Source organism: Actinoplanes sp. NPDC051388 (assembly GCF_055586225.1).
Window position 1 is genome coordinate 295,508 of record NZ_JBVJIP010000005.1, and the last position, 56,193, is coordinate 351,700.

51 protein-coding genes and 1 riboswitch (1 of these 52 running past the window's edge) are annotated in these 56,193 nt (G+C 72.2%); of the genes, 21 read left to right on the top strand and 30 right to left on the bottom strand.

Going from position 1 to position 56,193, the window contains the following annotated elements:
* Positions 1-148 precede the first annotated feature (148 nt).
* Positions 149-1,249, top strand: a complete 1,101-nt coding sequence (locus ACZ6TI_RS15570; protein ID WP_465345710.1) for a lactonase family protein — start codon at positions 149-151, stop codon at positions 1,247-1,249.
* Here ACZ6TI_RS15570 and ACZ6TI_RS15575 read toward each other — a convergent pair whose 3' ends face one another.
* From ACZ6TI_RS15575 to ACZ6TI_RS15590, 4 genes are all read right to left on the bottom strand, one after another.
* Positions 1,250-1,909, bottom strand: a complete 660-nt coding sequence (locus ACZ6TI_RS15575) for an anti-sigma factor (protein WP_465345711.1) — start codon at positions 1,907-1,909, stop codon at positions 1,250-1,252.
* On the bottom strand, positions 1,902-2,447 hold the full coding sequence (locus tag ACZ6TI_RS15580) for an RNA polymerase sigma factor (protein WP_465345712.1): 546 nt from the start codon (positions 2,445-2,447) through the stop codon (positions 1,902-1,904). The genes ACZ6TI_RS15575 and ACZ6TI_RS15580 overlap by 8 nt, the downstream gene beginning before the upstream one ends.
* 40 nt (positions 2,448-2,487) lie before the next feature.
* Complete coding sequence (locus ACZ6TI_RS15585) at positions 2,488-3,201, bottom strand: hypothetical protein (protein ID WP_465345713.1); 714 nt, start codon at positions 3,199-3,201, stop codon at positions 2,488-2,490.
* A gap of 85 nt (positions 3,202-3,286) precedes the next feature.
* Positions 3,287-6,061: an ATP-binding protein gene (locus ACZ6TI_RS15590; protein WP_465345911.1), complete on the bottom strand. Its 2,775-nt coding sequence runs from the start codon at positions 6,059-6,061 to the stop codon at positions 3,287-3,289.
* A gap of 106 nt (positions 6,062-6,167) precedes the next feature.
* Here ACZ6TI_RS15590 and ACZ6TI_RS15595 point away from each other — a divergent pair, with 106 nt between their 5' ends.
* On the top strand, positions 6,168-6,974 hold the full coding sequence (locus ACZ6TI_RS15595; protein ID WP_465345714.1) for a methyltransferase domain-containing protein: 807 nt from the start codon (positions 6,168-6,170) through the stop codon (positions 6,972-6,974).
* Here ACZ6TI_RS15595 and ACZ6TI_RS15600 read toward each other — a convergent pair.
* Both ACZ6TI_RS15600 and ACZ6TI_RS15605 read right to left on the bottom strand, forming a co-directional pair.
* Positions 6,971-8,452: a sensor histidine kinase gene (locus tag ACZ6TI_RS15600; RefSeq protein ID WP_465345715.1), complete on the bottom strand. Its 1,482-nt coding sequence runs from the start codon at positions 8,450-8,452 to the stop codon at positions 6,971-6,973. The two genes, ACZ6TI_RS15595 and ACZ6TI_RS15600, sit on opposite strands and share 4 nt — an antisense overlap.
* Complete coding sequence (locus ACZ6TI_RS15605; RefSeq protein ID WP_465345716.1) at positions 8,449-9,099, bottom strand: sensor histidine kinase; 651 nt, start codon at positions 9,097-9,099, stop codon at positions 8,449-8,451. Before ACZ6TI_RS15605 ends, ACZ6TI_RS15600 begins: the two co-directional genes overlap by 4 nt.
* Positions 9,100-9,338: 239 nt before the next feature.
* On the opposite strand from ACZ6TI_RS15605, the gene ACZ6TI_RS15610 reads away from it, so the two are divergent.
* Together ACZ6TI_RS15610 and ACZ6TI_RS15615 are read left to right on the top strand one after the other, a co-directional pair.
* The gene (locus ACZ6TI_RS15610) at positions 9,339-10,001 is read left to right on the top strand and encodes a DUF6230 family protein (protein ID WP_465345717.1); all 663 of its coding nucleotides are present in this window, start codon (positions 9,339-9,341) and stop codon (positions 9,999-10,001) included.
* A gap of 1 nt (position 10,002) precedes the next feature.
* Complete coding sequence (locus tag ACZ6TI_RS15615; protein ID WP_465345718.1) at positions 10,003-11,379, top strand: DUF6114 domain-containing protein; 1,377 nt, start codon at positions 10,003-10,005, stop codon at positions 11,377-11,379.
* 88 nt (positions 11,380-11,467) lie between these two features.
* On the opposite strand, the gene ACZ6TI_RS15620 is transcribed toward ACZ6TI_RS15615, so the two are convergent.
* The 3 genes from ACZ6TI_RS15620 to ACZ6TI_RS15630 are packed head-to-tail and all read right to left on the bottom strand — an operon-like array spanning position 11,468 to position 13,409.
* The gene (locus tag ACZ6TI_RS15620) at positions 11,468-11,749 is read right to left on the bottom strand and encodes a DnaJ family domain-containing protein (protein WP_465345719.1); all 282 of its coding nucleotides are present in this window, start codon (positions 11,747-11,749) and stop codon (positions 11,468-11,470) included.
* A 9-nt stretch (positions 11,750-11,758) separates the two neighbouring features.
* A complete protein-coding gene (locus ACZ6TI_RS15625) occupies positions 11,759-12,304 on the bottom strand; it encodes a TetR/AcrR family transcriptional regulator (RefSeq protein WP_465345720.1) in 546 nt (181 codons plus the stop codon).
* A 31-nt stretch (positions 12,305-12,335) separates the two neighbouring features.
* Complete coding sequence (locus tag ACZ6TI_RS15630) at positions 12,336-13,409, bottom strand: hypothetical protein (RefSeq protein WP_465345721.1); 1,074 nt, start codon at positions 13,407-13,409, stop codon at positions 12,336-12,338.
* A 43-nt stretch (positions 13,410-13,452) separates the two neighbouring features.
* Between ACZ6TI_RS15630 and ACZ6TI_RS15635 the strand changes: the two genes are divergently transcribed.
* Positions 13,453-13,722 (top strand): DUF2277 domain-containing protein, encoded by a 270-nt coding sequence (locus ACZ6TI_RS15635; RefSeq protein WP_465345722.1) that lies wholly within the window; start codon positions 13,453-13,455, stop codon positions 13,720-13,722.
* A 52-nt stretch (positions 13,723-13,774) separates the two neighbouring features.
* Here the strand turns inward: ACZ6TI_RS15635 and ACZ6TI_RS15640 are convergent, their stop codons facing one another.
* The 3 genes from ACZ6TI_RS15640 to ACZ6TI_RS15650 all read right to left on the bottom strand — a co-directional run bounded on the left by ACZ6TI_RS15640 (position 13,775) and on the right by ACZ6TI_RS15650 (position 16,635).
* Entirely contained in the window at positions 13,775-14,536 is a 762-nt protein-coding gene (locus ACZ6TI_RS15640) for a YcnI family protein (protein WP_465345723.1), read from the bottom strand.
* Positions 14,537-14,604: 68 nt separating this feature from the next.
* Positions 14,605-15,954, bottom strand: coding sequence for an ATP-binding protein (locus ACZ6TI_RS15645; RefSeq protein WP_465345724.1), 1,350 nt, complete (start codon positions 15,952-15,954; stop codon positions 14,605-14,607).
* A complete protein-coding gene (locus ACZ6TI_RS15650) occupies positions 15,955-16,635 on the bottom strand; it encodes a response regulator transcription factor (protein ID WP_465345725.1) in 681 nt (226 codons plus the stop codon).
* 105 nt (positions 16,636-16,740) lie between these two features.
* On the opposite strand from ACZ6TI_RS15650, the gene ACZ6TI_RS15655 reads away from it, so the two are divergent.
* The 7 genes from ACZ6TI_RS15655 to ACZ6TI_RS15685 all read left to right on the top strand — a co-directional run bounded on the left by ACZ6TI_RS15655 (position 16,741) and on the right by ACZ6TI_RS15685 (position 24,979).
* A complete protein-coding gene (locus ACZ6TI_RS15655) occupies positions 16,741-17,844 on the top strand; it encodes a LolA family protein (RefSeq protein WP_465345726.1) in 1,104 nt (367 codons plus the stop codon).
* Positions 17,845-18,038: 194 nt separating this feature from the next.
* Entirely contained in the window at positions 18,039-19,481 is a 1,443-nt protein-coding gene (locus tag ACZ6TI_RS15660) for a gamma-aminobutyraldehyde dehydrogenase (protein WP_465345727.1), read from the top strand.
* A gap of 35 nt (positions 19,482-19,516) precedes the next feature.
* Positions 19,517-20,620, top strand: a complete 1,104-nt coding sequence (locus ACZ6TI_RS15665; protein ID WP_465345728.1) for an ABC transporter ATP-binding protein — start codon at positions 19,517-19,519, stop codon at positions 20,618-20,620.
* Positions 20,620-21,888, top strand: a complete 1,269-nt coding sequence (locus ACZ6TI_RS15670; protein WP_465345729.1) for a polyamine ABC transporter substrate-binding protein — start codon at positions 20,620-20,622, stop codon at positions 21,886-21,888. The genes ACZ6TI_RS15665 and ACZ6TI_RS15670 overlap by 1 nt, the downstream gene beginning before the upstream one ends.
* A gap of 4 nt (positions 21,889-21,892) precedes the next feature.
* Positions 21,893-22,756, top strand: a complete 864-nt coding sequence (locus ACZ6TI_RS15675) for an ABC transporter permease (protein ID WP_465345730.1) — start codon at positions 21,893-21,895, stop codon at positions 22,754-22,756.
* A complete protein-coding gene (locus ACZ6TI_RS15680; protein WP_465345731.1) occupies positions 22,753-23,598 on the top strand; it encodes an ABC transporter permease in 846 nt (281 codons plus the stop codon). Before ACZ6TI_RS15675 ends, ACZ6TI_RS15680 begins: the two co-directional genes overlap by 4 nt.
* Complete coding sequence (locus ACZ6TI_RS15685) at positions 23,591-24,979, top strand: NAD(P)/FAD-dependent oxidoreductase (RefSeq protein ID WP_465345732.1); 1,389 nt, start codon at positions 23,591-23,593, stop codon at positions 24,977-24,979. Before ACZ6TI_RS15680 ends, ACZ6TI_RS15685 begins: the two co-directional genes overlap by 8 nt.
* A 47-nt stretch (positions 24,980-25,026) precedes the next feature.
* Here the strand turns inward: ACZ6TI_RS15685 and ACZ6TI_RS15690 are convergent, their stop codons facing one another.
* Both ACZ6TI_RS15690 and ACZ6TI_RS15695 read right to left on the bottom strand, forming a co-directional pair.
* Positions 25,027-26,010 carry an LLM class flavin-dependent oxidoreductase gene (locus tag ACZ6TI_RS15690; protein WP_465345733.1) on the bottom strand — a complete coding sequence of 328 codons (984 nt, stop codon included), beginning with the start codon at positions 26,008-26,010 and terminating at the stop codon, positions 25,027-25,029.
* A gap of 59 nt (positions 26,011-26,069) precedes the next feature.
* Positions 26,070-27,743, bottom strand: coding sequence for a serine/threonine-protein kinase (locus ACZ6TI_RS15695; RefSeq protein WP_465345734.1), 1,674 nt, complete (start codon positions 27,741-27,743; stop codon positions 26,070-26,072).
* A 205-nt stretch (positions 27,744-27,948) separates the two neighbouring features.
* Between ACZ6TI_RS15695 and ACZ6TI_RS15700 the strand changes: the two genes are divergently transcribed.
* Positions 27,949-30,102, top strand: a complete 2,154-nt coding sequence (locus ACZ6TI_RS15700; RefSeq protein WP_465345735.1) for a cellulase family glycosylhydrolase — start codon at positions 27,949-27,951, stop codon at positions 30,100-30,102.
* Here the strand turns inward: ACZ6TI_RS15700 and ACZ6TI_RS15705 are convergent.
* The 5 genes from ACZ6TI_RS15705 to ACZ6TI_RS15725 form a co-directional block, all read right to left on the bottom strand.
* Positions 30,007-30,387 (bottom strand): VOC family protein, encoded by a 381-nt coding sequence (locus tag ACZ6TI_RS15705; protein WP_465345736.1) that lies wholly within the window; start codon positions 30,385-30,387, stop codon positions 30,007-30,009. The two genes, ACZ6TI_RS15700 and ACZ6TI_RS15705, sit on opposite strands and share 96 nt — an antisense overlap.
* The gene (locus tag ACZ6TI_RS15710) at positions 30,368-31,585 is read right to left on the bottom strand and encodes an MFS transporter (protein ID WP_465345737.1); all 1,218 of its coding nucleotides are present in this window, start codon (positions 31,583-31,585) and stop codon (positions 30,368-30,370) included. The genes ACZ6TI_RS15705 and ACZ6TI_RS15710 overlap by 20 nt, the downstream gene beginning before the upstream one ends.
* Entirely contained in the window at positions 31,582-32,820 is a 1,239-nt protein-coding gene (locus ACZ6TI_RS15715) for an NAD(P)/FAD-dependent oxidoreductase (RefSeq protein WP_465345738.1), read from the bottom strand. Before ACZ6TI_RS15715 ends, ACZ6TI_RS15710 begins: the two co-directional genes overlap by 4 nt.
* A 104-nt stretch (positions 32,821-32,924) precedes the next feature.
* Complete coding sequence (locus tag ACZ6TI_RS15720; RefSeq protein ID WP_465345739.1) at positions 32,925-34,295, bottom strand: aspartate aminotransferase family protein; 1,371 nt, start codon at positions 34,293-34,295, stop codon at positions 32,925-32,927.
* Positions 34,292-34,747, bottom strand: a complete 456-nt coding sequence (locus ACZ6TI_RS15725; protein ID WP_465345740.1) for an Lrp/AsnC family transcriptional regulator — start codon at positions 34,745-34,747, stop codon at positions 34,292-34,294. The genes ACZ6TI_RS15720 and ACZ6TI_RS15725 overlap by 4 nt, the downstream gene beginning before the upstream one ends.
* Before the next feature lie 181 nt (positions 34,748-34,928).
* Between ACZ6TI_RS15725 and ACZ6TI_RS15730 the strand changes: the two genes are divergently transcribed.
* Positions 34,929-36,125, top strand: a complete 1,197-nt coding sequence (locus tag ACZ6TI_RS15730) for a saccharopine dehydrogenase family protein (protein ID WP_465345741.1) — start codon at positions 34,929-34,931, stop codon at positions 36,123-36,125.
* Between the two features lie 75 nt (positions 36,126-36,200).
* Here the strand turns inward: ACZ6TI_RS15730 and ACZ6TI_RS15735 are convergent, their stop codons facing one another.
* The 3 genes from ACZ6TI_RS15735 to ACZ6TI_RS15745 form a co-directional block, all read right to left on the bottom strand.
* Positions 36,201-36,410, bottom strand: coding sequence for a helix-turn-helix domain-containing protein (locus ACZ6TI_RS15735; RefSeq protein WP_465345742.1), 210 nt, complete (start codon positions 36,408-36,410; stop codon positions 36,201-36,203).
* A gap of 123 nt (positions 36,411-36,533) precedes the next feature.
* Positions 36,534-37,817 (bottom strand): 4-aminobutyrate--2-oxoglutarate transaminase, encoded by a 1,284-nt coding sequence (gene gabT / locus ACZ6TI_RS15740; protein WP_465345743.1) that lies wholly within the window; start codon positions 37,815-37,817, stop codon positions 36,534-36,536.
* A 2-nt stretch (positions 37,818-37,819) separates the two neighbouring features.
* A complete protein-coding gene (locus ACZ6TI_RS15745; protein ID WP_465345744.1) occupies positions 37,820-39,256 on the bottom strand; it encodes a gamma-aminobutyraldehyde dehydrogenase in 1,437 nt (478 codons plus the stop codon).
* Positions 39,257-39,423: 167 nt separating this feature from the next.
* Here ACZ6TI_RS15745 and ACZ6TI_RS15750 point away from each other — a divergent pair, with 167 nt between their 5' ends.
* Both ACZ6TI_RS15750 and ACZ6TI_RS15755 read left to right on the top strand, forming a co-directional pair.
* Positions 39,424-39,816, top strand: coding sequence for an SCO5389 family protein (locus tag ACZ6TI_RS15750; RefSeq protein WP_465345745.1), 393 nt, complete (start codon positions 39,424-39,426; stop codon positions 39,814-39,816).
* 60 nt (positions 39,817-39,876) lie between these two features.
* Entirely contained in the window at positions 39,877-40,380 is a 504-nt protein-coding gene (locus ACZ6TI_RS15755; RefSeq protein ID WP_465345746.1) for an NUDIX hydrolase, read from the top strand.
* A 113-nt stretch (positions 40,381-40,493) separates the two neighbouring features.
* Here ACZ6TI_RS15755 and ACZ6TI_RS15760 read toward each other — a convergent pair whose 3' ends face one another.
* The 3 genes from ACZ6TI_RS15760 to ACZ6TI_RS15770 all read right to left on the bottom strand — a co-directional run bounded on the left by ACZ6TI_RS15760 (position 40,494) and on the right by ACZ6TI_RS15770 (position 43,082).
* Positions 40,494-40,679 (bottom strand): hypothetical protein, encoded by a 186-nt coding sequence (locus ACZ6TI_RS15760; protein WP_465345747.1) that lies wholly within the window; start codon positions 40,677-40,679, stop codon positions 40,494-40,496.
* 91 nt (positions 40,680-40,770) lie between these two features.
* The gene (locus tag ACZ6TI_RS15765; protein WP_465345748.1) at positions 40,771-41,967 is read right to left on the bottom strand and encodes a YibE/F family protein; all 1,197 of its coding nucleotides are present in this window, start codon (positions 41,965-41,967) and stop codon (positions 40,771-40,773) included.
* Complete coding sequence (locus ACZ6TI_RS15770) at positions 41,940-43,082, bottom strand: hypothetical protein (protein ID WP_465345749.1); 1,143 nt, start codon at positions 43,080-43,082, stop codon at positions 41,940-41,942. Before ACZ6TI_RS15770 ends, ACZ6TI_RS15765 begins: the two co-directional genes overlap by 28 nt.
* A gap of 120 nt (positions 43,083-43,202) precedes the next feature.
* Here ACZ6TI_RS15770 and ACZ6TI_RS15775 point away from each other — a divergent pair, with 120 nt between their 5' ends.
* Positions 43,203-44,651 (top strand): diguanylate cyclase domain-containing protein, encoded by a 1,449-nt coding sequence (locus ACZ6TI_RS15775; protein WP_465345750.1) that lies wholly within the window; start codon positions 43,203-43,205, stop codon positions 44,649-44,651.
* A 6-nt stretch (positions 44,652-44,657) separates the two neighbouring features.
* On the opposite strand, the gene ACZ6TI_RS15780 is transcribed toward ACZ6TI_RS15775, so the two are convergent.
* The 3 genes from ACZ6TI_RS15780 to ACZ6TI_RS15790 form a co-directional block, all read right to left on the bottom strand.
* Complete coding sequence (locus tag ACZ6TI_RS15780; protein WP_465345751.1) at positions 44,658-45,617, bottom strand: C40 family peptidase; 960 nt, start codon at positions 45,615-45,617, stop codon at positions 44,658-44,660.
* A gap of 14 nt (positions 45,618-45,631) precedes the next feature.
* Positions 45,632-45,768, bottom strand: a riboswitch (cyclic di-AMP (ydaO/yuaA leader).
* Between the two features lie 92 nt (positions 45,769-45,860).
* Positions 45,861-46,739, bottom strand: a complete 879-nt coding sequence (locus tag ACZ6TI_RS15785; protein ID WP_465345752.1) for a M56 family metallopeptidase — start codon at positions 46,737-46,739, stop codon at positions 45,861-45,863.
* On the bottom strand, positions 46,736-47,080 hold the full coding sequence (locus tag ACZ6TI_RS15790; protein ID WP_465345753.1) for a BlaI/MecI/CopY family transcriptional regulator: 345 nt from the start codon (positions 47,078-47,080) through the stop codon (positions 46,736-46,738). Before ACZ6TI_RS15790 ends, ACZ6TI_RS15785 begins: the two co-directional genes overlap by 4 nt.
* A gap of 74 nt (positions 47,081-47,154) precedes the next feature.
* Here ACZ6TI_RS15790 and ACZ6TI_RS15795 point away from each other — a divergent pair, with 74 nt between their 5' ends.
* The 3 genes from ACZ6TI_RS15795 to cydC are packed head-to-tail and all read left to right on the top strand — an operon-like array spanning position 47,155 to position 52,924.
* Positions 47,155-48,522 carry a cytochrome ubiquinol oxidase subunit I gene (locus tag ACZ6TI_RS15795; RefSeq protein WP_465345754.1) on the top strand — a complete coding sequence of 456 codons (1,368 nt, stop codon included), beginning with the start codon at positions 47,155-47,157 and terminating at the stop codon, positions 48,520-48,522.
* An 11-nt stretch (positions 48,523-48,533) separates the two neighbouring features.
* A complete protein-coding gene (cydB, locus tag ACZ6TI_RS15800) occupies positions 48,534-49,514 on the top strand; it encodes a cytochrome d ubiquinol oxidase subunit II (RefSeq protein ID WP_465345755.1) in 981 nt (326 codons plus the stop codon).
* Positions 49,511-52,924 (top strand): thiol reductant ABC exporter subunit CydC, encoded by a 3,414-nt coding sequence (cydC, locus tag ACZ6TI_RS15805; protein ID WP_465345756.1) that lies wholly within the window; start codon positions 49,511-49,513, stop codon positions 52,922-52,924. The genes cydB and cydC overlap by 4 nt, the downstream gene beginning before the upstream one ends.
* On the opposite strand, the gene ACZ6TI_RS15810 is transcribed toward cydC, so the two are convergent.
* The gene (locus ACZ6TI_RS15810) at positions 52,831-53,826 is read right to left on the bottom strand and encodes a DNA topoisomerase IB (RefSeq protein WP_465345757.1); all 996 of its coding nucleotides are present in this window, start codon (positions 53,824-53,826) and stop codon (positions 52,831-52,833) included. The two genes, cydC and ACZ6TI_RS15810, sit on opposite strands and share 94 nt — an antisense overlap.
* Positions 53,827-53,925: 99 nt before the next feature.
* Here ACZ6TI_RS15810 and ACZ6TI_RS15815 point away from each other — a divergent pair, with 99 nt between their 5' ends.
* Positions 53,926-54,936: an aldo/keto reductase gene (locus ACZ6TI_RS15815; protein ID WP_465345758.1), complete on the top strand. Its 1,011-nt coding sequence runs from the start codon at positions 53,926-53,928 to the stop codon at positions 54,934-54,936.
* Here ACZ6TI_RS15815 and ACZ6TI_RS15820 read toward each other — a convergent pair.
* Positions 54,933-56,193, bottom strand: partial view of an ABC transporter ATP-binding protein gene (locus tag ACZ6TI_RS15820; protein ID WP_465345759.1) — the 3' portion only. The gene runs 449 nt beyond the window's last position; only the last 1,261 of its 1,710 coding nucleotides appear in the window; its start codon lies beyond the right edge, outside the window — the gene reads right to left on this strand; its stop codon occupies positions 54,933-54,935. The two genes, ACZ6TI_RS15815 and ACZ6TI_RS15820, sit on opposite strands and share 4 nt — an antisense overlap.

Sequence of the window (56,193 nt, forward strand, 5' to 3'; positions counted from 1 at the left end):
GGTTGGGTTTGGGGGCAGGAAGACAGAAATCCTGGGGACCTGACCAACGGACGGGTGTTGGGGGGGGGGGGGAAGGACCCCTTCCCCCCCCCCCCCCCCACCACCGAGCCCAATGAACCGGTTCAGTTGATCAGGTACATTGGCGTTCATGAATTTCCCGCGCGTCTCCCGACGCACCGTCCTCAAGGCCGGCGGCCTCCTCGCGGCGGCCCCTTGGGCACGCGCGGAGCCGGGTCCGGAGCAGGAGCCGGACCCGCAGCCCCTGCTCATCGGCACCTACACCGGCAGCGGTGGATCCGGCCTCGGCAGCGGGCACCTCGACCCGCTGACCGGCACGCCGGTGATCGACGCCTGGACCACGGTCGTCGCCGACCCGTCCTGGATTGCCCGCGGGCCCGGCGGCGCGGTGGCCTACGCGGTCAGTGAGTCGGGTGGCAGCGTCAGCGCCCTGCGCCTCGGCGACGGTCCGCCGGCGCTGCTCGGCACCGTGCCGACCGGTTCCGGACCGGCGCACGTCGCGGTGCATCCGGGCGGCGGCTTCTTGTTCACCTCGATCTACGGCGGCGGCGCCACGGTCACCCACCCGATCGCCGCGGACGGCGCCGTCGGTCCGGCCACCGACACCCGGTCGCAGCGGTCCGGCGGCCGCGCGTCGAACGCCCACCAGGTCGTCGTGGACCCGACCGGCGCCTGGGTGCTCTCGGTCGACCTGGGCGTCGACACGGTGTTCAGCTATGCGCTCGACGCCGGCCCGGGCGCGCTGACCGAGGCGCACCGCGTCGCGCTGCCGCGCGGCAGCGGCCCTCGCCACCTCGCCTTCCACCCGGGCGGTGGATTCGCCTACGTGGCGTCGGAGTACGCCTCGACCGTGACGGTGTGCGCCTGGACCGACGGCGTCCTCACGCCCGGTCAGGTCGTCGCGGCGGCGCCGGACACGGGTGTGGACAACTTTCCGTCCGAAATCGTGGTCTCGGACGACGGCCGGTTCGTCTACGTGGGCAACCGGGGCGCCAACACCATCGGCGTGTTCGCGGTGTCCGACGACGGTGCGAGCCTGCAGCGCGTCGCGGCGCCGTCCTGCGGCGGGGACTGGCCGAGACACCTCTCGCTCGACCCGACCGGCGCGTGGCTCCACGTGGCGAACCAGCGCTCCGGCACGGTGACCTGGTTCCCGGTGGACCCGGAGACCGGCGTGCCCGGCCCGGTGGCCGGGACCCTCGCCGTCACCGCGGTGGCGTTCGCCGGCTGACTACATGCCGCCGGCGAGGACCAGCGTTCCCGGGTCCTGTCCCGCGCCGACGTCCTGCCTGGTGACCTCGATGCGCCGGAACTGCCGCAACGGCACTCCGGACCAGAGCTCGACCCGGCCCGCCTCGTGCATGTGGAAGGTGCCCAGCGGCACCCGGTCGCCGTCGCGGATCGCCCAGCCCTGGTAATAGGTGCCGGGTGCCGCGGGCGCCAGGCCCTGGACGTCCAGCTCGAGGCGCCAGCCGGCGTCGCGTTCGATCACCTTGATCCGGCCGTGCGCCTCGGGGGCGCCGGTGGCGCCGGCCAGCGAGATGGTCGCGGTGGGCGGTTGCTGAGTCTGCAGAACGCCCACGGTGATCGCCGCGACCAGCACCAACGCGGCCGCGGCCGCCAGCAACGGCCGGTAGAACCGCTGCCGCCGCGTCCGCCCGACCGGCAACGGGATCACATCGGCGACCGGCTCCGAAACAGGCGCCGGCTCCGGCTGCGCGAAGGACTCCGACTCTGCGGAAGGCGGCTCCGAGGCCGCGGCGATCAGGTCGGCCGCGGAGAAGGAGGGGGCGTCCGCCCAGGTCGCCGGATGCCCCAGCAAGGACGCCAGGTGCGCCGGCTCGCCCTGCTCCAGAGAGCTGGCCCGCCGGTCGAGGGTCTCGTCACTCATCGGTGACCTCCCCCTCCAGAAGGTGACCCAGGGCCTCCGCCAGCCGGCGATGTGCCCGATGCGAACGCGACTTCACCGTGCCCACCGGAATGTCCAGGTGGGACGCGATCTCCGTGTGTGACATCTGGTAGTAGTGCGCGAGCCGCACCACCGCCGACTCGTCCGCCGGCAGGGCCTCGACCGCGCGGCGGACCTCCCAGGCCTCCCACAACCGCTCCGCCGACAGCGCCTCCACCGGCACCTCCGGCGGCTCGGAGCCGGAGGTCTGCGGTCCCCGGCGCTCGCGGCGGTAGACGTCCACCGCCGCCCGGCGGGCCACGCCGAACACCCAGGCGGCCAGGTCGCGGGCCGGGTCGAACCGGGCCCGCCCGCGCCACAGGCCGATGAACGCCTGCTGAGTGGCCTCCTCGGCGAGACCGCGGTCGGCGAGCATGGTCACTGCCATGCCGAAGACCGGGCCGCGGAAGGCCGTGTAGACCGCCGCGAAACCGTCCTCGCCACCTGTCGCGAACTGGCCGGCCAGCCGGGAATCGTCCATTGTGCAGTTGATCGTAGGGGGTCGGCATCGGCCCGGTGCATCACGGGCTGTCCTCGGCGGGAAGGACCGTCACCTCGTTCCCGCCGACCGTCGCGGTGCCCTTGGAGACGTCCAGCATGCCCGGCTTGACCAGTTCGCCGTTCACCGTGGCCAGACCCACCTGGCGCCCGTCCTTGAGCACGATCCACCCGCCGACCACCTTGGCGCCGCGCACGTTGGCCGACGCCCGGTAGAGGCCGGACGGCTTCTTCACGGTCTCGACGGTGAAGTCGATGGTCAGGTCGCGGACCTTGATCTTGCCCTGCGCCTTCTTCGGGTCGGCGCTGCCGGTCAGGGTGGCGCCGTCCTTGCCCTTCAGGTCGAGTTTGCCGTTGATCGCGGTGCCCTGGAACCAGGACTCGATCTTCTCGCCGTCACAGAGGTAGGCGATCGCCTTGCCATTCTTGGCGCTGATCGCGAGCGTGCCCGGTTCCAGGTGGCCGGCCCAGGTGCCGGTCAGCTTGGCCGCCTCGGCGACCGGTTGCTTGTCGATGGGGGTGGCCGGCGACGCCGGCGCGCTCGCCTCGGGCACCGCCGCGCCCTCCCCGGGGGCTTCCGGCGGCACACTGGGCGAGGCGCCGGGCGCGCCGGCCACGATGTTCCCGACGGACTTGCCGTCGCCGAAGATCCGATCCGCCTGCCAGCCGAGCCCGATCAGAACGGCCGCCACGCTGACCCCGGCCAGCAGAATGATCAGCGGATTCGTGCGCTTCATAACCAGGCTCCCCCGATGTCGGTGGTCTTCTATCGGCAAGTTCGCGCGTCCGGGCCGGATCGGTTCGCGGATCCGGAAAGAAAATTCATCGCAGCGCGGCGGCCAGGTCGATCCGCGAGGTGATGCCCAGCTTCGCGTAGGCGTGCGCGAGGTGCGTCTCGACCGTCCGGCGGCTCAGCACCAGGCGCTGGGCGATCTCCCGGTTGGTCAGCCCGCCCGCGGCCAGCCCGGCGACCTGCTGCTCGGCGCCGGTCAGCGCGGCCGGCCCGTGCGCCGCCGCCCGCCGGGGACGTGCGCCGGCCGCGTGCAACTCCGCCGTCGCCCGCGCGGCCAGCCGGTGCGCGCCCCCGGCGGTGGCCAGATCGAGCGCTTCGCGCAGCGGAACCCGCGCCTGGTCACGGTGGTTGGTCCGGCGCAGGGCGCTGCCGAGATCGAGCATCGCGTACGCCCGGGCAAGACGCGCCGGCGTACGGTCCGTCACCGTCACCGCCCGGCGCAGCGTCTCCACCCGCAGGTCCCGCGGAGCGACCTCGGCGGCTGCCCGCAGGGCGATGCTCAGCGGACCGGGCGCCTCGGCCGCCTCGGCCAGCGCGAGATGCTCGCGGGCCGCGGTCTCCGCACCGGCGCGGTCACCGACGGCCAGCAACGCGCCCACCAGATCGGCCCGCCACGTCGCGAGCGCCGGATGGACCACCTGGTACTCCGTCCAGAGCCGGCCGGCGGCGCGCAGGTCGGCGATCGCGTCGGCGGTGCGGTCCTGGGCCAGCCGCAGCCGGGCCCGGCTCTGCAGGAACAGCCCGCTGCTCAGGGTGCACGGCGGCGGCTCGCCGGGGAACGACGCGCCGAGCAACTGTTCGGCGTCGGGCACCCGGTCCGCCTCGACCAGCGCGTCGAGCAGCGGGCCGAGCGCAAAGAGCAGGCCGGTCGGCGGGGTGCTGCTGTTCAGCTTGAAGTCCAGCGCGGCGCGGGCGTCGGCCACCGCCTCGGAGACGAGCCCGGCGGGCAGCAGCGCCAGCGACCGCAGGAACCGCCCGTGCGCCATGGTGCTCAGCCAGCCGCGCGGCCGGGCGGCGTCGGCCACCGCCTCGCTCATCGCGCGGGCGGTGTCCAGGTCGCCGTTCGCGATCAACGCGAGCCCGGCCACGGTGGGCAGCAGCGAGTCGCGCTCCGCGGCCAGCACCCGGTCGGCCAGCAGCGGCCGCAGCAGGGCCAGGGTCTCGCCGGCGGGCCGGCCGGCGAAGGTGTCGTTGATGGCCTCGATCACCCGCCACAACGGCAGCGGCGGCGGGTCCGCGCGGCAGCGGCTCACATAGGCGACCCCGAGCGGGTACGTGTGGCCCGCGGTGCCGGCCGCCGCGCCCAGCTCGGCCTGGATCCGGGTGCGCGTCAGCAGCGGCACCTCCGCGCTGTCCGGCGCCAGCCGCAGCACCGCGATCGCCGCATCGCTGTACGCGGAGATCGCCAGCGCCCGCCCGCACCGCAGCGCCGCCTCGGCCCGGGCCACCGGGTCGGCGATCGCCGCGACCGCCTCGAGCGCCAGATCGGTGGTCCCTTCCTGCCGCCCGGCCGCGAGGACGAGGGCCAGGTCGAGCCGCACCGCCGCGTCCACCGTGGCATCGTCCGGCGGCTCGGCGAGCGCCCGGCGCAGATAGGTCACCGCGGTCTCCGGCGCGCCCCGGCCGGTGGCCCGGGTGGCCGCCGCCCGCAACAGCGCGACCGCCTGCGCCCGCCCGGCCGGTTCCGCCCGCAGCAGGTGCACGGCCGCGCGTTCCGGGTCGGCGCCGTGGGCGTCCAGCAGCGTCGCCGCCCGCGCGTGCCAGACGCCCCGCTCGCCCGGCCCGATCCCTTCGTAGAGCGCGGCGGCCACGATCGGATGCGCGAGCGCGAGCGGCGAGGTGGTCACCAGGCCGGCCGCGAGCAGCGCGTCGGAGCAGCTCGCGGCCTTGTCCGGGTCGATGCCGGCCAGGTCCGCGGCGTCGTTCAGCCGGGCCGCGGGGCCCAGCACGGCCAGCGCCCGGGCCAGCTCGGCGCAGCCCTCGGGCAGGCGGTGCAGGCGCAGCGAGATCCAGCGCGCGACCTCCTCCGGGCCGACCGCACCCAGGCTCTCCGGAGTTTCCGCGCCGGTGGCGGCGAGATGGTTGAGCAGCGCTTTGAGCAGGAACGGGTTGCCGCCGCTGGCGTCGTGGCAGGCCACCGCGAACTGCGGTGCGGCGGCCGGGAAGTGCGCGCCGACCAGGCCGGCGGTCGTCACCGGGTCGAGCGGGCCGAGCTTGAGCACCGTGCCGGACGCGCCGGCCAGCAGTTCCTCGAGCAGGTACGGGTCGGCGGCGGGCTCGCCCGAGCGGACCACCAGGATCAGCGCCAGCGCCAGCTCGTCGACCCGCCGGGCCAGGCCGACCAGCCAGCGCAGCGAGGGCACGTCCGCCCAGTGCACGTCGTCCACGCAGAGCACCGCCGGGTTGCGGGCGGCGACCGCGGCGGTCAGGCAGAAGAGGCCGTGCGCCGCCGCACAGGTGGCGTCGGCGGTGCTGGCCGGCGGCGGCGTGCCGGCGGTGAGCACCCGGCCGGCCAGCGCCGCCGGGCCCCGGCAGAGCTCCGCCCACCCCGGCCCGGTCTGCGCCGCGGCGAACGTCTGCCGGGCCACGCCGAACGAGAAGTCCTGGTCGAGCGGGTTTCCGCGGGCGCGCAGCACGGTCAGCCCGCGATCGCGGGCGGTGCGCAGCGCGGCGTCGGCCAGCGTGGTCTTGCCGATGCCGGCGCCGCCCTCGAGCACCAGCAGCCGTCCGGCGCCGCCGGTGGCCGCGTCGATGCCGCCGGCCAGCACGGCCAGCTCGGCGTCCCGTCCCCGCGGTTCGGTCATCGGCACCCGCAAATTCTCGGTAGGTGTTCCACGATGACCGGTCGCGGTGCTCCTGACCAGGGTGGAAGCACAACACCGACAGTCCGCGGAGGCAAAGGGGCAACGCATGAGCACAGCACCGGCCGGCGAGTACGTGATGGGCCGGACCCCGGAGGAGTACGAACGGCTGCGCCGGCAGGCCGCGGTCTGGGAGGCGGCCACCGCGCGGCTGCTGGACCGGGCCGGGCTCGCCGCGGGCGGCCGCTGCCTGGACGTGGGCTGCGGGCCGGGCGAGGTGATGCGGCTGATGATCGACCGGGTGGGTCCGACCGGCCGGGTGGTCGGCCTGGACGTGGACGCCGAGCTGGGCCGGCTGGCCGCCGGGCACACCGGTGGCGAGTTCGTGGCGGCCGATGTGGAGACCGACGACGACGCGGTCCCGGCGGGCGGCTTCGACCTGGTGTTCGGGCGGCTGATCCTGCTGCACACCAAGGACCCGGTGGCGGTGCTGCGCCGGATGTGGCGGTGGGTGGCGCCCGGCGGCGCGCTGGTGCTGCAGGACTACGACATGCGCAGTGTGGACTCCTATCCGCAGCTGGACGTGGTGGACGAGTGGCGGCGGGTGTTCCTGGGGGCGTACACGGCGGCGGGGCGGGACGTGCGGCTCGGCACGCGGCTGCCGGCGCTCTTCGCCGAGGCCGGGATCGGTGCGCCGGACGACACCGACATCGCCGGGATCCTGGGCACGATGGCGGACTCGGGTCCCATGCTGGCGGCCACCTTCCGCAGCATCGCACCGTTGGCGGTGGCCCGCGGGCTGATCACCGAGGAGCAGCGGGACCAGTGGCTGGCGGACCTCGCCAAGGCCAGTGCGGACCAGCCCGAGACGACCTCCGTGTGGCCGCTTCTGATCAGCGCGCTGAAGCGCCGCTAGACCGCGGCGGGGACGATCGCGGGGAGGGTCACCGTGAAGGTGCTTCCCGATCCCAGTGCGGACCGTACGGACACCGCGCCACCGTGTTCGGCGACGATGTTGCGAACGATGGCCAGCCCCAGCCCGGAGCCCTGCACCGCCTGGTCCATCGCGTTGGCGCCGCGGTGGAACGGCGTGAACAGGCCGGGCAGGTCGTCCGGCGGCACCCCGATGCCGGTGTCGGTGACGTCCAGCGCGGCGCTCTCGCCGACCCCGGTCACCCGGCAGGTGATGGTGCCGCCGGCCGGGGTGAACTTGACCGCGTTGTCGAGCAGGTTGCGCACCGCCCGGTCGAGCTGGCCGGCGTCGCCGTGCACCCAGGCCGGCGCGACCTCGGCGGTGACCGTGACGCCCTTGGCCCGGGCGGCCGCGGCGACCTCGCGCGCCGCCGCATCGGCCAGCGCGGCCAGGTCGACCGGCGCGGTGTTCCGGCAGCGCTGGGCGGCCGGGTCCAGCTGCAGCAGGTCGGCGACCGTGTCGCGCAGCCGCAGCGCGTTGCGGAGGATGGCCTCCACGCCGCGCCGCTGGTGCTGCGGCAGGTCCTCGTCGGCGAGCATCTCGGTGTAGCCCAGGATGCTGGTCAGCGGGGTACGCAGCTCGTGGGTCACGGTCGCCACGAAGTCGTCCTTGCGCTCGTCCAGCGCCCGGAGCTCGGTGATCAGCCGCTGTTCGTCGGCGAGCATCCGTTCGGTCTCGGCGGCGAGCTCGTTCAGGGTGCCGATGACGGCGCGCAGTTCACGCGTACCCGAGGGAACGGCCCGGGCCGACCGGTCGCCGGCGGCGAGCCGCTCGAGGGTGCGCCGGATGTGTTCGAGCGGAGCGAGCTGATGCCGCTGGTGGACGGCCGCCATCAGCAGGGCGATGGCCAGGAAGCCGAGCGCCAGACCGGCGCCGACGCCCTGCACGATCCGGGCCAGTGCCCGGTCCTGGGCGGTGACGGACTGCTGCTCGGCGCGGATGGCCCGGTCGACGGCCGCGTTCGCGACCCGGATGTCGTCGAACATCTCCCGCCCCCGGGCGGCCCGGGTGTCGTCGAGGTCCGCGACGCCCGCGTTCACGATCGGCACCGCGTACGCATAGAGCCAGTGCGACGCCACCTGCCTCTCCGCCATCAGCAGCCGTGCCACATCGTCGTCCCGGGTCAGCGTGGTGACCAGGTCGAACGACGTGTACGCGCCGACCCGCCCGCTGTCGTAGGGCGCCAGGAACACCGGATCGCCGGTCAGTTGGAATCCGCGCAGCCCGGTCTCGGCGTCGGTCATGTGCTGCAGGACGTCCTTGTTCGCCTCGCGCGCCCGGCCCAGCTGGTCGGCGTGCCGCAGCCGGGTGGTCTGCAACCGGTCGACGGTCACGAACTGCACCACGACCAGGCCGACGAAGAGGGTGAGCAGCACCGCGATGCCGGCGCCGACGCGACGCTGCACGGATCGCACGGTCATGCGCCCGGGAGCGTGAAGGTGACCGTCGTGCCGCCGCCGGGGCCGGCGCCGACCCGGATCTCGCCGTCGTGCCGCTCGACGATGCGCTGGCAGGTGCTCAGCCCGACGCCGTGGCCGGCCGGTGTGCGATCCACCCGGGTGAACATCTCGAAGACCCGCTCCCGGTGCTCGATCGGGATGCCGATGCCGTTGTCCGCGACCGAAACCGCCCAGGCGTTCCCGGCGCGTTCGGCGCTCAGCTCGACCCGGGCGGGCCGGTACTTGACCGCGTTGCCGATCAGGTTCTGCAGCAGCCGGCGGATCAGCGTGGGATCGCCGAGCACCTCCGGGAGGCTCGCCGGGACGACCACCTCGGCGCCGGCCTCGTCGATCGCGGCGCGCAGGTCGGTGACCGCGAGGCCGGCCAGCTCGCCGAGGCCGGCGCGGCTCGATCGGCATGGGCCGCTGCCGGCCCGCGCATAGGTCAGCAGGTCGGAGATCAGGTGTTGCATGCGGCCGACCGCCCGGGTGGCGGAGCCGATCCAGGCGCGCGCCGGGCCGGTGTCGTTCAGCTCGTCGGAGAGCAGCTCGAGGTAGCCGTCCGCGGGCGCGTCGAGCAGGCGGTACTCGTGGAGCGCGGCCAGGCGCTCCTGCTCGTCGACGGACACGTGATGTATTTCGGCAGAATTCCGGCCGGGTTGAGCACCGGGTAACCGGTTCGATCCGTGGTTTCTGTGAGGTCCCTGGGATTCGTTACCGATCCGTGACGCTTGACGGTCGGTGACTGATGGATCCGGCAAATCGGGCAGGAAACCGGTGCCGGTCACTATCCGTGGGCAATCTCGATGACCATCGTGTTACTCGTGGGTAACGTTGGTGGTTGTGACCTACGCGACAGCGGAGTTACATGTCCGGGCATCGACCATCCCCGCTGAAAGAGGGCTCGCCCGTGACAACCCCCTCTCCCTCCCCCGCCGGAACCGGCCGCACCAACTGGCGCCGGTTCGGGATCGCCGCCGGCGCCTCCGCGTTGGTCGCCGGAGGCCTGCTGTTCGGCATGGCGCACGGCGCCCTGGCGGCGAGCTTCGCCGTCTCCGGCGAGGACTTCAAGATCTCCGCGGACCGGCTCGACGGCACCGGCTTCTCCCAGTACGGCGGCGCGGTCAAGGACGCCAAGGGCAACGTGATCCCCGTCGCGTTCTCCGGCATCGCCAACGCCCAGCTGACCAACCTCTGCCAGTCGGTGCACGTGGACGGCTCCCCGGTCAGCCTGACCATCAACGCGGGCGGCGGCGGCAACCCGGCCGAGGCCACGAACCTGCTGATCGGCGTCAAGGATCTGGCCGGCGACGCGACGTTCTCCAACATCGCGATCGGTCAGGACGCCGGCACGCTGACCAAGGGCGGCGCCGACGCCAAGGGCGAGATCGGCGGCTTCGGGCAGCAGGCCGACCAGGTCGTGATCACCGGGCTGCGGCAGACCGCGGTGTCCACCACCGCCGGCACGTTCCGGCTGAACGGCCTCCATCTGAAGATCAACGTCGGGCCCGAGCCGAAGGAATGCTTCTGACGTGGCCGCCGCCGACACGTGGGCGCGGTTCGGGCGATGGCGCCACGCCCGGCCCTTCTGGGGCGGGCTGCTGCTGATCCTGTCGGCGTTCGCCCTGTTCTTCAGCGCCAACCTGACCCTGGCGGACATCAAGGTCCACTTCGGCATGGAGGGCTATCTCTCGTACGTGCTGCCGGTGATCATGCTGCTCTGCGGCGTGCTGGTCTGGGTGACGCCGGGCCAGCGGCTGTTCTACGCGATCATCGGGCTGCTCACCGCGCTCTACTCGCTGATCGGGCTCAACCTCGGCGGTTTCGGGGCCGGCATGCTGCTCGGCATCGCGGGTGGCGCCCTGGTGATCGCGTGGACGCCGGCATCCCCGACGCTCGCGCCCCCGACACCGGCAACCCCGACGCCGGCGCAACGGGCCGAGGACGTCGGCAGCGCGATCCTGGAGCCGCCCCCTTTCGCTGATCCCGCCGCCCCACCCGAGCCGGGGGACGCGCGGGGGACGCACCGCAAGCTGCTCGCCATCACGCTGGTGCCGCTGGCGGTGAGTGCCGCGGTGCTCATCGCCGGGCACTCACCGGCACGCGCCGAGGACGACTGCCCCGATGGCGTCCCGTCCCGGTCCGCCTCGGCCACCCGGCAGCCGCCGCCGAAGGCCGCCGCGAAGACGGCGCCCAAAAAGCCGGCTGCCAAGCCAGCGGCCGAACCCGAGGAGTCGGCGCCCGCCGAGGACGAAGGGACCGGAAACCCGATCGTCGACGGCTGGAACGGCTTCGTCGACGGCATCGGGGACCTGCTCGGCATCGGCGACGAGGAGTCGCCGGCACCATCACCATCACCATCCCCCTCGCCTTCGCAATCCCCTTCGCCGTCGGGTGAACCCGCACCGACGAAGGGAGTGCCGAAGGAGAAAGAGAAGAACGACGACGTGCCCTGCCTGGGCCCGCGTGTCCTGGACAAGAAGGCCACCGCCGCCGGCGTCCCGAGCGTGGCGATCCAGCCCGGGATCATGGAGGGCGACAAGCTCACCATGTACGAGTCGACCTACGACGGCGTGACCGAGATCGAAACCCCGGACGGCCCGAAGCGGGTGCTCAAGTTCAGCATGGACAAGTCGGTGACCACGCCGTTCTCGCTCACCATCGGCGAGCGCGGCGGCCGCACCACCCTGATCAAGAGCGGCGAGCTCACCACCACCGGCGACGTCCGGTTCTACACGCCGAAGTTCGAGGGCAAGCTGTTCGGCCTGATCCCGGTCACCTTCACCCCGGATCAGCCGCCGCCGCTGACCCTGCCGGTGCTGGTCTTCACCGACATCCGGATCGAGCTCGCCTTCGTGCGCTGCGACGAACTGACCGCGAAGACCTTCAAGCTGACCGAGCTCGCCTGAGCCGCCACGCGCGCACGACCTCGTCGGCGTCGATCGGCGGCAACAGGGTGGGCGGACCGCCGATCAGGCCGACGCGCGCCTTGCGGATCTACTCGTTGAGGGCCGCCACGTGGTCACGGACGGCCTGCTCGGAGGTCTTGCGGTCGACGAACGCCTCGAGCTCCTCCCGCTCGCGGCGCAACGCCAGCGTGGGCGGGAGGATGCCGGACGCGTCGCCCTCGCGCCGCAGCCAGTCCTTGACCCACCAGTCCTCGTCGTATTCGCCGCCCGCGCCGGGGAGCGGTTTGCCGGCGCCGGGCAGATTGTCGAACTCGCCTCGCTCCTGCGCCTCCCGGAGCTGGCGGTCGATCGACGACTCGTACCAGTTCATGCCCCGATTTTATCCGCCGGTCAGGCCGTCCAGCAGCCTGCGCAGCCCCCACCCGAACTGCCCTCCACCGGTCAGCACCCCGGCCGCCTCCAGGGTGATCGACCCGAGAACGAAGACGCTGATCGCGTGCGCTGCGCGCGCCGCGTCGTCCGGCCCGAGACCGCCCTCACCCAGCAGTTCCTGCAGGCGCGCGCGGAGCCGGGCCGCGTTCGGGCCACCCATCGGGCCGGTCAGCAGCAGCGGCAGCGCGGCGGGGTGCCCGGCCAGCCGGCGGCGGAAGGCGTGCGCGAGCGCCTCGATCCCGGCCCGCCACCCGGCCGGCGCGGGTTCCCGATCGATCTCGCCCAGCATCCGCTCGACCACCGCCCGGAGCACCGCCGACCGCTCCGGGAAATAGATGGCGACCGCGTTCGGCGCCACCCCCAGGGCCGCGGCGATGCGTTTGATCGAGGCCGCCTCCGGCCCACCCGCGTCGAGCAGCGCCAGCGTGGCGTCGAGGATCGCGGCCTCGGTCAGCGGCGGGGCCGGCCCGGAGCTTCTCCGCGGGACGGACACCCGGTCACGGTACAGCGCCGGCAGCCCGGTCTCAGCCGTCGAAGTCCTCCCAGACGAAACCGGGCGAGCGCCACGGGCGCAGCGCCGAGCGGTGCCGGGCGCCGGCGAAGACGACGACGCCGTCCTCGTGCTCCGCGGCCTGCACGACCACGCCGGGCGCCACGTAGTGCCGGGTCAGGTCGCTCGGGAACCGGGCCGGCTGCAGCGGCGCCGGTCGCAGGGTGCGGGCGAAGTGCCGCATCTCGTCGGTGGTCAGCTGGGCCCACCCGGTGAACGGCGCGCAGAGCGCCGCCTCGGAGAGCGTGAAGTGCAGCAGCCAGCCGCTCAGCCGCTCCCGCTCGGGCAGCCAGTCCTCGGCGATGCCGTCGTACCAGATCTGCGGATCGGGCTCGGTGAGATCGGCCCAGGCCGACCAGACGCCCTGGTTCTCCACCGCGATCATGGTGCGGCCGTGCTCGTCCGGCGGTTCCAGCGCCTCCGGCTCGACGATCCGGTTCTGCCGGCCCAGCACTTCGGGCCGCCCGGCCGCGGCGCCGTAGAACTCGCCCAGCGGGCGTGGCACCGGCACCGCCGGTGCGGTGCGGCGGCGGTGCGGCACGCCGGCGTGCCAACCGGCGATGAACTCACGGGTCGCCGCCACCCGGTCGTTCTCGGCGGTGGCCAGCCAGTGCAGGCCGGGCGGCGCCGCGGGCGGGACCGGCCGAACCCGGTCGAGCAGCTCCGGCGGCAACGGGCCGGCGAACTGGAACCGGCCGTCGACCAGCGCACGCTCCTGGTATTCGGACACCGACTGGCGCACCGGGCCCAGCGCGACGCAGCCGTCCGGGAGGCGGGCGAAGGCGTACATCGGCGGGGCCGGCGGGTCGGGCGGGCCGTCCGCGGCGAAGTAGCTCGGGGCCCGCAGCCAGCGGCCGACCGGCTCCGGGAAGGGACCGCGCAGCCGCAGGGTGGTGGCGTTGTCGACGGCGCAGCCGTGCCGGCGGTCGCCCGCGTCGACGATCACCACCAGGGCGTCCGCGCCGCGGGCGAAGGTGGCCGTCTCGCCGGTCGCCACCCGGGCGTTCGCACCGGCGCGGGAGAGCGCCTCGGACTCACTGACGATCACGGCGGGCAGCGTAATCCACCGGGCCGTGCCTAAGCTCGAGGGCATGTGCCGAAACATTCGTCAGCTGCACAACTTCGAGCCGCCGGCCACCCACGACGAGGTGCACGCCGCCGCTCTGCAATATGTGCGCAAGGTTGCCGGGTCCACCAGGCCGTCGCAGAAGAACGAGGCCGCCTTCGAGCGGGCCGTCCGGGCGGTCGCCGCGATCACCGAGGAGTTGCTCGCCGAGCTGGTCACCACCGCGCCGCCGAAGGACCGCGAGACCGAGGCGATCAAGGCCCGGGCCCGCGCCGAGAAGCGGTACGCGTCCTGACCGGACAGCAGAAAGCCGCCGGCCACAAGGCCGGCGGCTGCTCTCGGAGCAATCAGCTGGACTTGCCGGCGGAGACCTTCTCGCGGGACTCGGCCGAGGCCGGCCCGGCGGCGGCCGATCCCGACCTGCGGTAGGCCAGCAGCGCCACGATCAGCGCGATCACACCCAGCGCGAGGCCGGCGATGCCGAGCAGCGTGCCGGTGTTGCCGGACTCGTCGGCGGCCGGCTCCTCGGCGGCGACCGCCGGAGTGGTCGCGGCCTGATCCGCGGCCGGCGCGGCGGCGGCCAGCTTCAGGGTCGGCGCGGGGCTCTCCGGCTCGGTGCCGTCGGTGGTCGGCTCGTCGATCCAGCGCACCACGTTGCCGTCGGAGTAGGTCTGCAGCGCCTTGAAGACCATCTGGTCGACCTTCGGCAGCGGGCCCATCGAGACCTCGAACTGCTGGAACTGGCCGGCCTTGACGGCCGCGTCGCCGGACGCCGTCCAGGTGATCTTGGAGACCGCCTCGGTGATCTGGGTGCCGTGCGCCTCGATCGGCGTGTCCAGCTTCGCCTTCTCCACCACCGCGGTCCAGCCCGGCACCGGACGTAGTGACACGGACGCCACCGGAGCGTCCTTGATCGGCAGGTTCACCTCGAGCTTCGTGGTGGACGCGCTGTCACTCTCGTTGGGCACCCGGAAGTTCAGCACTCCGTAGCCGCCCTGCACGGCGCTGGCGCTGCTCACGGTCACGTGCGCCGACGCGGGGGCGGCCACCGCGAGGGTGAGGGCGGCGACCACACCGGCCACCACGGTCACACGCTTGAACAAGCTCATTTTTGTCAGGCCTTCCAGACTCGGGCGGGCGTTCGGCCATTGGTCGGCGGAGCGGGCCGAAAAGTTCCCTACGATTTCGGAAGACGGACTTCGGCTCGGAGACCGGGCTTCGCGTCACCGAGAGTAATCGTTCCGTGATGTCGCCGGACGAGTTCGCGGACGATGGCCAGGCCCAGCCCGGAGCCGCCGGCGTCCCGCGCCCGGGCGTCGTCGAGGCGGGTGAACCGGTCGAACACCCGCTCCCGGTCGGCGGCGCCGATGCCCGGCCCGTCGTCGGTCACCGTGATCAGCAGGTGCGGGCCGGCTTCGGCGACCGCCAGCGTCACCCGGGCGGCCGCGTGCCGCACGGCGTTGTCCAGCAGGTTCGCCACCACCCGGGCGAGCGCGTCCGGGTCGCCGGTCATGATCAGCGGCTCGGGCGGGCGCTCGTACCGGACGCCTTGATGTCGCGCCGCGACCTGCGCGAGCAACTCGCCCAGCTCGACCGGCACCACCGGCGCGACCGCCCGCCCGGTCGCGTCGTCCGCGCGGGCCAGCAGCAGCAGGTCGTCGACCAGCCGGCTGAGCCGTTCCACGTCGGTCAGCAGGTCGGCGGAGAGGGCCGGCCAGTCGGTGTCGTCCGGCAGCCGCTGCGCCACCTCGAGCTCGGTGCGCATGTTGGTGAGCGGGCTGCGCAGCTCGTGCGCCGCGTCCGCGACGAACGCCCGCTGCCGCGCCCGGCCCGCGTCCAGCCGGTGCAGCATGTCGTTCAGGGTGATCGCCAGCCGGTGGATCTCGTCGCGGGTGGCGGGCACCGGCAGCCGGTCCGAGCGGGCGCGCCCGGTGATGTCCTCGGCGCCCGCCCGCAGCGCCTCCACCGGCCGCAACGCGGCCCCCACCACCCGCCAGGAGACCGCCGCGATCAGCGCGATCAGGATCGGGTACGAGATCAGCAACGAGATTCGCAGCAGGTGCACCCCGGCCAGCACGTCCGCGGTCGACCGCGCGACCAGCACCTGCACCGGATCGGTGGGCTTCCCGGCGGTCACCGCGACCACCCGCACCGGCCCGCTCAGCCCGATCCGGTCGCCCGGAATCACCCGGCCGCCGCCGTCCGGCAGCGCGCGCAGTTCGTCCGGATAGAGGATCGGCACCAGCCGGTCGGCGGTCGCGGAGACCGCGATCACCCGGCCGGACCGGTCCACCACCTGCACCTGCACGCCCGGGGTGGCCGGGATCGGCTCGCTCAGCGCCTCCTGGGTGACCAGGGCGGCGACCGCCCGTGCGGTGTCCAGCGACTCGGCGTTGATGGCCCGCAGCAGGGCGAAGTTCAGCACCCCGATGAGCAGCACGCCGCCGGCCAGCAGACCGGCGGACAGCGCGGCCACCGAGACGATGGTGAGCCGGGCGCGCAGGCTGCGCCGGCGGAACCAGCCCATCTAGCCGGCCGTGCCCGCTGGAGACCGTCCGCTCAGCCGGTAACCGGCGCCCCGCACGGTCTCCAGCCGGTCCCGGCCGATCTTGCGGCGCAGGTAGCCCACATACACCTCGACGGCGTTCGGGGCGGTCTCCAGCGCGGCGTCCCAGACGTGGTCCAGCAGCTCGGTCTTGGAGACGACCTGGCCGGGGTGCCGGATCAGGTATTCCAGCAGCGCGAACTCGCGGGCGGTGAGCACCACCTCGGTGCCGGCCACCAGCACCCGGCGCTCGGCCGGGTCGAGCTCGACGTCGCCGTGCGCGAGCACCACCGGGCGCTCCCGGCCGCCGCGGCGCAGCAGGGCCCGCAGCCGGGCCAGCAACACGACATAGGAGAACGGCTTGGTCAGGTAGTCGTCGGCGCCGCAGTCGAGCCCGTCGGCCTGGTCGTACTCGCCGTCCTTGGCGGAGAGCATCAGCACCGGCAGCCACTGCCGCTCCGCCCGCAACTGACGCACCACGCGGTAGCCGGACAGCCGGGGCAGCATCACGTCCAGGATCATCGCGTCGTACCCGCCGTGCCGGGCCAGCTCGAGACCGTCCTGCCCGTCGCCGGCCACGTCCACGGCGAAGCCCTCGGCCTGCAGCCCGCGCTGCAACGCCGCGGCCAGCCGCGCCTCGTCCTCCACCACCAGCACTCGCACGCCTACAACCTTGCCATCCGGGGTGCAACCCTTAGGGGACCTTCTCAGCGCGGTCACAGCGCGTCCGGCGCAGAGTGGGCGGCAGGACAACGGGAGGTGGACGTAGTGAGCGTGTTCAGGTCCAGGCCGATGCTGCGCTGGTTGGTGCCGACGACGGCGGCGGTCGTGGTCATCGGGGGTGGCGCCGCGGCCGGCACGATCGTGGCCAGCGCGGACCCGTCGCTGCCGGAGCGCAGCGCCGCACAGCTGCTGGTCGATGTGCAGAACGCGAAGGTGGACGGCTTCTCCGGCACGATCGTGCAGACGGCCGATCTGGGCCTGCCGCAGGTGCCCGGCCTCACCGGGCAGGGCGACGCGCTGACCCAGCTGATCGCCGGCAGCAACACCGCGCGGGTCTGGTACGCCGGGGAGGACAAGGCCCGGATCGCGCTGCTCGGGGTGCTCGGCGAAACCGACGTGATCCGCAACGGCTCGGACGTCTGGGTCTGGCGCAGCCAGCAGCAGACGGCCACGCATATGACCCTGCCGGCCGACGCGAAGACCCCGAGGGCGCAGGCCACCGGTGTGCCGTCGACCCCGCAGGAGGCGGCGGACGCGGCCCTGGCGGCGATCGACCCGACCACGGCGGTCAGCACCACCGGCGCGGCCGAGGTGGCCGGGCGCGACGCCTATGAGCTGGTGCTCGCGCCGAAGGACACCGCCTCGCTGATCGGGCAGGTGCGGCTGGCGATCGACGCCGAGCAGCACATTCCGCTGCGGGTGGACGTCTATGCGAAGGGCGCCAACGACCCCGCCGTGCGGGTGGCGTTCCAGCAGATCAGCTTCGCGGTGCCGGACGCCGAGCAGTTCACCTTCAACCCGCCGCCGGGCACGAAGGTGGAGACCCAGTCCCCGCAGCAGCTGCAGGAGAAGGCCGAGGCGGACCACGCCGAGGAGGCCGAGAAGGCGCCGGTCAAGCCGGCCGGGACCGGGCCGACCGTGATCGGTGAGGGCTGGACCTCGATCGTGACGGCGAAGATGCCCACCGGCGACGACGCCGCGACCGGCCAGGTGGCCGGGCTGCTGGAGAGCCTGCCGAAGGTCAGCGGCGCGTGGGGCACCGGACGACTGGTCTCCGGTTCGCTGTTCAGCGTGCTGGTGACCGACGACGGCCGGGTGTTCGCCGGCGCGGTCGCGCCCGACAAGCTGTACGCGGCGGCCACGAAGTAGTCATCGACGAACCACCACGGCGACGGTCCCCGAATCCCTTGCGGAATCGGGGACCGTCGCCGGATTACGTGGCGAATCCGGGCATCGACATCTGATTCCGTTTCGGTCCTGCAAAATACTTCGGATTCCCTTGTCTCGAAGGTCTCCTCTATGTCAAGGTCCGTCCACGTCCTTGAGGGGCTGGAGGACCGACGTTGAGCGACGCGCTGCCCGTGCTGCGGAACTTCATCGGCGGGTCGCACACCGACCCGGCCGACGGCATCACCTCGCCGGTCATCGACCCGAGCACCGGCGAGACCTATGCCCACGCGCCGGTGTCGTCGGCCGCGGACGTCGACGCCGCCATGGCCGCCGCCCGCGAGGGCTTCGAGACCTGGCGCGAGGCCACCCCGTCGGAGCGCCAGCGGGCGATGCTCGCGCTGGCCGACGCGGTCGAGGCGCGGGCCGAGGAGATCATCGCCGCGGAGTGCCGCAACACCGGCAAGCCGATCGGGCTGACCCGCGACGAGGAGATGGCTCCGCTGCTCGACGAGCTGCGGTTCTTCGCCGGCGCGGCGCGACTGCTCGAGGGCCGGTCGGCAGGTCGATACCTCGATGGGTACGAAAGCTACGTGCGCCGCGAGCCGGTCGGCGTCTGCGCCCAGGTGGCGCCGTGGAACTACCCGATGGTCATGGCGGTGTGGAAGTTCGCCCCGGCGATCGCGGCCGGCAACTCCGTGGTGCTCAAGCCGTCCGACACCACGCCGGTCAGCACCCTGATGCTCGCCGAGATCGCCGCCGGGGTGCTGCCGCCCGGCGTGCTCAACGTGGTCTGCGGTGACCGGGACACCGGCCGCGCGCTGATCGCCCATCCCACGCCCCAGCTGGTGTCGATCACCGGGTCGACGCGGGCCGGCATGGAGGTGGCCGCGTCCGCCGCGCCGGACCTGAAGAAGGTGCACCTCGAGCTCGGCGGCAAGGCGCCGGTGGTGGTGTTCGACGACGCCGACCTCGAGGCGACCGCCGCCGGGGTGGCCGGCGCCGGATACTTCAACGCCGGGCAGGACTGCACGGCGGCGACCCGGGTGCTGGTGCACGAGCGGGTGGCGAAGGACTTCACCGACGCGCTGGTCGCCGCCGCCGAGGCGATGAAGGTCGGCGGCCCGGAGGACATCGGCGCCGACTTCGGCCCGGTGAACAACGCGCGGCAACTGGCCCGCGTGCGGGGGTTCCTGGACCGCGCGCCGGAGCACGCCCGGGTGGTCACCGGCGGCCGGCGGATCGGCGACCGCGGCTACTTCGTCGAGCCCACCGTCGTCACCGGCCTGCGACAGCGGGACGAGATGATCCAGGACGAGATCTTCGGCCCGGTCATCACCGTGCAGCGGTTCGCCGACGAGGAGGCGGCGGCCCGATGGGCCGACGACGTCCGGTACGGGCTGAGCGCCAGCGTGTGGACCCGCGACCACTCTCGGGCCATGCGGATGACGCGGAGGCTGAACTTCGGCTGCGTCTGGGTCAACTGTCACATCCCCTTCGTCTCGGAGATGCCGCACGGCGGCTTCGGCCACTCCGGCCAGGGCAAGGACCTCTCGGTGTACGGGTTCGAGGAGTACACCCGCGTGAAACACGTGATGCACCACGTCGGCCTCGGCTGATCGCCCCACTCCCCCGCAGCTAAGAGGTACCCCCCATGAGCGACACCCCAGCAATCGAGTTCGTCGGAGTGCACAAGGACTACCTGTCGCACGGCGAGACGGTGTCCGCCGTCAAGCCGCTGGACCTGACCATCGGGCAGGGCGAGTTCTTCTCGCTGCTCGGCCCGTCCGGCTGCGGCAAGACGACGACCATGCGGATGATCGCCGGCTTCGAGGACCCGACCGGTGGCACGGTGTTCCTGGACGGCCAGGACGTCACCAACGTGTCCCCGAACAAGCGCGACGTGAACATGGTGTTCCAGTCGTACGCGCTGTTCCCGCACATGTCGGCCTATCAGAACGTGTGTTTCGGGCTGGAACGCAAGAAGGTCGACAAGGCGGAGATCAAGCGCCGGGTCGGCGAGATCATCGAGATCGTCTCGCTGGGCGGCATGGAGAAACGGGCGCCGCGGGAGATGTCCGGCGGGCAGCAGCAGCGGGTCGCGCTGGCCCGGGCGCTGGTCAACAAGCCGCGGGCGCTGCTGCTGGACGAGCCGCTCGGCGCGCTGGACCTCAAGTTGCGCCAGCAGATGCAGGTCGAGCTCAAGCGGATCCAGCGCGAGGTCGGGATCACCTTCGTCTACGTGACCCACGACCAGGGCGAGGCGCTCACCATGTCGGACCGGATCGCGGTGATGGAGGGCGGCCGGATCGACCAGCTCGGGTCGCCCCGGGAGATCTACGAGAAGCCCGCGACGAGGTTCGTGGCCGGCTTCATCGGCACCTCGAATCTGCTCACCGCGCCGGTGGACAGCGTCTCCGGCGGTCAGGCGGTGCTCCTCTTCGGCGAGGGCGACCGGGTGCTGGTGCCGGTGCCCGCATCGGTGCAGGCCGGCGACAAGCTCGAGGTGTCGGTGCGCCCGGAGAAGATCGACCTGGAACGCGGCGCCGTGCCGTCCAGCGACTGCAGCGTGCTCTCCGGCCGGGTGACCGAGGTGGTCTACCACGGCACCTCCACGAACTACACGGTGACGACCGCCGCCGGTCCCGAGTTCGTGGTCTTCGACCAGAACGCCGCCAACGCCGACGACCTGGCGAGCCGTGGCGACAAAGTCTTCCTCACCTGGAACGCGCAGCACTCGTACCCGATCGGAGTCTGATGTCCTTCTCCCCCACCCCCCGCCACCTCCCCTCGGACCCGGCGCTGCTGCGGGGTCTCACCCAGCGGCGGCTCGCTCGCCGCGACGCGTTGCGCATCTCCGGTCTGTCCGCCCTGGGCATGGCACTCGCCGCCTGCGGGGTCGAGGGCAAGGGCAACCCCGGCGCGAGCGCACCGGCCGCCGACGCGGTGGCCAAGTACTGGGCCGGCAAGACGTCGACCAAGAAGGTGGACTTCGCGAACTGGCCGCTCTACATGGATCCGGAGCAGCCGGAGCTGAAGGCGTTCACCAAGGAGACCGGGATCGCGGTGAACTACCAGGAGGTCATCCAGGAGATGGGCCCCTGGTTCGCCAAGGTGCAGCCGCAGTTGTCGGCGAACCAGCCGATCGGGTTCGACCTGATGGTGATCACCAACGGGATCCAGTTCAAGCAGTTCAAGGACTCCGGCTTCCTGGCGCCGCTCGACCTGGCGAAGCTGCCGAACTACGCCAAGAACGCGGCCCCGGCGTACAAGAACGAAGCCTTTGATCCGGGGAATGTCTACAGTGTCCCGTGGACGTCCGGGATCACCGGGATCGCCTATGACCCGGCGAAGATCACCCGGCCGATCACCAAGCTGGCCGACCTGTGGGACCCGGCGTTCAAGGGCAAGGTCGGCATGTACTCCGACACCCAGGAGCTCGGCAACTTCGGCATGCTGGCGCTGGGCATCGACCCGGCGAAGTCGACGGCGGACGACTGGCGCAAGGCGGCGGACAAGCTCAAGGAGCAGAAGGACCAGGGCATCATCCGCAACTACTACGACCAGAGTTACGTGGACGCGCTCGGCAAGGGCGAGGTGTGGATCACCCAGGCCTGGTCCGGCGACATCTTCCAGAAGAACGTCTCGGATGGCACGAACTTCAAGTTCGTGATCCCGGAGGAGGGCGGCAACATCTGGACCGACAACTTCGCCATCCCGATCACCGCGCCCAGCCCGCTCGACGCGATCACGCTGATCGACTTCTTCTTCCGCACCGACATGGCGGCGTCGCTGGCCAGCTACATCAACTACGTCACCCCGGTGCCGTCGGCGCAGGAGCAGCTCAAGGCCGACGCGGCCAAGGCGTCCGGCGAGGAGAAGGCGGAGCTGACCGCGGTCGCGGACAGCCCGCTGGTGTTCCCGAGCGAGGCCGATTACGCCAAGCTGCACTACTTCCGCGACTTCGCCACGCCCGCCGAGCAGCAGGAGTACCAGCGCATCTTCGAACCGATCGTGCTCGGGTGACGGCGTGAGCAGGCTCCGGCGCACCCTCACGCCCTATTTCCTGATCCTGCCGGGCGGGTTGTGGCTGCTGCTGTTCTTCGCGGTGCCGATGGTCACCATGCTGTCGCTGTCGCTGCAGGAGGGCGACATCGTCAACGGCTACGTGTTCACCGGGCACTGGCAGACCTACGTGAACGCGATCGGCGACTATCGCACGCAGATCTTCCGCTCGCTGATCTACGGCGCCCTGGCCACCATCGCGCTGATCGTGATCGCCTTCCCGGTGGCCTACTGGATCGCGTTCCACGCCGGCCGGCGCAAGGCGACGTACCTGTTCCTGTTGCTGCTGCCGTTCTTCGTGTCGTTCGTGCTGCGCACCATCTCGTGGCGGCAGATCCTCACCGACGACGGCGCGCTGCTCGGCACGCTCAAGGACATCGGGCTGCTCGGCCCGTCGTTCCACGTGCTCGGCACCCCGTTCGCGGTCATCGCCGGGCTGGTCTACAACTTCGTGCCCTTCATGGTGCTGCCGGTCTACGTGGCGCTGGAACGGATCGACCCGCGGGTGATCGAGGCGGCCCGCGACCTCTACGCCGACCCGGCCACCGCCTTCCGCAAGGTGATCCTGCCGCTGGCGCTGCCCGGGGTGTTCGCCGGCGTGCTGATGACGTTCGTGCCGGCCAGCTCGGACTATGTGAACTCGGCGGTGCTCGGCAGCTCGTCGACCACCATGGTCGGACAGGTCATCCAGGCGCAATATCTGACCACGTCGGACTACCCGACCGCGTCGGCCCTGTCGTTCACCCTGATGGCGGTGCTGCTGATCGGCGTGTTCGCGTATGCGCGGGCGCTCGGCACGGAGGACGTGATGAAGGTGGCGGCGCGATGACTGCGATTCTCGATTCTCCGGCCGCGCAGCAGACGCCGGGCACAACGCGTCGCCGCCGGATCAACGGCCAGCGCTGGCTGCACGCCTACACCTGGCTGATCATCGCCTGGCTGACCCTGCCGGTGCTGGTGATGATCGCGTTCGGCTTCAACGACACCCCGGGCCGCTACAACCAGACCTGGGACGGCTTCACGCTCAAGTGGTACGGCCGCGTCTTCGGCATCGACGCGCTCACCTCGGCGCTGGTCGTCTCGCTGGTGATCGCGATCGTCACCGCCGTGGTGGCCGGCGCGCTCGGCACCGGCATCGGCTACGCGCTGGGCCGCTACCGGTTCCGCGGCTCCGGCACGGTGAACCTGATCCTGTTCGCCACCATGTCGTCGCCCGAGCTGGTGATGGGCGCGTCGCTGCTGACCCTCTTCGTGTCGCTGGGCGTCGGGCTGGGCACCGCCACGATCACCATCGCGCACATCATGTTCTCCATCTCGTTCGTGGCCGTGGTGGTGCGTTCCCGGGTGCTCACCCTGGACCGCTCGCTCGAGGAGGCCGCGTCCGACCTGGGCGCGACCGGGTGGACGACGTTCTGGCGGGTCACCTTCCCGCTGATCCTGCCCGCGGTCGGCTCCGGCATGCTGCTCGCCTTCGCCCTGTCCATCGACGACTTCGTGGTCACCAACTTCACCGCCGGCACCACCACCACGTTCCCGCTGTGGATCTGGGGCGCCACCCGGGTCGGCCTGCCGCCCCAGGTGAACGTCATGGGCACGCTGATCTTCGCGGTCGGCGTGCTGATCGCGGTGCTCTCCGGGGTGCGGTCCCGGCCGCGCCGCAACCGTGGCTGACGCCCTCGCCGACGCGACCCCGGCGCCGTACTGGCTGGCCCAGCCCGGGGCGCCCGCGGCGGCTCCGCCCCTCGAGTCGGTGATCAGCGCGGACCTGGCGATCGTCGGCGCCGGGTACAGCGGGCTGTGGACGGCGTTGCTGGCCAAGGAGCGCGACCCGGGCCGGGACGTGGTGGTGCTGGAGGCGGGCACGGCGGGCTGGGCGGCGTCCGGCCGCAACGGCGGGTTCTGCTCGGCCAGCCTCACCCACGGCTTCGACAACGGCGCCAGCCGCTTCCCCGCCGAGATGGACACCCTCGAACGGCTCGGCCGGGCCAACCTCGACGAGATCGCCGCGACGCTGCGGCGTTACGGCATCGACTGCGGCTGGGAACGCACCGGCGAGCTGCTGGTCGCGACCGAACAGTGGCAGCTGCGCGCGCTGACCGCGTCCTACGACGACGAGGTCGCCCGCGGGCTCGACGTGACATTGCTGGACCGCGACGAGGTGCGAGCCGAGGTGTGCTCGCCGACCTATCTCGGCGGCGTCTGGGACCGGACCGGCTGCGCCATGGTCGATCCGGCCAGGCTGGTCTGGGGGTTGCGGCAGGCGTGCCTGTCGCTCGGAGTCCGCCTGTACGAGAACACGCCCGTGCACGCCGTCTCCCGCCTCGGCCCGGCCCTGCGACTGGACACGCCACGCGGCGAGGTCTCCGCCGCCCGGGTCGCGCTGGCCACCGGCGCGCACGGCACCCTGCTGCGGCGGCTGCGGCACTACCTGGTCCCGGTCTACGACTACGCGCTGATGACCGAGCCGCTCACCGCCTCGCAGCTCGCGTCGATCGGCTGGGCGCACCGGCAGGGACTCGGCGACGCCGCCAACCAGTTCCACTACTACCGGCTGACCGCCGACAACCGGATCCTCTGGGGCGGCTACGACGCGGTCTACTACCGCGGCGGACGGATCAGCCCGGCCCGGGACCAGCGGGAGGCCACTTTCCGGGTGCTGGCGGCGCACTTCGCGGCCACCTTCCCGCAGCTCGACGGGATCCGCTTCACGCACAAGTGGGGCGGGGTGATCGACGCGTGCAGCCGGTTCAGCGGTTTCTTCGGCACCGCGCACGGCGGGCGGCTGGCCTATGCGGCGGGCTACACCGGGCTGGGTGTGGGGGCGACCCGGTTCGGGGCGAACGTGATGCTGGATCTGCTGGCCGGCGGGCGCACCGAGCTGACCGCGCTGCGGATGGTCCGCAGCAAGCCGGTGCCGTTCCCGCCGGAGCCGATCCGCACCGCCGTGATCGAGCTGACCCGCCGGTCGATCGCGCAGGCCGACCGGCACGAGGGCCGCCGCAACCTGTGGCTGCGCGCCCTCGACCGGATGGGCCTCGGCTTCGACTCCTGATCCCTGTCCGAGACCGGACCGCCGGCAGCGGCGGCGGCCGGGCGTCGCTAGGGTGCGCCGATGAGCTCGACCGAGCGGATCCGGTCCTCGATCCGCTGCGCGTGGTGAGCGGTGATCAGTTCGTCGGCGCCCGCCTCCTTGGCGAAGCTCTCCAGGTATTCCCGCACCTCGGCCGCGGTGCCGACCGCGGTGTAGCGGGTCATCGCCGCGAGCTGCCGCCCGTCCGGCGAGGCCAGGAACGCGTCCACCTCGTCGTCGGTCAGGTCGGGAGCCGGCGCGCCACCGCGGGTCAGCATGCCGCGGGTGCGGGCGCGATAAGCCTCGTTCTTGAGGTCGACCGCCCGGTCGTGGTCGTCGGCGGCGATCACGTTCACGCCGGCGATCACGTGTGGTTCGGCGAGCTGCTCGGACGGCTGGAAAGTGTCGCGATAGACGGCGACGGCCTGGTGCAGCGCGCCCGGGGCGAAATGCGACGCGAACGCGTACGGCAGGCCCAGATGTGCGGCCAGCTGGGCGCCGAAGAGCGACGAACCCAGAATGTAGAGCGGCACCGGCGCGGGCGGCGTCGGCACCGCCCGCACGCCGGGGATGCGGGACGAGCCGGTGAGATAGCCCTGCAGCTCCAGCACGTCCCGCGGGAACGCCTCGGCGGACGAGTTGTCGCGGCGCAACGCGCGCAGCGTGGTCTGGTCGCTGCCCGGCGCGCGGCCCAGGCCCAGGTCGATCCGGTCCGGGTAGAGCGTGCCCAGGGTGCCGAACTGCTCGGCGATCACCAGCGGCGAGTGGTTGGGCAGCATCACCCCGCCGGCGCCGAGCCGGATCGACTCGGTGTGCGCGGCCACGTAACCGATCAGCACCGAGGTGGCGGACGACGCGATGGTGGGCATGTTGTGGTGTTCGGCGTACCAGACCCGCCGGTAGCCGGCGCGCTCCGCGGCCCGGGCCAGCTCGACGCTGGCGGTGAAGCTCTCCCGCGCGGTCTGCCCGGGGGCGATCGGCGCGAGGTCGAGAAGTGCGAGAGGGGTCGCCATCCGTCCATGCTCCTCGCGACCACGCCCGGCGGCGAGAAACGTGATCAGCGGTACAGAACTCAGCCCGCCTGGATCTCGAGGTTGCTGAAGTCGGCCTCCGCGGTGCCGGTCGAGCGGGCGTTGACGACGCCGAGCAGGACCCGGCCGGTGTCGATCTCGACGTTGGCCGAGCCGGATCGCAGCGTTTCGACGCCGTCCACGGCCACCGTCGCGTGCTGCCCGGCGACCGTGATGGAGAGCCGGTGCTGTTCGCCCGGCCGCAACGCCTCGGTCTGCGCCTTGCCGGTGGTGGTCAGGAACGCGCCGTCGATCACCTCCATCACGAGGTGGTCCGCGCACGCGGTGAGCTGGAAGCGGCGGTCGCCGTCGTAGCGGAACCACACCATCGCGCACGAGGCCGGGCCGCCGAGGTTGACGTCCACCGAGATCAGCTGATCGCCCGGGAACAGATCGGCCGGGCCCGGGCACTGGTAGGTCAGCCGGCCCGCCGCACGGGCACGCAGCCGGCCGTTCTCGTAGCGGCAGCTGCCGGTGTCGCCGGCGCCCTCCGGGAAGTTGTCCGGCGCGCTGAGCGGATCGGCGAACGTCGGCCCCTGCTCGGCCAGCGTGACCGCGGTCGGAGTCTGGAAGGCCGGGGCGGACGGCGTCAGCGACTGCGGTTCGTCGTTGGTGCGCGCGTTGGCCACGGTGGCGGCGGCCACCGTGGCCACGAGTAACGCGACCGCCGCATAGATCACCCGGCGGACCAGGGCCTTCGACGGCCGGCGCCGGACCGCCGACTGATGCCGTCCCACCGGCGGCAGGGGCGCGGCCATCGGGGCCGGCTTAGGCCCCTCCGCGATCAGCTGTTCCAGCAGTTGCCGGCCGTCGAACCGGGCGGTGGCCGGGCGCGCGGGCGAGGCCGGCGGCTGCGGCGCGGGCACCGTGACCAGGTGCTGGATCAGCTCGCTCGCGCTCGGCCGGTGCGCCGGGTCCTTGGCCAGCGCCCGGCCGACCAGCCCGGCCAGCGAGTCGGGCAGGTCGGAGAGGTTGGGCTGCGCGGTGAGGATGCGGGCCGCCGTGACCATCGGGGTGTCGCCGCCGAAGGGGCTGCGCCCGGTGCCGGCGTAGGCCACCACCGCCCCCCAGGAGAAGATGTCCGCGGCGGTGGTCATCTCGCCCATCGACGGGTCGAGCCGCTCCGGCGCCAGATAGGCGACAGTGCCCACCACCTGGTCGGTGCGGGTGTGCAGGCTGGTGACCTCGAGGGCGCGCGCGATACCGAAATCGATCACCTTGGGCAGACCCAGCGACAGCAGCACGTTGGTCGGCTTCAGGTCGCGGTGGATCACCCCGGCGCCGTGGATCGCGGTCAGCGCGGCGGCCACCCCGATGGCCAGGCTGTGCAGGTCGCCGGGCGACATCGCGCCCTGGTCGGTGACCACCTCCTGCAGGCTGGGGCCGTCCACGTATTCCACCACCAGGTAGGGGATCTCGTGGTCCGGGTCGGCGTCGACCACCGCGGCGGTGCAGAACGACGGCACCTGCCGCACCCGGTTGACCTCGCTGCGGAAGCGGGCGCGGAACACCTCCTGGTTGGCGTACTCCGCCCGGATCGACTTCACCGCCACCAGCCGGCCACCGGGGTCGCGGCCGAGGAACACCGTGCCCATGCCGCCCTCGCCCAGACGGGCCAGCAGCTGGTGGTCACCGAGCCGCCGTGGGTCCTCGGGCCGCAAGGGCGTAGTGCCCATGTGGTAGCGCTCCCATCCCTGATCAGGGGCGTCCAGGAGGGACGGCGGGCATAGATCATCGCCGTCCCCGTGCGGACCAGGTTACCGGCGGCCGGATCTCCGGCTCGCCTCGACAACTGACCGGTGAGTAGCTTGGCGCTTTTCGACAGTCGAGTTCGATGAACGTCGATTGACTTAGACTGGATGGGCAACTTAGTCTCCGCACATGAAACGGTTGAGGGTCCTCTTCACCGGCGTCGCGGCGGTGCTTCTGGCCGGCGCCGGCATCGTCTCGGCGACCGCTGCGGAGGCGGCCGCCGGTTGTCAGGTCGCCTATTCGGCGCCGAGTCAGTGGCCCGGTGGCTTCACGGCCAACGTCGCGGTCACCAACCTCGGCGATCGGGTCGACGGCTGGCGGTTGAACTGGACCTTCCCGGCCGGCCAGCAGGTCACCCAGGCCTGGGGCGCGACGGTCACCACGGCCGGCGGGGTGACCACCGCGACCAACGTCGGGTGGAACGCGGCGATCCCGACCAACGGCAGCGTGTCGTTCGGCTTCAACGGCTCGTGGAGCGGCAGCAACCCGTCACCCGCCGCGTTCACGCTCAACGGCGTCGCCTGCACCGGCTCGGTGGTGACTCCCCCGCCGACCGACCCGCCGCCCACCGATCCGCCGCCCACCGATCCGCCGCCGTCCGGGGGCGCGATGGCCGCGGTGGCGGCCATGCAGCCCGGCTGGAACCTCGGCAACTCGCTGGACGCCACCGGCGCCGACGAGACGTCCTGGGGCAACCCGCGGATCACCGAGGCGCTGCTGGACGGGATCCGCGCGCAGGGCTTCAAGAGCATCCGCATCCCGGTCACCTGGAGCGCCCACCAGGGCGGTGCGCCCAACTACACGATCGAGAGCGCCTATCTGAACCGGGTGCGCGAGGTGGTCGGCTGGGCGCTGGCCGACGGCTTCTACGTGATGCTCAACGTGCACCACGACTCGTGGCAGTGGATCAACACGATGCCGACGGATCGCACGAACGTGCTCAACCGCTTCACCGCCACCTGGACGCAGCTGGCCGCCTCCTTCCGCGACTCCTCGTCGAAGCTGATCCTGGAGAGCGTCAACGAGCCGCAGTTCACCGGCGGCTCCGGCGACGCCCAGAACGCGCAGCTGCTCAACGAGCTCAACACCACGTTCCGCACGGTCGTCCGCAACTCCGGCGGCGGCAACGCGAGCCGCCTGCTCGTGCTGCCGACCCTGCACACCTCCGCCGACCAGGCCCGCCTGGACGAGCTGTCGGCCACCTTCGCCGCGATGAACGACCCGAACCTGATCGCCACCGTGCACTACTACGGCTACTGGCCGTTCAGCGTGAACGTGGCCGGCGGCTACCGGTTCGACGCCACCGCGCAACAGGACCTCGTCGGCACCTTCGACCGGGCGTACAACGCGTTCGTCGCCCGGGGCATCCCGGTGATCATCGGCGAGTACGGCCTGCTCGGCTTCGACCGGCACACCGGCACCATCGAGCAGGGCGAGAAGCTGAAGTTCTTCGAGCTGTTCGGCTACCAGGCGCGGCTGCGCGGCATCACCACCATGCTGTGGGACAACGGCCAGCACTTCCACCGCACCAACCTGACCTGGAACGACCCCGAGCTGATCGCCATGATCAAGGCGAGCTGGACCACGCGCTCCGGCACCGCGTCGACCGATCAGGTGTTCAGTGCCCGGGCGTCGGCGATCTCCGCGAAGACCGTCACGCTCTCCCTCAACGGCACGTCGTTCGCCGGCCTGTGGCAGGGCGGCACGGAACTGGTGCGGGGCACCGACTACACGGTCTCCGGCGATCAGCTCACGCTGAGCGCGGCGTTGCTCACCCGGCTGAGCGGATCCCGGGCGTACGGGGTGAACGCCACGCTCAGCGCCCGGTTCTCGGCCGGCGTCCCGTGGCGGATCGACCTGCTCACCTATGACGTCCCGGTGCTCTCCGCGACGACCGGCACCACCGCCGCGTTCGCCGTGCCGACCCAGTTCCGCGGCGACCGGCTGGCCACGATGGAGGCCCGGTATGCCGACGGTTCGAACGCCGGCCCGCACAACTGGACGTCGTTCAAGGAGTTCGACGTGGCGTTCGCGCCGGACTACGCGGGCAACCGGATCACCCTGACGCCGGCCTTCTTCGCCGAGGTCAACGACGGCGCCGCGGTCACCCTGACCTTCCACTTCTGGAGTGGCACGCAGCTCACCTATCGCGTCACGAAGTCGGGAAGCCAGGTGACCGGCGGGCTGTCACAGGTACAGGCAGAACGGGTGACCAGCCGGATCCAGCATGACCCGGACCCGGCTCTGCGGCTGGAAGGTGGCCTGCTCCGCGCCGACGGATAGCGCGTGCGCGACCGCCTCGTCCAGGTCGTCCACCTGGATCTCCAGGTGCATCGACATCTGCGGCTTGCCCGGCTCGGCCGGCCAGACCGGGCGCTCGTAGGCCGGCTCGGTCTGGAAGCCCAGGTTGTAGCCGGAGTCGTCGCCGGGTGACACCGAGGCGCCGTCGCCGTCGGAGTCCAGATAGAGCTTCCAGTCGAGCAGGCGCGCGTAGAACCGGGCCAGCTCGCGCGCGTCGGGAGCGCTGAGGTTGACGCCCCACCACTTTTCACGGGTCCGCAGCGGCATCGTCGCCTCCTGGTCGTCGTCTCGGCAGCAGCAGCAGGCCGAGGACTCCGCTGAGCACGGTCGCCGCCCCGGCGACCACCGCGGTCCAGGGTATCGAGGTCGCCTCGGCGAACGCGGGACCGGCCAGCGCGCCGGCCAGCGTGGCGGCCGCCTCCAGGGTGAACATCGCGGCGCTGGTGCGGCCGAGGACGGCGTTGGGAGTGAGCCGCTGCAGGGTGGTCTGCACGGCGCCGAGAGCGGTCGAGCCGGAGATGCCGAGCAGCAGGATGGGCGCCAGGGCGCTGGCCAGCGAGCCGGCCGTGAAGAGCAGCACGAAGCAGACGCCGAGCACGGCCAGCGTGCCGCCCAGCAGATGGGCCGGCGCGACCCGGTCGACCAGCACCCGCATCAGCGGCGCCCCGACCAGGAAGCCGACGCCGAGCACGGAGAGGGCCACCCCGGTCGGGCCACTGCCGCCCCACACCGTCACGCCGTGCGGCACCAGCAACGCGCTGAGCGCGGCGTTGGCGCCGAAGAACAGCGTGTTGACCAGCAGCAACGAGCGCAGCGTGTGGCTCGCGCGGACGAAGGCGAGGCCGTCCCGCAGGTCGCCGACCACCCGGCCCAGGCGTTCGGCGCGGGCCGGACCGCTGATCCGGGCGGTCAGCAGGATGGCCGCCGCGGAGACCAGATAGGTGCCGGTGTCGAGCCAGATCAGCAGGTCGAAGCCGGCCCACACCAGCAGCACGCCACCGAGCGGCGGGCCGATCAGCCGGGCCGTGCCGTCGGTCACCGCATTCAGCGCGTTCGCGCTGCTCAGCAGCGTGCCGGTGCCGACCACGGCGGGGGTGTGCGCCTGCGCGGCGGGCCGGAACAGCACGGTGCCCACGCTCTCCGCGATCAGCGCCAGATAGACCAGCCAGACGTCGCCCGGGTCGCGGACCAGCAGGAGCAGCACGATCGCCGCCGCGCGCAGCAGGTCGGCGGCGATCATCACCCGGCGCCGGTCCCAGCGGTCGACCAGCACCCCGGCGATCGGGCCGAGCAGCACCGGCGGCAGCATCTCGGCGGCCAGCGTCAGGCCGGTCAGGGCGAGCGAGCCGGTCAGCTCGAACACATAGGCCGGCACCGCGACGATCAGCAGCCAGGAGCCGAGAAGGCTGACCAACCGGGCGAACCACAGCAGGCGGAAGTCCCGGACCCGCAGCGCTTCGATCACCGAGAGGCATTGTCCCATCGATCGAGCAGTGCCGTCGCCCGGCGGACGGTGTTGATCCCGAGCCATCGGATCGGCTCCGGTTCCCATCGCCGGGACCGGTGGTTCACCCAGGGCAGCGTCGTGCGCGCGGTCGCCCTCTTCAAGATCAGATCCGCGAGGGTACGCCCGGCGAGGTTCGCCGCCGCCACCCCGTCACCGACGTACCCGCCCGCCCAGGCCGAGGAGTCCCGCAGCCCGACCGACGGCATCCAGTCCCGCGGAATGCCCAGCGGCCCGCCCCACCGGGCGACGATCGGCGGATCGATGCCGAACAGGTCGACCAGCGTGCGGCGCAGCGCCTCGAACACCGCCGGAACCCGGTCGTAGCCGGGATGGATGCGGGAGCCGAAGTGGTAAGGCGCGCCCCGCCCGCCGAACGCCAGCCGGTCGTCGGCGGTGCGCTGACCGTAGATGACCATGCGGCGCTCGTCGCTGAACGTCTCCCGCCGCGCCAGCCCGGCCCGCTCCCAGAACGACGACGGGAGCGGCTCGGTGGCGATCATCAGCGAGTAGACCGGGGCCACCGTGCGCCGATGGCCGGGCAGCGTGGGCCGCCAGGCCTCCAGGGCGTGCACCACCACGTCCGCGCGTACCGTGCCGTGGCTCGTGGTGACCACCCCCGGCGCGGTGCGCAGCACGCGGGTGCCCTCGTGGATCGTGACGCCGGCGCGCTCGACCGTCTCGGCCAGGCCGCGCACCAGCCGGGCGGGGTGCAGCGCCGCGCAGTCCGGGCTGTACACGCCGCCGAGGACGCCGTTGGCACCGCAGACGGCCCGGGCGTCCGCCGCGCTCATCGAGGAGGCGCCGAGCCGGCGCAGCTGGGCCTTCGTGCGGGCGAGCGAGATGGTGCCGCCCTTGGCGTAGTGGCAGTCGATGCCCTCGCGCCCGGCGACCCGGCCGACCTCGTCGACCGCGTCGGCCAGCGCCGGGGCCATCGCGGGCAGCGGCTTCGGGAAGAGGCCGGAGCACCAGCCGCCGTTGCGGCCGGACGCGCCGAAGCCGCAGTACTCCGCCTCCAGTACCACGATCCGCAGCGACGGGTCGAGCCGCGCGAGGTAGTAGGCGGTCCACAGCCCGGTGTAGCCGCCGCCGGCGATCGCCACGTCGAAGGCTCGATCGCCGGGCAGCGCCGCACGCGGCATGATCGGCCCCAGCGAGTCGAGCCAGAACGACTGGCTCAAACAGCGACTTTGCATGGGTTTTCCGCCGCGGGTGGGCTCAAACAGCGACTTTGCATGGGTTTTCCGCCGCGGGTGGGCTCAAACAGCGACTTTGCATGGGTTTTCCGCCGCGGGTGGGCTCAGACGTGTTTCCATGCCTCGCTGAGCACCGAACGCAGGATCTGCTCGATCTCGGCGAAGTGCCGTTCCTCGCAGATCAGCGGCGGGGCCAGCTGCACCACCGGGTCGCCGCGGTCGTCGGCCCGGCAATAGAGCCCGGCCTCGAACAGCGCCTGGGACAGAAAACCGCGCAGCAGCCGGTCGGACTCCTCGGCGTCGAAGGTCTCCTTGGTCGCCTTGTCCTTGACCAGCTCGATGCCGAAGAAGTAGCCGTCGCCGCGGACGTCGCCGACGATCGGCAGGTCGGTGAGGCGCTCCAGATAGGACCGGAACGTGTCGGTGTTCGCGCGGACGTGCCCGTTGAGGTCCTCGCGCTCGAAGATGTCCAGGTTGGTGAGCGCGACCGCGGACGCGACCGGGTGGCCGCCGAAGGTGATGCCGTGCGCGAACGTGGCGGTGCCGTGCAGGAACGGCTCGACCAGCCGATCGGAGGCGATCATCGCGCCCATCGGCACGTAACCCGAGGTCATGCCCTTGGCGCAGGTGATGATGTCGGGCTGGTAGCCGTACTTCGCCGAGCCGAAGAACTCGCCCAGCCGGCCGAACGCGCAGATCACCTCGTCGGAGACCAGCAGCACGTCGTAGCGGTCGCAGATCTCCCGGACCCGCTGGAAGTAGCCGGGCGGCGGGGGCAGGCAGCCGCCCGAGTTCTGCACCGGCTCGAGATAGACGCAGGCGACCGTCTCGGGGCCCTCGAACTCGATGGCCTCGGCGATCCGGTCGGCGGCCCAGACGCCGAACTGCTCGGGCGTCATGTTCTCGTCGGGCCGGCGGTAGTAGTTCGTGTTCGGCACCCGCATGGTGCTCGGCACCAGCGGTTCGAACTGCGCCTTGAGCGCGGGCAGGCCGGTGATCGACAGCGCGCCCATGGTGGTGCCGTGGTAGGCCACCGCGCGCGAGATCGCCTTGGTCTTCATCGGCTTGCCGGTCAGCTTGAAGTAGCTGCGGGCGAGCTTCCAGGCGCTCTCCACGGCCTCCGAGCCGCCGGTGGTGAAGAACACCCGGTTCAGGTCGCCGGGCGCCATCCCGGCCAGCCGCTCGGCCAGCTCGATCGCGGCCGGGTGCGCATAGGACCAGACCGGGAAGTAGGCGAGCTCGGCGGCCTGCTTGGCGGCGGCCTCGGCGAGCTCGGTGCGGCCGTGCCCGGTCTGCACCACGAACAGGCCGGAGAGCCCGTCCAGGTACCGCTTGCCGTGCTGGTCGTAGATGTACGGCCCGGAGCCGCGGACGATGACCGGGACCTCACCGGCGCCCGGACCCGAGTACGCGGACAAGCGCGTGAAGTGCATCCAGAGGTGGTCCCGGGCGGCTGCGGCAAGGTCCTGCGTCATCTCGTTCCCCACGCGTACGTCTGTTTGGCGAGCTTCAGATACATGAACGTCTCGGTCTCGGCGACCCCCTGCACCGCCCGGACCTTGTCGTTGAGCAGGTCCAGCAGGTGCGCGTCGTCCGTGCAGACCAGCTCGACGAGCAGGTCGAACCCGCCGGCGCAGATCACCACGTAGTCCACCTCGGGGATGGTCGCCAGTTCGTCGGCCACCGAGCGCAGGTCGCCGATCACCTTGACGCCGACCATCGCCTGCCGGGCGAAGCCGAGCGTCAGCGGGTCGGTGACCGCGACGATCTGCATCAGCCCGCCGTCCAGGAGGCGCTGCACGCGTTGACGAACCGCGGCCTCCGAGAGTCCGATGGTCTTGGCCAGCGCGGCGTACGACATCCGCCCGTCACGCTGCAGGTGCTCGATGATCTGCTTGTTGATGTCGTCCAGCGCCAGGTCGGTCACGCCGCGATTGTGCCCGCGCCCCCGAGGCCTGGCAATGGAATCAGTGGTCGGCTTTGTGTCACTCGATTGAATCCGTTGCGGCGCTGCATGTACATACGTTTATCGCAGCTTTTTCGGGCCTTGACAAGTGTTTCCGTGGCCACAACGCTCACCTGACACGGTTTCGGTTCTATGAGGTGGCATGCGCATCCTTCTGATCGGCGCCGGCGGTGTGGGCGCTGCGGCGGCCGGCATCGCCGCCCGCCGCGAGTTCTTCGACCTGTTCGTGGTGGCCGACCAAGACGAGGGCAAGGCCGCGGCGGCGGTGCACGACGACCGCTTCCGATCAGCTCGGGTGGACGCCTCCTCGGCGGCCGCGGTGGCCGCGCTGTGCCGCGAGCACGAGATCACGCACGTGCTGAACGCGGTCGACCCGCGGTTCGTGCTGCCGATCTTCGAAGGGGCGCTGGCCGCCGGTGCGGACTATCTGGACATGGCGATGTCCCTGTCCCGGCCGCACCCCGAGGAGCCACTCCACAAGACCGGCGTGAAGCTCGGTGACGAGCAGTTCGCCGAGGCCGGCCGCTGGCGGGCGGCCGGCCGATTAGCTCTGGTCGGGATCGGGGTCGAGCCCGGTCTGTCGGACGTGTTCGCCCGCTATGCCGCGGATCACCTGTTCTCCCGGATCGACGAGGTCGGCATCCGGGACGGCGGCAACCTGGTCGTCGAGGGCTACGACTTCGCGCCGTCCTTCTCGGTGTGGACGACGATCGAGGAGTGCCTGAACCCGCCGGTGATCTTCGAGAAGGACCGCGGCTGGTACACCACCGAGCCGCTGTCCGAGCCGGAGACGTTCGACTTCCCCGGCGGCATCGGCCCGGTCGAGTGCGTGCACGTCGAGCACGAGGAGGTGCTGCTGATCCCGCGCTGGGTGGACGCCCGCAAGGTGACCTTCAAGTACGGGCTCGGCAAGGAGTTCATCGACGTCCTGAAGACGCTGCGCAAGCTCGGCCTGGACCGCACCCAGCCGGTCACCGTCGGCGGCATCGAGGTGTCGCCGCGCGACGTGGTGGCGGCCTGCCTGCCGGACCCGGCCACGCTGGGCGACCGGATGACCGGCACCACCTGCGCCGGCACCCTGGTCACCGGCCTGGGCCCGGAGGGTGAGCCGCGCTCGGTCTACCTCTACCACCTGGTCGACAACGAGTGGTCGATGCGTGAGTACGGCGCCCAGGCGGTGGTGTGGCAGACCGCGGTGAACCCGGTGATCGCCTTGGAACTGCTCGCCGCCGGCGCCTGGACCGGCATCGGTGTGCTCGGCCCGGAGGCGTTCGACGCCGAGCCGTTCCTGGCCAAGCTCGTCGAATACGGAACGCCCTGGGCGCTACGCGAGCATTGACATCCTCTTCGCCCAAAGGACGGAGATCCCTCCACGCTGCACGTGGAACACGCCGCGTCCGGGTGGGTTACCGCTTCAACGCGCTGCGCCGGGACAAGTCTTGGCCGCCGTGATGATCTGTTTGGACAACACCCCGTCGGACAGATACGCCTCGCCGATCTCCCGAGCCGCCAGTCTTGCCCGCAGCCCGTCGTTGAAAACCACCCGCGCACATCCGAACGCTCGAGCCAGCGAAGCCCGCTGACTCGCTGTCGGATAGACCCGGTAGTTGTAACGGAGCTGCACAGGCGCACCTTACGACGGTCTATGCCCGGGTTCGAACATCCACGCCGATAGCCGCTGCGTTTGCTGTGCAGGCTCATTTGGTCTCAGGAAGGCACAAGGTCGAGCCGCTCACGGAAATTCACCCTAGCCCTGAAGGCCCGAAACCTGGAGCGACCGCCGAACGATGCCGATCCCCCGGTCGAGGTCGTCGTCGCCGATCACCAGCGGCGGCAGGAAGCGCAGCACGTTGCCGTAGGTGCCGCAGGTCAGCACCAGCAGGCCGGCCTCGTGACAGGCCTTCGCCGCGGCGGCCGCGCGGACCGGGTCGGGTTCGATCGTGCCCGGCCGGACCAGCTCGATCGCGACCATCGCGCCGCGCCCGCGGACATCGCCGATGCCCTGGTCGTCGATCGCCCGCAGCCGCGAGAGCAGCCGGTCGCCGATCCTGCGGGCGGCCGCCGCCAGGTCCAGCTCGCGCATGGTCTCGATGGCGGCCAGGGCGGCCGCGCAGGCGATCGGGTTGCCGCCGTAGGTGCCGCCGAGCCCGCCCGCGTGCACCGCGTCCATCAGCTCGGCGCGGCCGACGACGCCGGCGATCGGCAGCCCGCCGCCCATCCCCTTCGCGGTGGTCACCAGGTCGGGTTCCACGCCCTCGTGCTCGCTGGCGAACCAGGCCCCCGTACGGCAGAAGCCGGTCTGGATCTCGTCCGCGATGAACACCGCACCCGCCGTGCGGGACCACTCGGCCAGCGCGGGCAGGAAGCCCGGCGCGGGCTCGACGAAACCGCCCTCGCCCTGGATCGGCTCGATCAGCACCGCCGCCACGTTGCCGCTGCCGACCTGTTTCTCCATCACGTCGATCGCGCGGGCGGCCGCCTGGACGCCGGTCAGCCCGCCGTCGCGCAGCGGGTAGGACATCGGCGCGCGGTAGACCTCCGGCGCGAACGGCCCGAACCGGTGCTTGTAGGGCATCGCCTTCGCGGTCAGCGCCATCGTCAGGTTGGTGCGGCCGTGATAGGCGTGGTCGAACACCACGACGGCCTGCCGCCCGGTCGCGTGCCGGGCGATCTTCACCGCATTCTCCACCGCCTCGGCGCCCGAGTTGAACAGCGCCGCGCGCTTCTCGAAGCCGCCCGGGGTCAGCTCGATCAGCTGCTCGCAGACCGCCACGTAGGACTCGTAGGGCGCCACCATGAAGCAGGTGTGGGTGAAGCGCTCGGCCTGGGCGCGGACCGCCTCGACCACCCGCGGCGCCGCGTTGCCCACCGAGGTGACCGCGATGCCGGAGGCGAAGTCCAGCCACTCCCGGCCGTCGACGTCGCGCATCGACGCGCCGCTGGCACTGTCCACGTAGGACGAGATGACCGAGCTGACCCCACGGGCGACCGCGGCCGACCGGCGCTTCTGGATGTCGTCGGAGGTCGGCACGGTCACTCCCCCACGTGGTGCATGACGTGCTTGACCCGGGTGTAGTCCTCCAGGCCGTACACCGAGAGGTCCTTGCCGTGCCCGGAGTGCTTGAACCCGCCGTGCGGCATCTCGGCGACCAGCGGGATGTGGCAGTTGACCCAGACGCAGCCGAAGTCCAGCCGCCGGGTCATCCGCATCGCCCGGCCGTGGTCCTTCGTCCAGACCGACGACGCCAGGCCGTACTCCACGCCGTTCGCCCAGCGCGCGGCCTCGTCCTCGTCGGTGAACTTCTGCACGGTGATCACCGGGCCGAACACCTCGTCCTGGATGATCTCGTCGGTCTGGCGCAGGCCGGAGACCACCGTCGGGGTGTAGAAGTAGCCGCGGTCGCCCTGCCGCGCGCCGCCCGCGTCGAGGGTGGCGTGGTCCGGCAGCCGGTCCACGAAGCCACTGACCCGCTCGAGCTGGCGGGCGTTGTTCAGCGGGCCGTAGAGCACGTCCTCGTCGTCGGCCGCGCCGGTGCGGGTGCCCCGGGCCTGCTCGGCGAGCGCGGCCACGAAGTCGGTGTAGACGCCGGGTCCGGCCAGCACCCGGGTCGCCGCCGTGCAGTCCTGCCCGGCGTTGAAGTAGCCCGCCTCGGCGATCGCGGCGGACGCGGCCTCGATGTCGGCGTCGTCGAAGACCACCACCGGCGCCTTGCCGCCGAGTTCGAGGTGGGTGCGCTTGAGGTCGGTCGCGGCGGCGGCCGCGACCTCCATGCCGGCCCGGACCGAGCCGGTGATGGAGACCATCTGCGGGGTGCGGTGCGAGACCAGCGCACGGCCGGTGTCGCGATCGCCGCACACCACGTTGAGTACGCCCGCGGGAAAGAACTCGGCCGCGATCTGCGCCAGCAGGATGCTGGTGACCGGCGTGGTGTCGGACGGCTTGAGCACCACCGTGTTGCCGGCCGCGATCGCCGGGGCGATCTTCCAGACCGCCATCATCAGCGGGTAGTTCCAGGGGGTGACCTGGGCGCACACGCCGACCGGCTCGCGCCGCACGTAGCTCTCGTACCCGGCCAGGTATTGCCCCGCGGAGCGGCCCTCGAGCAGGCGCGCGGCGCCGGCGAAGAACCGGATCTGATCGATCGCCGGCGGCAGCTCCTCGCTGGCGGTCAGGCCGAGCGGCTTGCCGGTGTTCTGCGACTCGGCGGTGACCAGCTCGCCGGCCCGCGCCTCGATCGCGTCGGCGAACTTCAGCAGCGCGCGCTGGCGGTCGCTCGGCGTGGTGTCGCGCCACGTCTCGAAGGCGTCCGCGGCGGCGGCCATCGCGCGATCGACGTCGGCCTGGCCGGAGACCGGGGCGGACGCGAACACCTCGCCGGTGGCCGGATCGATGAGGTCCTCGTAGCGGCCGTCGGCGGGATCCACCGACTCGCCGGCGATCACGTTCTGCAGCACGGTTTTCGCGGTCATGGCGACATCTTTTCACTGATTCCGTCGCTGGCAAGGGGTCAGCACGGGCTGTTCCGTCGCAGTGCACCTTATGCCCGACTCACCCGTTCGAGTGCCCCACTTGCTAATGACAATCGTTTCCAACAGGATGGTGCCCGTCCCCGAGACATCCCACCGAAAGGAACCGCATGTCGCTCACCGTCTCCCCCGACCTGCTCGCCACCGCCGAGCGGGGCGAGGTCTCCGACGCCGAGTTCGTGGACTGCGTCCGCACCTCGCTGCCGTACGCCTGGGACGTGATCAGCTCCGTGATGACCGACCTGAAGAACGGTGGCGGCGACTTCGCCGACCACGAGGTGCCGCCGCCGTCCGACGTGGAGCGTGGCCAGCTGCTGCGCGCCCTGGCCAGCGACGCCATCCGCGGCGGGCTGGAGCGGCACTTCGGCGCGAAGCTGGCCTTCCAGAACTGCCACCGGGTCGCGGCGTTCTCCTTCGGCGCCGTCGGTGACCAGCGCTACCAGGCGTTCGTGTCGCCGCGCGGCCAGCTGCTGAACCAGTCGCCGGAGCTGCGCAACTGCTGATCGGCCGCAGGGCTTGCCGGGCGGGTGGTGTCGGCCACCCGCCCGGCTACTTTTCTTGGCATGAGCGATGACGAGCTGATCGACGTGGTGGACGAGCAGGACCGGGTGGTCGGCCAGGCCCGGCGGGCCGAGTCCTACGCGCGACGGCTCCGGCACCGCTGCGCGTTCATCCTGGTCCGCGACTCGCAGGATCGGATCTTCGTGCACCGGCGCACCGCCACGAAGGCGGTCTTCCCGTCCGCCCACGACATGTTCGTCGGCGGCGTGGTCGGCGCCGGCGAGAGCTACGACGAGGCCGCCTGGCGCGAGGCCCGCGAGGAACTGGGGGTGGACGACCTGCCGGCCCCCGAGTTCGTCTTCAAGTTCCTCTTCGAGACCCCGGAGCACGCCTGGTGGTCGGCGGTCTACCAGGTCAGCTGGGACGGTCCGGTCCACCCGCAGGCCGAGGAGGTCGCCTGGCACACCTTCCTGACCGAGGCCGAGATCGACGAGCGCCTGGCGAGCGGCGACTGGGAGTGGGTCGACGACGGGCTGGCCGCCTATCGCGAGCTGCGCGGGCGGTAGCGAAACACCTTTTCGGCGAACCAGCCCGACTCGGGCCGGCCCGCGCGCCGGTTGACGACGGGCGCCGAGGTCACCGGCAACACCGTGGTCGGCGGCGGCGAGTCGTCCGCGGTCTACATCGGCGGCGGCAGCAAGAACATCGAGGTCAGCGGCAACACGATCAGCGCGGCCGGCACGGCGGTCAAGGTCGCGAACCCGTTCGGCGTGGGCGCCAACTCCGGCGTCTCCATCACCCGGAACTCGGCCCACGGGGTCTTCAACGACCCGGCCTCCGGGGCGCCGGCCAACGCGACCTGCAACTGGTGGGGTTCGCTGAGCGGACCGGGCGGTCCTGGAACTCCGGGTCGCGCACGAGGACCGAGCCGTCCATCGGCTGGAGTGACTGGTCAGTCAACGGGCGTGTCGCGCCACCCGCTGCGCGGGATTCAGGTCGGCGACCAGGGCGGCCAGCGCCGTGGTGATCGGCACCGACGCGACCAGCCCGATCGTGCCCACCGCGCTGCGCAGAATCTCCTGCGCCAGGAACTCGCCGGTCAGCAGCTCCCCGATCGGCTGGCTGCTCGCCGCGATCAACAGGAGCAAGGGCAGAGAGGCTCCGGCGTACGCCAGGACGATCGTGTTCACCGCCGAGCCGACGTGCGCCCGGCCCACCCGGATGGCCGCGGAGTACAGCCCCCGGCGGGACCGGGCGCCGCCCGCGGCCATCTCGGCGACCGTGACGGCCTGGGTCACTGTCACGTCGTCCAGCACGCCGAGGGCGCCGATCACGATGCCGGCCAGCAGCAGCCCGCGCAGGTCGAGATCGCCCACGGACGCGGACAGATAGATGCTGTCGTCGGTGCCCGCGCCGCTCAGGTTCAGCAGGCCGGTGAACGCCGCGCCCAGCAGCCCGGTGAGCACCAGGCTGGCCAGGGTCCCGGCCACCGCCACCGAGATGTGCACGCTGACACCGTGGGTCAGATAGAGCGCCGCGAACATGATCGCCGCCGCGCCGACCACGGCCACCAGCAGCGGCGGCGAGCCGTCCAGGATCGCGGGCAGCACGAAGAACAGCAGGATCGCGAAGGACACCGCCAGGCCGGCCAGCGAGGTCAGCCCGCGCAGCCGCCCGAAGGCCAGCACCACGGCCACGGTCAGCGCCACCAGCCAGAGCAGCGGCGTCGAGCGTTGCAGGTCGACCACCGAGTACGAGCGCCCGCCGGGCACCGCGTCCGGGTAGTACAGCAGCACCACGTCGTCGCCCACCTCGAGCCGCGGCGCGCCCGGCCCCTGCGGCAGGTCGACGGTCTGCTCGGTGTCCGCACCCGGCCCGTCGGTGATCCGGACCTGAGCCGAGCCGCAGCGGCCGGCCGGGCACTGCTGCTCGGTCACCGCGACCACGGTGCCCAGCGCACGCTCGCCGCCACCGGCCGCCGGCGGGGTGGTCTCGACCCGGCCGGGCCAGAGCACGATCAGCGCGATCAGCGTGAGCAGGGCGGCCGGGACGAGCACCGCGGTGACGATGCGGCGGGTGCGCCGGGACGCGGCGGGCGGGGACGCGGCGTGCGCGTGCGCGTGGGTCACTTCCGTCGGGCCGGGTCGTTCCACGCCTCACGCAGCTCCCGCTTGGTGGTCTGCCACCACTCCTTCAGGTCGGCGCCGAAGTCGCGGAAGTCGCCACGCAGGTCGTCCATCGCCCAGACGAAGCCGGGGTCGTCGAGGCGGATGCCCATCCGTTCGGCGAAGCCCAGCAGCCACAGCACGACCACCAGCCCGAGCGCCACCACCGGCAGCGGGGACGCGACCGTCACGGCGTACCAGACGAGGAGGGTGACGATCGCGATCACCGTGCCCAGGCCGCCGAGCGCGGCGCGGCGCAGCAGCCGCGGCGCCAGGCGCAGGCACCGCCAGGGCAGCGTGCCGGCCGGGATCAGCACTCGCGCGGCCAGGCCGGTGGCGCCGAGCGCGACCGCGGCCGCGAACAGCCGGGCGAACTCCCAGTCGAGGTGCGCCGGGATCATCACCAGCAGGACCGCCGGGGCGAGCCACTTGCGCAGCCCGCTGAGCAGGCTGCGGATCGGCCAGGTCATCGAGATCACATCGGGGCGCGCCGGGTCGTCGCGGGCCACGCCGTGCAGGCCGCGCATCGATCGGCCGACCTTGAGCCGCTCGGCGTCGAGCATCGCGACCAGCCACCGGCCGTAGGTGTTGGCCGGATCCTGGGCCAGCGCCTTGCAGGCGGCGTCGAAGGCGGCCTCGCGGTCTCCCGCCTCCCGTTCCACCGCGGCCAGGGTGAGCAGGCTCTCCACCGAGTCCGGCGCCAGCTCCAGCGCCTGCCGGGCCGCGGCGCGAGCCGGTTCGGCCTTGCGATCTGCCGAGTACGCCCGGGCCAGCACCCGATGCCCGGCGGGATCGTGCGGGGCCAGCCGCGCCGACTCCAGCGCCGCCGTGATCGCCGCCGCCGTGCGCAACAGCGCGATCAGGCTCTCCGCGCGCTCGGCGTGCGCACCGGCCAGCTCCGGATCGGCGGCCAGCGCGGCGTCGCAGGCGTCCACCGCCGACGGGTACTCCCGCCGCATCCGCAACACGAATCCCAGCAGCACCAGCAGCTCCGGGTCGGCGGGCGCGGCGGCCAGGCCGTCGCGCAGCAACCGCTCGGCATCGTGGTAGCGACCGGTCTCGGCGAGCCCACGCGCCTGCCGGTAGGTCGCCGCTTCGGTCATGGGTTGCGATTATGCCTCGCCCGGTTGAGGTTTCCGGCGCGGAAGGGCTCAATTCGGCGTCCGGCGGCCGATGTTTGCCCTTGCACCCGGGCGGACCGGGCGCGGTGGAGGGACGACGAGATGCGCGCGCTCTGGGCCACGGCCCTGCGGTTCGGCCGGAACGGGATGGAACCGATCCTGGTCCTGGCCGTGGTCGCCGGGCTGCGCGTGTTCGGCCTCTCCGGCGACACGCCGCTGTGGCTGATCGCCGCCGCGCTGATCGCCGGCACCGTCTGGCAGCAGCCCGGGGTGCAGAGCCGGCTGTCCGGCGGCGTGCCGGGCGGGCGGCTGTGGCTGCGCGTCGTCCTGCACGTGCTGCAGACCACCGCGGTCATGTACATGGTCGGCTGGGGCGCGCTGCTGGCCGTCGCACACCTGCACATCTTCACGCTCTACCTCAAGGAGGACGGCTCCCGCTCGTGGAAGCCGCTGGCCGTCAGCAGCGCCATCTCCCTCGGGCTGGGCGAACTGGCATTCGCCGGCGGCCTGCTGAACAGCTATCTGCCACTCCCGCAGGGTCACGGCGTCTCGCTGCTGATCGCCCTGGGCACGCTGACCACGGCCCGGGTGATCGGGCACTCCACCGAGATGCGGGAGCGGGCCGAGGGCGCGTTGCGGGCCAGCGAGGAGCGCTTCCGGGCGCTGCTGCGGGACGGCTCGGAGGTGGTCACGATGTCCGAGGCGAACGGCACGGTGACCTACGTGAGCCAGGCGATCGCCCAGGTGATGGGCTGGTTCCCGAACGACGTGGTGGGCCACCGCCTACGCGAGTACGTGCACCCGGACGACGTGCTGGCGGATGCCGAGCTGCACGAGCGGGTGCTGGCCGGCGACGGCACCACCGAGCACGCCGCCGAGATGCGCTACCGGCACGCGGACGGCGGCTGGCACTGGCACGAGGTGATTCTGCGCAACATGCTCGCCCACCCCGAGGTGCACGCGGTCGTCGGCCACCACCGGGACATCACCGAGCGGCGGGCGGTGCAGGACCGGATCGCGTACGCCGCCGCGCATGACAGCCTGACCGGGCTGGCGAACGGGCCGACGCTGACCCGCGACCTCGAGCGCGCGCTGGCCCAGGGCACCCGCTACCAGTACCCGGTCGGGATGCTCTTCCTGGACCTGGACGGCTTCAAACAGGTCAACGACACGTACGGGCACGACGTCGGCGACCAGCTGCTGCACACCATCGCGGAGGTGGTGCGCGGGACCGTGCGGGACACCGACACCGTGGGCCGGCTGGGCGGCGACGAGTTCGGCGTGGTGCTGAGCCGGGTCGGCGGCGCGGACGAGGCGATGGCCGTGGCGCAGCGCATCATCGAGGGCATCGACCAGCACCGGTCGGTGGCCGGCCTGCGGCTCGACGTCGGTTGCAGCGTCGGCGTGGCGATCGCCTTCCCGGGCGGCAGCGACGCGAAGACCATGCTGCGGCACGCGGACGCGGCGATGTACCGCTCGAAGCGCCGCGCCCGCAACGGCTTCCAGCTCTACGTCGAGGACAACCTCGAAGCGCCCTGGCTGCAGCCCTGAGGTCTCTCAGCCCGGTCGGCGGTAGCCGGCGATCGGGCCGCGGTCGATGGTCGCCATGCGCACGTGGTCACCGGTGTGCGGCGCGTGCACGACCTCGCCGCCGCCGATGTAGATGGCCACGTGATGCAGGCTGCCCGGGTAGTAGAACACCAGGTCGCCGGGTTTCAGCTCGGCCCTGGTGACGGCCCGGCCCTCGCCCCACTGGTCGCGGGTGTAGTGCTCGAGGTGCACCCCCACGCTGGCCCAGGCGGTCTTGGTGAGCCCGGAGCAGTCGTAGCCGCCCGGTCCCTCGGCGCCGAAGATGTACGGCTTGCCGATCAGGTCACAGGCCTTCTGCGCGGCCCGCCCGCCCTTGTCCCGGGTGTAGGTGACCGGGCACGGGCCGGTGCGGAACGCCCCGTCGTCGGCGCTGCTGCCATAGGCCTTGATCCGGAGCTTCTGCAGCTCGCCGATTTTCTTCTCGATGCCGGCCTTGCTGCGGGCCAGCCCGGCGTCCTGGGTGGCCAGGGTCTGGGTCAGCGTGTCCAGGTCGCGCTTGTCCCCGCTGAGCTTGTCGCGCAGCTCGGCGACGTCCTTGACCTCGGCGCGCTGGTGCTTCGCGTACTGGTCCAGGAACATCAGCTTGTCGGTGAGGCCGGTGGTGGTCCCGGTCATGATCATGGCGCGCATCGCGCTGGGCGACCCCTGCATGTACGCGTCCGCGGCCATCCCGCGCACCTGCGCCATGGCGACGTTGACCTCGATCTCGAGCGGGGTCAGCCGCTTCTGGATGGCGGCCAGGTTGCGGCGGTTGGCGATCAGCTTGTTGTGCACGTTGTTGTACTGCTCGATGACCGGCTCGAGCTTGTTCCACTCGGCGTCGATCTGGGCCTCGACGCCGGACGGCGTGGGCTCGGCGTGGACCGGGGCGACCGGCGCGACGATGACGGCCGCGGCGGCGGCGAGAACGACAAGCAGGCGGCGCACGTGGGGGCGGATCCCTTTCTTCCCTCAGCCGCCGACCGGGTTAGCTGACGGGTTCGCGAGGGAAGCGCTCGCGGCCGCAGACTCTGCGGCTTCACCCCAACTGCTCGGGTCCCCGATGCACGCACGGAGCGTGATTAGGCGGTGGCCCGTCAGGTCGGCCGGTGTGGACGACGGGGGACTGCCGAGCCGCGGACCACCGTACCCGGGTTGCGGTTGATCGGAAACGCGGCCGCCCGGTGTCACTCACAGTGGCCAGCGGTTGACCGCGGCACTGAGCCACGGGACCACCACGACGACCGTCGGCAGGACCAGCAACGCGACTGCGGCGGCCACCACGAGCAGGGTCAGCGCGGCCGATCGGGGGTGCGGCGCGGCCAGCCGGTCGAGGCGCCGGCGGCGGTCCTCCCCCGCGCCTTCGTCGCTCAGCCTGGCGAGCGCGCCGGCCACCGGCGCGGCGCCCTCGCGGTCGGTGGCGGCGTCGTCGGCGACCATCTCCAACAACAGGTGTACGGCGTCCAGCGGCGCCCGCGATCGCAGCGGCCGCGGCACCGCCCGGTAGAACGCGGTGAACGACTCGCGGACCAGCTCGTGCCGGTGCCGCAGGTGCGCCTGCTCGTGCGCGATCACCGCGGCCACCTGAGCGTCGTCCAGCACGTCCAGGGCGCCGCCGGTGAGCACCACCCGCGGCGAGCGGCCGGCCACGCAGTAGGCCAGCGGCTGTGCGCCGTCGAGCACCCGCAGGCCCTCGACGTCCAGGCCGTGGCGCTTCTCCGCGGTGTCCAGCAGATCCACCAGCAGGCGGTGCCGGGCGCGGCGGGCCCGGGATCGCCACATCACGCCGGCCAGCGACACCAGCAGCCGCAGCACGATCACCGCGGCCACCGCCAGGGCGCCGATCAGCGCGACGGTGGCCGCCCGGCGGCCGCTGCCGGCGGCGCGGATCAGCTCCTCCGGGCCGGCCAGCACCACGCCCAGCGCGCACAGCACGCCGGCCAGGGTGATCGCCTGCCAGAGCAGCACGGCGGCGGCGGGCGCCCGGTCCGGCCAGCGGGCGCCGGCCAGCACCCCGGGCACGACCAGCGACAGCGTCAGCCCGAGCGCGCCCAGGAGCAGGGCGGTCACTTCTGCCGGGCCGCCTCGATCGCCGCCGCCAGGGCGTCGGGCGAGAGCTGGCCCACGAAGTACGCCAGGGCCGCGTCCTGGTCGGGGGTGTCGCCGAGCGCGTCCAGCATCAGCGCCGCGGTCATCTGCTCGCGGGTCTGCGCGGGCAGGTAACGAAAGGCGCGGCCGTCCCGCTCGCGGGTCACCACGGACTTCTTGGCCAGCCGGTCGAGCACCGTCATCACCGTCGTGTAGGCCAGGTCGCGGCCGCTCAGGCGCTCGTGCACCTCGCGCACGGTCAGCGGCCCGCCGGCCTCCCACAACTGCGTCATGACCTCACGTTCCAGGTCTCCCAGCGCCATGTGAGCCATCCTACTGCACGACGTAGTACTACTCGTCGTAGTATCTACTACAGGACGTCGTAGAGGAGTCTTCCATGGACGTGCTGGACCTGACCCGGCTGCAGTTCGCCGTCGTCACGATCTACCACTACTTCTTCGTGCCGCTGTCGATCAGCCTGGCGGCGATCGCGGCCGGACTGCAGATCGCGTGGCTGCGTACCCGTGAGGATCGGTTCTTGCGGTTGACCAAGCTGACCGGGAAGTTGCTGATCGTCACGTTCGCCGTGGGGGTGGTGACCGGGCTGGTGCAGGAATTCCAGTTCGGCATGGGGTGGAGCGCGTTCGCCCGCTTCTACGGCGACGTGTTCGGCCCGACCCTGGCGATCGAGGGGATGCTCGCGTTCTTCCTCGAGGCCACGTTCCTGGCGCTCTGGTATTTCGGCTGGGACCGGCTGCCCCGCATGGTGCACCTGGCGACCATCGTGATCGTGGCGATCGGCACGGTGCTGTCCGCGTTCATCATCCTGGCGGCCAACTCGTTCATGCAGAACCCGGTGGCGTACGAGCTCGACCCGGCCACCGGGCGCGCGCATCTCACGTCCTTCGCCGAGCTGTTGACGAACAAGGTGAACCTGGCCGCCTTTCCGCACACGCTCGCCGGTGCGGTGATGGTCGGCGGGGCCTTGATTCTCGCCATCGGCGTCTGGCAGCGGCACGCTTCCTTGATCTTCCGCACCTATGCCCGGCTCGGCGCGTGGCTCACCCTCGCCGGCGGCGCGCTCACCGCGCTCACCGGCGACCACCTCGGCAAGGTCATCACCGAGGTCCAGCCGATGAAGATGGCCGCCGCCGAGGCGCTCTACGAGACCACGACGGGCGCGCCGTTCTCGGTGTTCGCGGTCGGCGGGCTGGACGGCGGCCGGCCGTGGTTCAGCCTGGAGATCCCGTGGCTGCTGTCGATCCTGGCCAAGGGCTCCCCCGGCGACACCGTGCAGGGCATCGACGATCTCCAGGCTCTTTACACCTCGGAATATGGACCAGGCAGCTATGTGCCGATGATTCCGGTCGCCTTCTGGTCGTTCCGGCTGATGATCGGGATCGGCATGCTGGCCGCCGCGGTCGCGCTGCTCCATCTCTGGACCAGCCGCAAGGGCCGCACCCCGCACCGGCTGCTGCTGCGCTGGCTGCCGCTGATCCCGCTGCTGCCCACCGCGGCGAACTCGCTCGGCTGGATCTTCACCGAGACGGCCCGGCAGCCGTGGCTGGCGTTCGGCATCTCCAAGGTCGGGGACGGCATCTCGCCCGGGCTGACCAGCGCCGAGGTGATCGCGTCGCTGATCGGGTTCACGGTGGTCTACGGCGTCCTGGCCGTGCTGTGGCTGCGCCTGATCCGGCACGTGGCCCGATCTGAACTCATCCCTTCGGATTCGCCGAACGTCACCGAATCCGCCACCGTCTACTGAGGAGTCTTCCCGTGGTGACCTTCTGGTTCGGGCTGGTCGTCCTGGCCTGGGTGCTCTACTTCGTGCTCGAGGGCTTCGACTTCGGCGTCGGCGTGCTCGGCCCGCTGCTGGGCCGCGACGACCACGAGCGCGGCGCCGCGATCCGCACCATCGGCCCGTTCTGGGACGGCAACGAGGTCTGGCTGGTGGCCGCGATCGGCGTCACGTTCGCCGCCTTCCCACCGTGGTATGCATCCCTGCTCTCCGGCCTCTACCTGCCGATGGCCGCGATCCTGCTGCTGCTCGCGATCCGCGGGGTGGCGCTGGAGTTCCGCGGCAAGGGGTCCGGCCCGCGCTGGCGGCGCGGCTGCGAACTGGCCCTGGCGGTCAGCTCGGCGCTGGTGGTGATGCTGTGGGGCGCGGTCCTCACGGTCTTCGTGCGCGGGCTGGCGCTGGACGCCGCCGGCACGGTGACCGGTACGGGTCTCAGCCGCAGCCTGTCGCCTGTTCTTCAGTGGGAGTCCGGCGTCGGCGCATTGTTCGCGCTGGCCGCCGCGGTCCTGCTGGGCGCGACGTTCCTGGCGTTGCGCACCACCGGCCCGATCCGCGTCCGCGCCCGCCACGCCTCGGTGCTCTCCGGCACGGTGCTGGCGGCCGGCGCGTTCGCCGCCGGCGCCGCCTTCGACAGCCGCGCCTTCCTCGCCGCCGGGGTGCTCGCGCTCGGCGTCGCGTTCCTGGCTCGCTCGGGCAAGGAGACAACGGCATTCTCCGGTACGGCCATCGGCGTCGCCGCCGCGGTCGCCACCGTGCTGACCGTGCACGGCGACGTGGTGCTGCCGAGCACACTGAACGCGGCGTGGTCGCTGACCCGCGACTCGGCGGCCGCGACCCCGTCGACGCTGCGCCTGCTCACCGTGGCCGGGCTGGTGGTGCTGCCCGGGGTGCTGGCCTATCAGGCCTATTCCTATTGGGTGTTCCGCCGCCGGGTGGCCAGCGAACGGGTGCCGTCGTGAAAGGCCCGGTCGACCCTCGGCTGCTGAGGCACGCCCGCGGCGGCACCGCCGGCCTGGCGTTGATCGGCGCGGCTCAGGCCGGCGGCGCACTCCTCCTGGCGCTCGGTCTGACCGCCGTGGTCACCGGCAACCGCGGCACCGGCATCGCCGTGCTGGCGCTGGTCTATCCGGTCCGGGCGGTGCTCGCCTGGGCCGAGCAGGTGGTCGCCCAGCGCACCGCCGCCCGGGTCACCGACTCGCTCCGGCGCCAGACCCTGGCCGCCGCGGTGCGACGCGGCCCGGCGTGGGTCGCCCGCTATGGCAGCGGCCGTCTGATCGCCGCCCTGACCACCGGCCTGGAAGCGGTGCGGCCGTGGTTCTCCGGCTATCTGCCCGCGCTGATCCTGGCCGTGGCGCTGCCCCCGCTGGTGGTGATCGCGATGGCCCTGGTCGACCCTTCGTCGGCGCTGATCACAGTGCTGACGCTGCCGCTGGTGCCGGTGCTGGGCGCGCTGATCGGCTGGGCGACCTCGGCGCGGGCGTCCGCGCGGTGGGCGGAGGACGCCCGCCTGGCCGGCCACTTCCTGGACGTGGTCCGGGGCCTGGGCACACTCCGCGTCTTCGGCCGCGCGACCCGCCAGACGTCGGTGGTCGCGGACCTGACCGCGAAGCACAGCTCGGCGACGATGCGCGTGCTGCGGGTCGCCTTCCTGTCCTCGACCGCGCTCGACCTGCTGGCCACGCTGTCGGTAGGACTGATCGCGGTCTCGGCCGGGCTGCGGGTCGCGGCGGGCGACATGCCATTGGGTCCGGCCCTGCTGGTGATCCTGCTGGCCCCGGAGGCATATCGCCCACTGCGCGAGTCGGCCGCCCGCTACCACGCGAGCGCCTCGGCAGCAGCGGTCATCGACGACCTCGAAGAGATCCTGACCGACCCCCCGGCCGCCACGTCCACCCCCGTCGGCGACGAAAGCCCGGTTGGCCTGCGGGCCAGCGAATTGCGAGTGCGGCACCCGGATGCGGAGTGCGATGCGCTGCGGCTGGACGAGGTGGAGGTGCGCGCCGGCGAGGTGGTCGCGCTGCGCGGCCCATCGGGCGCCGGGAAGACGACGACGCTGCGGGTGCTCGCGGGCAAGCAGGCGCGCGACGCCGGAGAGGTCGAGCTCGGCGGTCCGCCGCCGCTCTACCTGCCGCAACGCCCGACGCTGCCGCACGCCCGCACGGTCGGCGACGTGGCCGGCAGCGACGCCCTGCGCGCCGTCGGACTGGATCTGCCGCCGGACACCCCGCTGGGCGAACACGGCCAGGGCGTCTCGGCCGGCCAACGGCAACGGCTGGCCCTGGCCGCCCTGCTGGCCGAGGCCCGCGAGGAACCCCGAGTCCTGCTCCTCGACGAACCGACCGCCCACCTGGACCCGGCAGCCGAACGCCAGGTCATCGCCGAGCTGCGAGCCGCCGCCCGCCGCGGCTGCGCGATCCTGGTGGTAGCCCACCGCCCAGCACTGCTGGCAGCCGCCGACCGCCTGATCGAGGTGACTGCCCCGCCGGCACTCAGCTCCGAGTCCGCGGACGGAGAGCCTCCGCGATCCCTTTGCTCTGCACACATATACGCAACGCCCGCGCCGCGACGCACCACGCTCCGGGAAGAAAGAGGCCGTTCGGACGGCCCGACAACCACCGGAGACCCGGGGGCCAAGCCCTCGGTGCGCGCGACGACATCCACCCGGGACGGCTTGGGAACGTCCGGGGCGCGGGTGGTCGCTGTCCTGCTCGGGGCCGGATCCTGGCTGGCGGGGATCCTGCTGACCGCGGCCGCCGCCTGGCTTCTGGTGCGGGCCGCCACGTTGCCGCCGGTGCTCACGCTCTCGACGGCTGTCGTGCTGGTGCGTGGGAGTGCGGTCGCGCGGCCGTTGCTGCGATACGCGGAACGGCTCGTCTCGCACCGGGTGGCGTTTGCCCGGATGGGGGCTCGGCGGGCGGCCGTCTATGCCGGGCTGATCCCGCGGGTGCCGGGGCCGGCCGTCAAGCGGCGCGGTGAGCTGCTCACCCGGGTCGTCGACGATGTGGACGCCGACGTCGACGGGCTGCTGCGTGGCGCGTTGCCGGCTCTGGCCACGATCGTCGCCGCGCTGACCGGGCTCGGAGTCGTGTTGCTGGTGCGGCCGGTTGCCGCGGTGCCGATGGCGGTCGGGCTGCTGGTCGCGGGAGTGTTCGCGCCCGCGCTGGGCGTGTGGCTGGAGGCCCGGCGGGAGGCGGCCACCGGGATCGCACGGGCCTGGCTGCGGGACGCGGTCGTGGAGGCGGTCGACGGGGTTGAGGAGGTGGGGGCGCTGGGCGTACCGGAGGAGCGCAGTTCGGTCCTGGCGCGCCGGGAAGCGCGGGCGGCGCGGGGAGCCGGACTCGCCGCGGCGTTGGCCCAGCTCGGATGGGGGGTCGCGGTGGTCGGGGCGGCGCTGCTGCTGGCGCCGGGTGGCGGGCTCGATCGGGAATGGTCGGCCGTGGTGCTGCTGGGGATCGTGGCGCTGGCTGAACCGGTGGCGGTGCTGCCTGACGCGGCGCTTGCTCGGCGGCGGGCTGGTGCGGCGCGGCGGCGGCTGGATGCGTTGACTGAGCAGGCGCCGCCGGCCGCGACGCCGCCCGAGCATGGGCCCGAGCCGGTTGACGGGAGTGTGTCGATCCGGGGGCTGGTGGCGGGCTGGGGGAACGGAAGCGGCGACGGCCCGGGTGTTGCGTATCGGTGTGCAGAGCAAGCTGTGCTGGCCGGGTTTGATCTCGAAATGCCGGACGGGACGGCGACCGTGATTCTCGGGCCGTCGGGCAGTGGCAAGTCGACGCTCGCCGCCGTGCTGGCGCGGTTTCTCGACCCGATCGCCGGCCGCGTGACCATCGGCGGGCGTGAGTTGAGCACGCTGAGCGAGGAGACGTTGCGGCGGCATGTCGCGCTGGTCGGGGACGAGACCGAGCACGTGTTCGCCTCCACCGTGCGGGAGAACCTGCGGCTCGCCCGCCCCGGCGCGACCGACGCCGAGCTGCGCGCGGTGCTGGACCGGGTCGGGCTGCGGCTCGATCTGGATCGGCGGCTCGGGACCGGCGGGGCGACGCTCTCCGGTGGGCAGCGCAAGCGGCTCGCCACCGCCCGGGCTCTGCTGGCCGGGCCGCGGATGCTGATTCTCGACGAGCCGACCGAGGGCATCGACGAGGAGGGCGCGGAGGCGCTGATGACCGATCTGCTGGGCGCGACGAGCGGCCGGACCGTGCTGGTGCTCACGCACCGCACGGACGGCCTCGGGACGGTGCCGGCCGAGCGGATCCACACCCTCGACGGGCGAGGTGAGCGTCACGCGTCCTCGGTCAGCAGTTCGAGCACCTCCCGCTCGGCCTTCTCGATCGGGGCGTCCGGCGACGTGCCGGCCACCTTGCCGTCCTGGTAGAGGTCGACGACGCGCGGGTCGACATAGGAGTTGCGGGCCACCGTCGGGGTGTTGCCGAGCAGTTCGGCGACCTCCTTCATGGCGTGCGAGACGGCCTTCTTGCGCTTCGTCTCGGTGGGCTGCGGCCCGGCCTCGGCCAGCACCTCCGCCGCCTTGACCGTGCCGTGCCAGGTGCGGAAGTCCTTGGCGGTCATCCGGTCGCCGGAGATCTCGCGCAGGTAGTCGTTGATCTCGTCGGCGTCCACCTCGGGCCAGCGCCGCCGCTTCGGATCCCAGTACGCGAACAGCCGCTTCTCCCCGCGCCGCCGCCGCTTCAGGTCCCGCAGCACCGCGCACACCTCGCCGTCCCCGACCGACGCCGAGTGCTCGACCCCGGACTTGCCAGGATATTCGAGCAGGACGCAGGCGCCACGGGTGCGGACGTGGTCGGGGCGCAGCGTGGACAGGCCGTAGGACGGGTCCTCGTCGCGGTCGGCGTACTGCGCGCCGCCGACCCGGAACATGCCCATGTCGAGCAGCCGGACGATCGCCGCCAGCACCCGCCCGCGGGACAGGCCGCGGCTGGTCAGGTCGGCGCACAGCCGCTCGCGCACCTTCGGCAGCCGCTCGGCCACCTCGAGGGCGTGGTCGAACTTCGCCTCGTCCCGGGTGCTGCGCCAGACCCGGTGGTAGAGGTACTGCTTGCGGCCCGCTGCATCCTTCCCGACCGCCTGGATGTGCCCGCGCGGGTCGGGGCTGATCCACACCTCGGTCCAGGCCGGCGGGATGACCAGCGCGCGGATCCGCTCGATCGCCTCGTCGTCGCCCAGGCGCTCGCCGTCGGTGTCCAGATATGTGAAGCCCTTGCCCGAGCGCCGCCGCCCGAAGCCGGGCTTGTTCAGATCACTTCGTCGCAGCCGCAACGCTTCACCTCCCCAGGATCATCGGCTGACTTCCCGCGATCGGGACCGGCAAACTTCGGTGCTTGACCTGGAGCGCGCTCCGGGTCCTAGCGTCGAGGCATGCAGACAGTGGAACTCGGCCGGACCGGCCGGCAGGTGAGCGCCCTCGCCCTGGGCGCGATGCAGATGGGCAGCGAGACCCCGGAGGACGAGTCGCGCACGATCCTGGACCGCTACGCGGAGCTGGGCGGATCGTTCGTCGACACGGCGGACTGCTACGAGTGGTGGGCGCACCCGGGCAGCCACGCCGGGCACAGCGAGGACCTGCTGGGCCGGTGGATGCGCGACCGGAACAACCGCGACGAGCTCTTCCTGGCGACCAAGGGCAGCGGCATGCCGCACTGGTCGCCGGACCTGTGGAAGGCGGACGGCACCCCGGACTGGGAGCTGGCCCGGCGCACCTTCTCCGGCGCCGGCGCGGACCACCTGCGGCAGGCTCTGGACGGCAGCCTGCGGCGGCTCGGCACCGATCACGTGGACCTCTATTACATCCACGTCGACGACCGGGCCACCCCGCTGGAGGAGACGCTCGAGGCGCTGGCCGGCTTCGTGCGGGCCGGCAAGGTGAAGCACCTGGGCTGGTCGAACGTGCGCACCTGGCGGCTGGAGCGGATCCGGCAGCTGTGCGAGCGCAACGGCTGGCCACTGCCGGTCGCGGTCCAGCAGCAGCACTCCTACCTGCGGCCCAAGGCGGGCGTGCGGAACGACTCGGTGGTGGACGTCGAGCAGTGGGACTACCTGAGCGAGCACGACGACCTGACGCTGGTCGCCTACTCGCCGATCCTCAAGGGCATCTTCGACGACCCGCGGAAGCGGGCCGAGAGCTGGATGATGGCGTCCTACGCCGGTCCGGACGCGGACGCCCGGCTGGCGGTGCTGACCGGGCTCGCGGACGAGCTGAACGTGACGCCGAACCAGCTGGTGGTGGCGTGGATGATGCAGCGTCCGGGCCCGCGGGTGGTACCGCTGATCGGCCCGCGCACGCCGGCCCAGTTCGAGAACCTGGTGCCCGCGCTGGACATCAAGCTCACCGCGGAACATCTCCAGAAGCTGGACGAAGCCGGGGCCTAACCGTGCCAGGTGCGCCAGAGCGCGGCGTACGAGCCGCCCTGGCGCACCAGCTCGTCGTGGCTGCCCAGCTCGATGATCCGGCCGCCGTCCATCACCGCCACCCGGTCCGCGTCGTGCGCCGTCTGCAGCCGGTGCGCGATCGCGATCACCGTGCGGTCGTGCAGCACCGCCGCCAGCGCGCGCTCGGCGGTGCGGGCGGCGGTCGGGTCGAGCAGCGCGGTCGCCTCGTCCAGGATCACCGTGTGCGGGTCGGCGAGCAGCACCCGGGCCAGCGCCAGCTGCTGCGCCCGGGCGCCGTCCAGCGGGTTCTCGCCCAGGTCCAGGTCGAGGTCGGCGGCCCAGTCCGCGCCCACCATGTCCAGCGCCCGCCGCATCTCGGCGTCGGTCGCGGCCACCATCAGGTTGTCCCGCAACGACTCCGCGAACACGTGGTGCTCCTGGGTGACCAGCACGACGTGCCGGCGCAGCTCGTCCGGCGGCAGGTCGGCCACCGGCACCCCGCCGACGGTCACGCTGCCGCCGCCGGGCCGGTCCACCCCGGCGAGCAGCCGGCCCAGTGTCGACTTCCCCGCACCGGACAGCCCGACGATGGCCAGCCGCTCCCCCGGCCGCACGGTCAGCGTGACGTCGTGCAGCACGTCGCGGCCCTGGTCGTAGGCGTAGCGGACGTCGCGCACCTCGATCCGCTCGCCGTCCGGGCGCCGGGTGGTGGAGACCGGCCCGGGCGGCACCGCGGAGATCCCCTCGACCCGGGCGAAGGAGGCGGTGCTGCTCTGCAGCTGCTCGATCCAGATCATGATGGCGTCCAGCGGCCCGACCAGCTGCCGCAGGTAGAGCACCGCCGCGCCGACCGTGCCGAGCGTCACCATCCCCTCGAAGGACAGGTATCCGCCGAGCACCAGCACCAGCACGACCGGCACCGAGTAGGACATCTCCACCTGCGGGAAGAAGAACGTGCGCAGGCGCAGGGTGGCGAGGCGGGTGCGGCGGGTCTCGCTGATCGCGTCCCGGCCCGCCGCGAGGCGGCGTTCCCGCAAACCAAAGGCCTCGATGGTACGGGCGCCCGTCACCGTCGCGGACAACTCATCGGCGAGCCGCGAGTTCGCCGCGCCCTCCCGCAGATACGCGTCCCGGGCGTGTCGCAGGTACCACCGCGTGGTGAAGATGATGCCGGTGAACCCGATCACCCCGGCGAGCCCGAGCAGCGGGCTGAGCACCAGCACCGCGACCACCAGGAACACCAGCTGGATCACCGAG

Coding starts and splice junctions, on each gene's coding strand:
- ACZ6TI_RS15570 (WP_465345710.1), top strand. CDS start 149: ATGAATTTCCCGCGCGTCTCCCGACGCACCGTCCTCAAGGCCGGCGGC.
- ACZ6TI_RS15575 (WP_465345711.1), bottom strand. CDS start 1,909: ATGAGTGACGAGACCCTCGACCGGCGGGCCAGCTCTCTGGAGCAGGGC.
- ACZ6TI_RS15580 (WP_465345712.1), bottom strand. CDS start 2,447: ATGGACGATTCCCGGCTGGCCGGCCAGTTCGCGACAGGTGGCGAGGAC.
- ACZ6TI_RS15585 (WP_465345713.1), bottom strand. CDS start 3,201: ATGAAGCGCACGAATCCGCTGATCATTCTGCTGGCCGGGGTCAGCGTG.
- ACZ6TI_RS15590 (WP_465345911.1), bottom strand. CDS start 6,061: ATGACCGAACCGCGGGGACGGGACGCCGAGCTGGCCGTGCTGGCCGGC.
- ACZ6TI_RS15595 (WP_465345714.1), top strand. CDS start 6,168: ATGAGCACAGCACCGGCCGGCGAGTACGTGATGGGCCGGACCCCGGAG.
- ACZ6TI_RS15600 (WP_465345715.1), bottom strand. CDS start 8,452: ATGACCGTGCGATCCGTGCAGCGTCGCGTCGGCGCCGGCATCGCGGTG.
- ACZ6TI_RS15610 (WP_465345717.1), top strand. CDS start 9,339: ATGTCCGGGCATCGACCATCCCCGCTGAAAGAGGGCTCGCCCGTGACA.
- ACZ6TI_RS15620 (WP_465345719.1), bottom strand. CDS start 11,749: ATGAACTGGTACGAGTCGTCGATCGACCGCCAGCTCCGGGAGGCGCAG.
- ACZ6TI_RS15635 (WP_465345722.1), top strand. CDS start 13,453: ATGTGCCGAAACATTCGTCAGCTGCACAACTTCGAGCCGCCGGCCACC.
- ACZ6TI_RS15640 (WP_465345723.1), bottom strand. CDS start 14,536: ATGAGCTTGTTCAAGCGTGTGACCGTGGTGGCCGGTGTGGTCGCCGCC.
- ACZ6TI_RS15645 (WP_465345724.1), bottom strand. CDS start 15,954: ATGGGCTGGTTCCGCCGGCGCAGCCTGCGCGCCCGGCTCACCATCGTC.
- ACZ6TI_RS15665 (WP_465345728.1), top strand. CDS start 19,517: ATGAGCGACACCCCAGCAATCGAGTTCGTCGGAGTGCACAAGGACTAC.
- ACZ6TI_RS15670 (WP_465345729.1), top strand. CDS start 20,620: ATGTCCTTCTCCCCCACCCCCCGCCACCTCCCCTCGGACCCGGCGCTG.
- ACZ6TI_RS15680 (WP_465345731.1), top strand. CDS start 22,753: ATGACTGCGATTCTCGATTCTCCGGCCGCGCAGCAGACGCCGGGCACA.
- ACZ6TI_RS15690 (WP_465345733.1), bottom strand. CDS start 26,010: ATGGCGACCCCTCTCGCACTTCTCGACCTCGCGCCGATCGCCCCCGGG.
- ACZ6TI_RS15695 (WP_465345734.1), bottom strand. CDS start 27,743: ATGGGCACTACGCCCTTGCGGCCCGAGGACCCACGGCGGCTCGGTGAC.
- ACZ6TI_RS15700 (WP_465345735.1), top strand. CDS start 27,949: ATGAAACGGTTGAGGGTCCTCTTCACCGGCGTCGCGGCGGTGCTTCTG.
- ACZ6TI_RS15705 (WP_465345736.1), bottom strand. CDS start 30,387: ATGCCGCTGCGGACCCGTGAAAAGTGGTGGGGCGTCAACCTCAGCGCT.
- ACZ6TI_RS15715 (WP_465345738.1), bottom strand. CDS start 32,820: ATGCAAAGTCGCTGTTTGAGCCAGTCGTTCTGGCTCGACTCGCTGGGG.
- ACZ6TI_RS15720 (WP_465345739.1), bottom strand. CDS start 34,295: ATGACGCAGGACCTTGCCGCAGCCGCCCGGGACCACCTCTGGATGCAC.
- ACZ6TI_RS15730 (WP_465345741.1), top strand. CDS start 34,929: ATGCGCATCCTTCTGATCGGCGCCGGCGGTGTGGGCGCTGCGGCGGCC.
- ACZ6TI_RS15745 (WP_465345744.1), bottom strand. CDS start 39,256: ATGACCGCGAAAACCGTGCTGCAGAACGTGATCGCCGGCGAGTCGGTG.
- ACZ6TI_RS15750 (WP_465345745.1), top strand. CDS start 39,424: ATGTCGCTCACCGTCTCCCCCGACCTGCTCGCCACCGCCGAGCGGGGC.
- ACZ6TI_RS15755 (WP_465345746.1), top strand. CDS start 39,877: ATGAGCGATGACGAGCTGATCGACGTGGTGGACGAGCAGGACCGGGTG.
- ACZ6TI_RS15770 (WP_465345749.1), bottom strand. CDS start 43,082: ATGACCGAAGCGGCGACCTACCGGCAGGCGCGTGGGCTCGCCGAGACC.
- ACZ6TI_RS15775 (WP_465345750.1), top strand. CDS start 43,203: ATGCGCGCGCTCTGGGCCACGGCCCTGCGGTTCGGCCGGAACGGGATG.
- ACZ6TI_RS15790 (WP_465345753.1), bottom strand. CDS start 47,080: ATGGCGCTGGGAGACCTGGAACGTGAGGTCATGACGCAGTTGTGGGAG.
- ACZ6TI_RS15795 (WP_465345754.1), top strand. CDS start 47,155: ATGGACGTGCTGGACCTGACCCGGCTGCAGTTCGCCGTCGTCACGATC.
- ACZ6TI_RS15815 (WP_465345758.1), top strand. CDS start 53,926: ATGCAGACAGTGGAACTCGGCCGGACCGGCCGGCAGGTGAGCGCCCTC.